Source organism: Pseudomonas sp. CGJS7, assembly GCF_036961695.1.
This window is the reverse complement of the sequence record NZ_JBAMDI010000022.1, coordinates 1-57,180: the sequence shown is the minus strand read 5'-3', so window position 1 is coordinate 57,180 and position 57,180 is coordinate 1. Positions and strand designations below refer to the sequence as shown.

The window sequence follows — 57,180 nt, the reverse complement described above, 5'->3', positions numbered from 1 at the left end:
GCCGGCACGCACGGCTACCAGCTACACGACGCCTGCCGTGGCGGTTTCGGGAAGTTCGACGATGAGCTACTGACGTTCATCGCCGACTGCGAGCAGCGCACTGGCGTGCCGCTCGAAGCCCTCTATACCGGCAAGGCTCTGCTGGCCTTGCGTGATCAGGTCGCTGCCGGGCTGTTCAAGCCCGGCAGCCGCCTGATCTTCGTACACACGGGTGGCCTGCAGGGGCGACGCGGTTACTTGTAGGGCAGCATGCGCAACAGCGTGTTGTCGCGCTGCACATAGTGGTGGTAAAGCCCGGCCAGTGCATGCAGGCCGATCAGCCAGTAGCCCCAGCTGCCAATACGCTCATGCCAGCCTTTGATGAACTTGGCCTGGTCCGGGTTCGGGCCGATCAGATGGGGCAGCTCCAGGCCAAAGAACGGCACCGGTTTGTCGGCGGCACTGAGGATCAGCCAGCCGGCCAGCGGCAGGCCGATCATCATCAGGTACAGTGCCAGGTGCATCAGGTGCGCCAGGCCGGTCTGCCAGGCCGGTGGTTTGGGCACGATGGGCGGAGTCGGGCGGCTCAGGCGCATGGCCAGGCGCAGCCAGACCAGCACGAACACGCTGAGCCCGAGCATGAAGTGCAGGTCCTTCATCAGGTTGCGTTCGGCGCTGTCCTTGGGGAACAGGCCACGCAGTTCGATGAGGGCATAGACAGCGGCCAGCAGCACCAGCATCAGCCAATGCAGGGCGATGGACAGGCGCGCGTAATGGGTGGTGGTGGGGGATGAAACCATGATTGGTCCTCGTCATCAGGTCTGAATGGCGCTCTTGCTGGCGCTCAGGAGTCATTTTAATGGCTACCGGAAACAGATCTTTGCGCCAGGTCTGTGAAAAATGTGTTGCCAGCCACCGGCCCCTTCGCGGGCCCGCCCGCTCCCACAGGTACTGCACAGTCTTGGAAGCCTGTGCAGTTGGACTGTGGGAGCGGGCGTGCCCGCGAAGGGGCCGGAACAGGCGACATCAGTTACCGGGCAGATACGGCCAGTCATCAGCCACCAGAAACACCCGCTCTGCTTCCTGCCAGGCACCCTCGGCATCAGGCACCAGTCGTACCAGCAACTGCGCCGGTGCCTGCTGCTCCAGCACATGCAGCCAGGCTGCAAACTGCTCCGCCTGCCAGCACTCACCTGACTCCACCCTTGCCGGCGCCAGCCAGGCATGCCGCTGCAGCGGCTGCCAACGCTCGCCCTCGGCCATCACCCAGTCCCGCCGACGAAGCCAGCGCCCACGCAAATGTTGCGGGTTGGCGCCCTGCGGCGCCTCGGCATGCCCAGGCCGTGGATAGAACAGGTAACCACCCAGCCACATTTGCGCCTGCACCTGCTCCACCCCTAGCTGCGCCAGCGCCTGACGGCTGTGCGCCCCCTTGGACATGGGCAACTGGTGCCCCGCCAGGTGCGCAAGCTTGGTCCCCAGCCGGTCATGGCAACCTGGCCCCAGCCAGGCATGGGGATCGTGCCCGGCGTCTTCCGGGCCCAGGTACAGCTTGATCGCCAGTTCCAGGTGGTGCACGCCGTCGCGGTCGCGCAGCACCACGTCGAGCTCGCCCAGGGTGTGCCCGCCGTCGCGAATCGCCAGGTTGGCGGCCAGCAGCTCGATGCCTGGCGCCTGGCCCAGGGCAAATTGCCACAGGCGTTCGTAGTAATGCCCCAGGCGCCGGCTGCCCAATTGCGCCAGCCAGGCGCGCAACGGTCGGTCATCGGCATCCAGGGCCCGCAACCATTGTTCAAGGCGTTGCGGCTGCTGCGCCCACAGGCTGCCCGCCAGCGGGTGTCGCTGGGGGCAGGGTGGGGCGCTGAGCAGGGGCGGCGACAACAAGGCCCATGCCAGGTCACGCACGGTGGAGTGCTGCAGTTGTCGGGGCAGGTCGTGAAGCTGGGCGAATGGCGTCATCCTGCGAGCATAGCCGGTTTGCCGCTGCCCGGTGGTTTCGCCCATAATCGGCGCATCGTCACCCGCCGCAGAGCCTTGCAGGAGCCCCATGGAGCAATTTCGCAATATCGGTATCATCGGTCGCCTTGGCAGCTCGCAGGTGCTCGACACCATTCGCCGACTGAAAAAATTCCTCCTCGATCGCCACCTGCACGTGATCCTCGAGGACACCATTGCCGAAGTGCTGCCCGGCCATGGCTTGCAGACGTCCACCCGCAAGCTGCTGGGCGAGGTCTGCGACCTGGTCATCGTGGTCGGCGGCGACGGCAGCCTGCTGGGCGCTGCCCGTGCGCTGGCCCGGCACAACATTCCGGTGCTGGGTATCAACCGTGGCAACCTGGGTTTTCTCACCGACATCCGTCCCGACGAGCTGGAACAGAAGGTCGCCGAAGTGCTCGACGGCCACTACCTGGTAGAAAACCGTTTCCTGCTGCAGGCCGAGGTGCGTCGCCACCACGAGGCCATCGGCCAGGGCGATGCGCTGAACGACGTGGTGCTGCACCCGGGCAAGTCCACGCGCATGATCGAGTTCGAGATCTACATCGACGGCCAGTTCGTCTGCAGCCAGAAGGCCGACGGCCTGATCGTCGCCACCCCCACCGGCTCCACCGCCTATGCGCTGTCGGCCGGTGGCCCGATCATGCACCCCAAGCTCGATGCCATCGTCATCGTGCCGATGTACCCGCACACCTTGTCGGGCCGGCCGATCGTAGTCGACGGCAACAGCGAGCTGAAGATCGTGGTGTCCAAGGACCTGCAGATCTACCCGCAGGTGTCCTGTGACGGTCAGAACCACTTCACCTGTGCCCCCGGCGACACCATCACGGTCAGCAAGAAGCCGCAGAAGCTGCGCCTGATCCACCCGCTGGACCACAATTACTACGAGGTCTGCCGCACCAAACTGGGTTGGGGCAGCCGCCTGGGGAGCAGTGACGACTGATGCTCGATCCGGCGCGAAGTTTTGACATCATCGGCGACGTGCACGGCTGTGCACTGACCCTTGAACGCCTGCTCGACGCCCTCGGATACAAGCGCGTGGCCGGCGTGTGGCGCCACCCGCGACGTCAGGCGCTGTTCCTTGGCGATATCGTCGACCGCGGGCCACGCATTCGCGAGGCGCTGCACATCGTCCACGACATGGTCGAAGCCGGCCAGGCGTTCTGCATCATGGGCAACCACGAATACAATGCCCTGGGCTGGGTCACCCCGGCGCTGCCTGGCAGCGGCAAGGCCTATGTCCGCGAACACACGCCGCGGCATGCCCGGCTGATCGACGAAACCCTGACCCAGTTTGCCCAGCACCCCGGCGATTGGCACGATTTCGTCAACTGGTTCTACCAGCTGCCGTTGTTCATCGACGCCGGACGCTTCCGTCTGGTGCACGCCTGCTGGGACCCGCGGCTGATCGAGCCGCTGCGCCAGCAATACCCCGACGGCCGCATCGATGAACACTTCATCCAGGCCTCGGCGGTCAGTGGCAGTTTTGCCGACACAGTGTGCAACCGCCTGTTGCGCGGTACCGACATGCGCCTGCCGGACGGGCTGACGCTGACCGGCGGCGACGGCCTGACCCGCGCGTTTTTCCGCACCAAGTTCTGGGAAGAAGACCCGAAAACCTACGGTGACATCGTGTTCCAGCCCGATGCCCTGCCCGAGGAAGTGGCCAGCACCCCGCTCAGCCACAGCCAGAAGAACGCCTTGCTGCGCTATGACGAAGACCAGCCGATGCTGTTCGTCGGGCATTACTGGCGCAGCGGCCGGCCGGCACCGATCCGCGCCAACCTGGCCTGCCTGGACTACAGCGCCGTGCTCTACGGCAAGCTGGTCGCCTACCGGCTGGATGATGAAACCCGTATCGACCCACACAAGTTCGTCTGGGTCGACGTCGACCGCCCACAGGCCAACCAATGAACATTATCGAAGTGATGCGCCTGCCGCTGTCGGTCGACCTCAGCGGCTTCGTCCACCTGTTGCAACGCCTGCAGGTGCCGCACCGGGTCAGCGAGGAGGGTGATGCCCAAGTCCTCTGGGCCCCCGACACCCTGGCCGAAGATGTGCTGCAGCTCTACCAGCGCTACCCCGACGGCAATGCCGACCTGCCGGCCACCGCCGACCCTGTAGGGGCGGGGTCACCGGCGAATGCCCCCACACAACCTTCCCTGGCAGCCCAGGCCAAGGCCTGCAAGATCACCACCCTGACCCTGCTGCTGTGCTTCATCGTCGCCGGCCTCACGGGCCTTGGCGACAACTTCACCACCATCAGCTGGTTCACCTTCCTCGACTTCCGTGTCCAGGGCGACTACCTGTACTTCAGCCCGTTGGCGCAAAGCCTGGATGAAGGCCAGTGGTGGCGCCTGGTATCGCCCATGCTACTGCATTTCGGTGTGCTGCACCTGGCCATGAACAGCCTGTGGTACTGGGAGCTGGGCAAACGCATCGAACTGCGCCAGGGCCCGTGGGCGTTGCTGGGCCTGACCCTGCTGTTCAGCCTAGTGTCCAACCTGGCCCAGCACTACACCAGCGGGCCGAGCCTGTTTGGCGGCCTGTCCGGCGTGCTGTACGGCCTGCTCGGGCATATCTGGCTGTACCAGTGGCTGGCGCCCGACCGTTACTTCAACCTGCCCAAGGGCGTGCTGGTGATGATGCTGATCTGGCTGGTGGTATGCCTGACCGGCGTGGTCGGTACGCTCGGCCTTGGCCAGATCGCCAATGCCGCCCACGTCGGCGGGCTGCTCATCGGATGCCTGACCGGGCTCTTGGGTGGGGCGCTGGCCCGGCGTAAACTGTCGGCTTGAATCAGGAGACACTATGTCCACTTTCGCGCAAATGATTGAAAACATCACCCCGGAAATCTACCAGAGCCTGAAACTGGCGGTGGAAATCGGCAAATGGTCCGACGGCCGCAAGCTCACCGCCGAGCAGAAAGAGCTGTCGCTGCAGGCGGTCATCGCCTGGGAGATGAAGAACCTGCCCGAAGACCAGCGCACCGGCTACATGGGCCCACAGGAATGTGCGTCGAAGTCCGCGCCCATCGCCAACATTCTGTTCAAGTCGGACTCGGTACATTGATCGAACTCGCACGTGGCTCGTTGAGCAAGATGGCCGTAAGCCTGCAGGCACCGGTGGTGCAGTACAGCTTCCGCCTGGATGACACCCAGGTGCCGGTCAACCCCATGATCGGCCAGCGCCTGCGCCTGGAATACCTCGGCGCCATTCATTGCAGCCATTGCGGCAAGCGCACCAAGACCAGCTTCAGCCAGGGTTACTGCTACCCGTGCATGACCAAGCTGGCCCAGTGCGACGTGTGCATCATGGCCCCGGAAAAATGCCACTACGACGCCGGCACCTGCCGGGAGCCGTCGTGGGGCGAACAGTTCTGCATGACCGACCACGTCGTCTACCTGGCCAATTCGTCGGGGATCAAGGTCGGCATCACCCGTGCCACCCAGCTGCCCACCCGCTGGCTCGACCAGGGCGCCAGCCAGGCGTTGCCGATCATGCGCGTGGCCACCCGGCAGCAATCGGGCCTGGTTGAAGACGTGTTGCGTAGCCAGGTGCCGGACCGGACCAACTGGCGCGCGCTGCTCAAGGGCGATGCCGAGGTGCTCGACCTGCCGGCCATCCGGGAGCAGGTCTTCGAAGCCTGCGCCGACGGCCTGCGCGAGCTGCAGGGGCGCTTTGGCCTGCAGGCGATCCAGCCGCTGCCGGACGCCGAAGTGGTGCAGATGAACTACCCGGTCGAGGCGTACCCGAAGAAGATTACCAGCTTCAACCTCGACAAGGACCCGGTGGCCGAGGGCACGCTGCTGGGCATCAAGGGCCAGTACCTGATCTTCGACACCGGTGTGATCAATATTCGCAAGTACACGGCCTACCAGTTGGCCGTGCTCCAGTAAAAAGGACCTGCACATGCGTACCGAACAACCGCAAGTGATCTACCTCAAGGATTACCAGGCGCCGGAGTACCTGATCGACGAGACGCACCTGACCTTCGAGCTGTTCGAGGACCACACGCTGGTTCACGCGCAACTGGTCATGCGTCGCAACCCGGCACGCGGAGCCGGCCTGCCGCCACTGGAACTCGATGGCCAGCAGCTGGAACTGCTGCGCGCCTCGCTGGATGACCAGGAACTGCAGCCAGGCGACTACCAGCTCGACGCCGACAGCCTGACCGTGCAGCCCAAGGCCGAGCGCTTCACCCTCGATACCAGCGTGAAGATCCACCCGGAAAGCAACACCGCCCTGGAAGGCCTGTACAAGTCGGGCAAGATGTTCTGCACCCAGTGCGAGGCCGAGGGCTTCCGCAAGATCACCTACTACCTCGACCGCCCGGACGTGATGAGCACCTTCACCACCACGGTCATCGCCGAGCAGCATCGCTACCCGGTCTTGCTGTCGAACGGCAACCCGATCGGCAGCGGGCCGGCCGAAGATGGCCGCCACTGGGCGACCTGGGAAGACCCGTTCATGAAGCCGGCCTACCTGTTCGCCCTGGTGGCCGGTGACCTGTGGTGCGTTGAAGACAGCTTCACCCGCCAGTCCGGCCGTGAGGTGACCCTGCGCATCTACGTCGAGCCCGAGAACATCGACAAGTGCGACCACGCCATGGTCAGCCTGAAAAAGTCCATGCGCTGGGACGAAGAAGTCTATGGCCGCGAGTACGACCTGGACATCTTCATGATTGTTGCGGTCAATGACTTCAACATGGGCGCCATGGAAAACAAGGGCCTGAACATCTTCAACTCCAGCTGTGTGCTGGCCCGTGCCGAAACCGCCACCGATGCTGCGCACCAGCGCGTCGAAGGGGTGGTCGCCCACGAGTACTTCCACAACTGGTCGGGCAACCGTGTCACCTGCCGTGACTGGTTCCAGCTGTCGCTGAAGGAAGGCTTCACGGTATTCCGCGATGCCGAGTTCAGTGCCGACATGAACTCGCGCACGGTCAAGCGCATCGAAGACGTCGCCTACCTGCGCACCCACCAGTTCGCCGAAGACGCGGGCCCCATGGCCCACCCGGTGCGCCCGGAAAGCTTCATCGAAATCTCCAACTTCTACACCCTGACCGTCTACGAGAAGGGCGCCGAAGTGGTGCGCATGGTCCGTACCCTGTTGGGTAGCGAAGGCTTCCGTAAGGGCAGCGACCTGTACTTTGAACGTCACGATGGCCAGGCGGTAACCACCGACGACTTCATCAAGGCCATGGAAGACGCCAACGGCGTCGACTTTACCCAGTTCAAGCGCTGGTACAGCCAGGCGGGCACCCCACGCCTGGAGGTCAGCGAGGCGTATGACGCCGCCGCGCAGACCTACAGCCTGACGTTCCGCCAGAGCTGCCCGCAGACCCCGGACAAGGCCGAGAAACTGCCGTTCGTGATCCCGGTGGAGCTGGGCCTGCTGGATGCCGACGGCAACGACCTGCCGCTGCAACTGGCTGGCGAAGACGGTGCTCAAGGAACCAGCCGCGTGCTGTCGGTAACCGATGCCGAGCAAACCTTCACCTTCCAGGGCATCCAGGCCAAGCCGCTGCCGTCGCTGTTGCGTGGCTTCAGCGCCCCGGTGAAGCTGAGCTTCCCGTATGACCGCGACCAGCTGATGTTCCTGATGCAGCACGACAGCGACGGCTTCAACCGATGGGAAGCGGGCCAGCAGCTGTCGGTGCAGGTACTGCAGGAACTGATCGGCCAGCATCAACGCGGCGAAGCCCTGAAGCTCGACCAGCGCCTGATCACCGCCCTGGGCACTGTGCTGGGCAATGTATCGCTGGACCCGGCCATGGTGGCCGAAATGCTCTCGCTGCCAGGTGAGGCGTACCTTACCGAGATCAGCCAGGTGGCCGACGTCGACGCCATCCACGCCGCCCGCGAGTTCGCACGCCAGCAGATCGCCGAACACCTGTTCGACGCCCTGTGGGCGCGTTACCAGGCCCACCGTGAAGAGTCGCGCAGCACTGCCTATGTGGCCTCGGCCGAGCACTTTGCCCGCCGCAGCCTGCAGAACATCGCCCTGTCGTACCTGATGCAGAGTGGCAAGCAACAGGTGCTGGAGGCGACCCTGGAGCAGTTCGAGCACTGCGACAACATGACCGAGCGCCTTACCGCGCTGGCGGTACTGGTCAACTCGCCGTTCGAGGCCGAGCGCGCCAAAGCGCTGGAGGCGTTTGCCGAGCACTTCAAGGACAACCCGCTGGTCATGGACCAATGGTTCAGCGTGCAGGCGGCCAGCACGCTGCCGGGCGGGCTGGCGCGGGTCAAGGCGTTGATGCAGCACCCGGCCTTCACCCTGAAGAACCCGAACAAGGTGCGTGCGCTGATCGGTGCCTTTGCCGGGCAGAACCTGGTCAACTTCCATGCTGCCGATGGCTCCGGGTATCGCTTCCTGGCGGACCTGGTGATCGAGCTGAACGCGCTGAATCCGCAGATTGCCTCGCGGCAACTGGCGCCGCTGACACGCTGGCGCAAGTATGACGATGCGCGTCAGGCGCTGATGAAGGGTGAGCTGGAGCGCATTCTGGCTTCGGGGGAGTTGTCCAGTGATGTGTATGAGGTTGTGAGCAAGAGTCTGGCGTAATTCTTGTGAATTGGGGCTGCTTTGCAGCCCTTCGCGGGTGAGCCCGCTCCTACAGGGGGATGTAACCTTTGTTGGGCGGGTTTACCCGCGAAGGGCCGCCCAGCGGCCCCGGCTTTCCCCGGCCGACAACAAAACATAACACCCCGCCCGTTGTACTCCCGCAAACATCCCCGCTACGATCTCCTCAAGCTATTGCAGGCCTCTAGATCAGGCTTTTTGCAAAGCCTGCAATGCATTGACCCACCAACAAGAACACAACAAGGGGGCAGTCATGAGGGAACAGTTACGTACGCCAGTCAGGCGTGGTGCCTGGCCATGGGCAGCCAGCGCGATGCTGGCACTGGCATTGGGGGTGTGGGCCGACAGCGCCCAGGCCGCAGCAGCCGACCAATACTCCACCGAATCGGCCAAGGCCAGCCAAAGCCTGTTGATCGACGCCACCCATGCCGGCAAGCGCCTGGTGGTGGTGGGTGATCGCGGCCACATTCTGTTCTCCGACGACCAGGGCAGTACCTGGACCCAGGCTCGGGTACCCACCCGGCAATTGCTCACTGCCGTGTTTTTCCTCGACGACAAGCGTGGCTGGGCCGTCGGCCATGACGCGCAGATCCTCGCCAGCACCGACGGCGGCGCCACCTGGAGCAAGCAGTTCGAAGACCTCGCCCGTGAAGCACCCTTGCTCGATGTCACCTTCCTCGACGCCCAGCACGGCTTTGCCGTGGGGGCCTATGGTGCCTTGCTGGAAACCACCGATGGTGGGCAGCACTGGCAGGATGTGGCCGAGCGGCTGGACAACCCGGACCAGCTGCACCTGAACGGTATCGCCCAAGTGCGCGATGCCGGCCTGTTCATCGTGGGTGAGCAGGGCGGCATGTTCCGCTCCACCGACAACGGCCAGACCTGGGCCAAGGTCCAGGGCCCCTACGAGGGCTCGCTGTTCGGCGTGATCGGCACCGCCAGGCCGCAGACCCTGCTGGCCTACGGCCTTCGCGGCAACCTGTTCCGCTCCAGCGACTTCGGTGACAGCTGGCAGCCGATCGAACTCAAGGCCGCGCGCGGTACCCTGGAGTTCGGCCTGGCAGGCGCTACGCTTGTCGATGATGGCACCCTGGTGCTGGTCGGCAATGGTGGCAGCGTGCTGCGCAGCACGGACGACGGCCAGACCTTCAGCGTGTACAACCGCGCCGACCGCCTGGCCCTGGCCGGCGTCAGTGGCCTGGCCAACGGCGGCCTGCTGCTGGTGGGGCAGGGTGGTGTGCACCTGGCCAGCGCCGAAGGGGCTGATCAGCCTGCTCCGGAGGTGCGCCCATGACCAGCAGGGAGAGCATTACCATGCACCCGCATCACCAGGATAAAGCCACGCTGCTCGAACGCCTGATCTTCAACAACCGCCCAGTGGTCATCGCCGTGTGCGTGCTGGTCAGCATTTTCCTGTTCTGGCAGGCCACGCAGATTCGCCCGTCCACCAGCTTCGAGAAGATGATCCCGCTGCAGCACCCGTTCATCGAGCAGATGATGGAGCACCGCAACGACCTGGCCAACCTCGGCAACACCGTGCGCATCTCGGTGGAGGCGGTGAACGGTGACATCTTCGACAAGGACTACATGGAGACCCTGCGTCAGATCCATGACGAGGTGTTCTACATCCCCGGTGTCGACCGGGCCGGGCTGAAGTCACTGTGGAGCCCCAGCGTGCGCTGGAGCGAGGTCACCGAAGAGGGTTTTTCCGGTGGCGAGGTCATCCCTAACACCTACAACGGGTCGCAGGACAGCCTCGATACCCTGCGCGACAACGTGCTCAAGTCAGGCCAGGTGGGGCGTCTTGTAGGCAACAACTTCAAGTCCAGCATCGTCGACGTGCCGCTGCTGGAGAGCTACCCCGACCCGCAGGACCCGGGCAAACAGGTGAAGCTGGACTATCAGCAGTTCTCTCACCTGCTGGAAGAGAAGATCCGCGACAAGTTCCAGGCGCAGAACCCCAATGTAAAAATCCACATCGTCGGCTTTGCCAAGAAGGTCGGTGACCTGATCGATGGCCTGGTGATGGTGGCGATGTTCTTCGGCGTCGCCCTGGTGATCACCTTGGTGTTGTTGTACTGGTTCACCTGGTGCATCCGCAGCACTGTCGCCGTGCTCATCACCACGCTGGTGGCGGTGGTCTGGCAACTGGGGCTGATGCATGCGGTAGGCTTTGGCCTGGACCCGTACTCGATGCTGGTGCCGTTCCTGATCTTCGCCATCGGCATTTCCCACGGGGTGCAGAAGATCAACGGCATCGCCCTGCAGTCGAGTGATGCCGACAACGCCCTTACCGCTGCCCGGCGCACATTCCGTCAGTTGTTCCTGCCGGGAATGATCGCCATCCTTGCCGACGCAGTGGGCTTCATTACCCTGCTGATCATCGACATCGGGGTGATTCGCGAACTGGCCATCGGCGCCTCCATCGGTGTGGCGGTGATCGTGTTCACCAACCTGATCCTGTTGCCGGTGGCCATCTCCTATGTCGGCATCAGCAAGAAGGCTATCGAGCGCAGCAAGAAAGACGCGACCTGCGAGCACCCGTTCTGGCGCCTGTTGTCGAACTTCGCCAGTGCCAAGGTGGCGCCGGTGTCGGTGGTGCTGGCGCTGCTCGCCTTCGCCGGTGGCCTGTGGTACAGCCAGAACCTGAAGATCGGCGACCTCGACCAGGGCGCACCGGAGCTGCGCCCCGACTCGCGCTACAACCAGGACAACAACTTCATCATCAGCAACTACTCGACCAGTTCCGATGTGCTGGTGATCATGGTCAAGACGCCGTCGGAGAAGTGCTCGGTCCATTCGACCATGGCGCCGATCGACGAGCTGATGTGGACCATGGAAAACACCCCAGGCGTGCAGTCGGCGATTTCCCTGGTCACCGTTTCCAAGCAGGTGATCAAGGGCATGAACGAGGGCAGCCTGAAATGGGAAACCCTGTCGCGTAACCCGGACATCCTCAACAACTCCATCGCCCGGGCCGACGGCCTTTACAACGGCGACTGCTCATTGGCACCCGTGCTGGTGTTCCTCAATGACCATAAGGCTGAAACGCTGGAGCGCGTCACCGCCGTGGCCAAGGCATTTGCCGACAGCCATGACAAGGAAGGCCTGCAGTTCCTGCTGGCGGCGGGCAACGCCGGTATCGAGGCAGCGACCAACGAAGTGATCAAGTCGGCCGAGCTGACCATCCTGATCCTGGTGTACATCTGCGTGGCCGTGATGTGCCTGATCACCTTCCGCTCGTTCGCCGCCACGCTGTGCATCGTGCTGCCCCTGGTGCTGACCTCGGTGCTGGGCAACGCGTTGATGGCCTACATGGGTATCGGGGTGAAAGTAGCGACCTTGCCGGTGGTGGCGTTGGGGGTGGGCATTGGCGTGGACTATGGCATCTATATCTACAGCCGCCTGGAAAGCTTCCTGCGTGCCGGTTTGCCGTTGCAGGAGGCGTATTACCAGACCCTGCGCTCGACCGGCAAGGCGGTGCTGTTCACCGGGCTGTGCCTGGCGATTGGCGTATGCACCTGGATCTTCTCGGCGATCAAGTTCCAGGCGGACATGGGCCTGATGCTGACCTTCATGCTGCTTTGGAACATGTTTGGTGCGCTGTGGCTGCTACCGGCATTGGCGCGGTTCCTGATCAAGCCTGAGAAGATGGTGGGCAAGGAGGGTGGGTCGATCTTCGCCCATTGATTGGAGGGGGCCGCATTGCGGCCCCACGGTTATACTGCCAGCTCATTTCAGATGGGTACCCCTATGTCCCCCCTCGCTACCGCCCTGCAGTCCTGCGATATGCTTTTGATCGACGGCCTGCACGCCTTCGATTTCACCGTTGATGAAGCCGGCCTCACTGTCGAATGCATGGACGGCCGCCAATTGCGTCGCTGGTCGTTCACCCCTGAGCAAATCGCTGCCGCCATCGCCACCGGAGACGAGTGGCAACTCGACGATGCCAACGGCGCGCATCGGCTAGTCTGTATGAGTGCCTTTCGCGCCCCGGATGATGACCAAGATGAACCGGACCTGGACGACCCTGCTGACCGCTAGCCTGATGAGCCTGACTATCCACGCCCACGCCTCGACGTTGCTGGTGGGCAGCTACACCGATGGCGCCAGCCAGGGTATCTACCGCTACCTGTTCGACGACAAGGCCGGCCGCATCGACCCCACACCGCAACAAGTGGTCAAGAGTGTCAATCCTTCCTGGCTTGTGCTGTCGGCCGACCAGCGCCAGCTGTTCGTGGTCAATGAAACCCCGGGTGGCCATGCGAGCAGTTTCAGCGTCAGCACCAAGGGCGAAATCAAGCCGCTCAACCAGGTGGCCACCCAAGGTGACGAACCGACTCACGCCAGCCTCAGTCGTGACCAGCGTTATCTGTTCGTGGCCAACTACGCGGTCAAGCCTGACCCCGGCGGCAGCCTGGTGGTAATCCCGGTGGCCAGGGACGGCAAGCTCAAGGCCGTGGTGCAACAGGCCCGGCACAAGGCGAGTGGCGTCAACCCCGAGCGCCAGGCCGGTGCCCATGTGCATGCACTGGTGCTGTCGCCCGATGGCCAGCATGTCTATGCCTGCGACTTGGGCGCAGACAAGGTATTCATCTACCGCTACGACGGCGCCAGTGTGGACAAACCGTTGAGCCCGGCAATCCCGGCCTCGGTGGCCTTGCCGCCAGGCAGTGGGCCCCGTCACCTGCTGTTCGACGCCAAGGGCCAGCACGCTTACCTGACGTTGGAAATGAGTGGCGAAGTGGTGATGTTCGACGTCGAGGACGCTGCTTTGCTTGAGCGCCAACGCCTGCCGCTGACCGAGCAGCAGGATGCAGCGGCCAAGGCAGCGGGAGGCCTGCACCTGTCGGCGGACGGCCGCTTTCTGTACGTGAGCAACCGTGGCACGGCGAATGAAATCCTGGTGTTTGCGGTTGGCAAGAATGACGGCCAGTTGACGTTCGTGCAGCGCCGCTCCGTGGAAGGCGACCACCCCCGCGAGTTTGCCCTGGACCCTAGCGGCAATTTCCTGCTGGTGGCCAACCAGAAGAGCAACCAGATCGTGGTCATGCGCCGTGATCTCTTGACTGGCGAGTTGGGGGAGACCGTGCAGACCATGGCGCAGGACGCGCCTTCGGACCTGAAGTTTATCGATTAAGGGGTTGGGAGGGTTCGCCCATAGGCGAACTGGCCAGACACACACTGCAAGAAGTGGATTTATCCGCGAAAGGGCCGGTCCTGCTGGCCAATTTTCACCCGCCGTTCACTGTTGCCGCCGCCACCGTATTCGCGGGTAAACCCGCTCCTACACACAGATCGGTGATGGACACAGGCCGTCGTAGGAGCGGGTTTACCCGCGAAGCAGGCGACGCGTTGCATGGCACCGGCTGCGCCGGTGTTCGCGGGTGAACCCGTGCCTACGGCCCCCATTTGTAGCCAAGTGTCTGTTCAGCGAATCATGATCGCTTTGAACAGCTCCGAAGCCAGCCACCCCTCCAGCCAGCGCCGCACGCGCGGATAAGCCGCCTCGGCGAACCACTGCGGTTCCACTCCGGCAAACTGGCGCATCAGGGGCAGCAACGCGGCATCGGCCATGCTCGGGTGGTCGGCCAGCAGGTAAGCCCGCCCCGCCAGCAAGCCTTCGAGCTCCGCCAGCCAGACCTCGGCCTGCTGGCGGTAATGCTCGCGGGAATGCTCCGGGTAACGTTCAGCATACTTGTACAGGTTCACGTGCGCCTTGAACGTGGTGTCATTGCGCGCAATCAGCGTTTCAGCCTGCTGCGCAGCCGCAGGGTTGGCCTGTAGCCGCCAGTCCTGCGGGTCGTTCTGCGTCAGCGCCCAGCGCATGATGTCCAGGCTCTCTTCCAGTACCTCGGCACCGGTGTCCAGCACCGGTACCGTGCCCTTGGGCGACAAGGCCAGCAACTCTGCCGGCTTGTTCTTCATCGCCACTTCGCAGATCTCCACCTCGCAGCCGGCATAGCGCAGGGCCAGGCGCGCACGCATGGCCCACGGGCAGCGGCGGAACGAGTAGAGGATCACCCGCACACCTCCACGTCACTGAGGCCATTACCCTGGCGCCGCACCTGGATCTGCACCGGGATGCGCTCGTGCATTTCCTGTACGTGGGAGATCACCGCCACTTTGCGACCCTGGGCTTGCAAGCCGTCGAGGGCGTCCATTGCCAGTTGCAGCGACTCGGGGTCGAGGCTGCCGAAACCTTCGTCGATGAACAGCGACTCGATACGCAAGGTGCTGGACGCCATCGACGCCAGGCCCAGGGCCAGGGCCAGCGACACCAGGAAGGTTTCCCCGCCCGACAACGAGTGCACCGAACGCAGCTCGTCGCCCATCTCGGTGTCCAGCACCAGCAGGCCAAGGGCGCTGCCGCCGCGCTTGAGGCGGTAGCGACGGGCCAGCTGACGTAGCTGGGCGTTGGCGTGGTGCAGCAGCAGGTCAAGGTTGTAGCCTTGGGCGATCTTGCGGAACACATCACCGGAGGCCGAACCGATCAGGGCATTGAGGCGGGCCCAGCGTTGCCACTGCTGGTGGGCCTGTTCGATTTCTGCCGCCAGCGCCTGGTGGGCCTGCTGGCGGCGCTGGTCGTCGGCCTGTTGTGCACGCAATTCGGCGCATTGCTGCTCGTGGCTTGCCAGGCGTTCGCGCAGTTCGGCCAAGGCTTGCTCCAGGGCCTGGACCGTGGTTTCCACGGTCATCTGCGCAGCGTGGTGCTGCAGGCGCTGTTCGCGCTCCTGCAGCAGGACGCGGCCCTGCTCGATGGCTTTTTCCGCGCCTTGCAAACGCTGGCGCAATTCATTGACTTGCGCGTCATCCATGGCCAGCAGGCGATCGAGGCCGGCATCGTCCAGTTCAGGATGCTCGCTGCGCCACTGGGCGATCTGGGCCTGCAACTGTTGGCATTCGGCATCCAGTGCCTGTTGTTGCTGGGTATTGGCCTTGAGCTCGCTGGCCAGTTGCACGCCTTGGGTGCGCAGATCTTGCAGGCGCTGGGCGGTGTCGGCATCGAGGGCGCGGGCTTGTTCCAGCGTGGCTTCCATATGCTGCTGCCAGGCTTCGGCACTGGCATGTTCGCCAAGCAGCTCGCCGAGCGACGCCTGGGCCTGCTGGCGCTGTTCGTCGAGGGCAGCGAGCTTGTGTTGCAACTGCTGCAGGCCTTGCACGCGCGCCTGTTGCTGATCGCGCAGTTTGTCCAGCTGGGCTTGCCGGGCTTGCTGTTCTTCCTGTTCGTCCTTGCGCTGTTCCAGTTGCTGCAGGCGCTGGGCAATCTGTTGGTCGAGGGCGAGGAAGGCATTGGCCGGGTCGTCTTTGAGGGCCTTGAGCGCTTCCTCTGGTAGTACGCCGGCCAGGTCGTTCAGGCCTTGCTGCAACAGCTGCTCGTCGTTGGCCAGGGCCTGGTGCTGTTGCTCCAGGTGGCGCTGGGCCTGTTGTTGGGCGTCGTGGGCAGCCTGCAATTGCTGGTTGAGGCGGGCCGCGTCCCGTTGCAGGGCGAGCAGGGCGCTCTGGCGTTTCTCGTCCTGGCTGATTTCTTCATCCAGGCGACGCAGCTGGCTGTCGAGCCAGGCGCTACGGGCCTTGTCGTCCTGCGGGGCGAGGGCTGGCCACAGGCTGTGTGCCTGTACCTGAGCCACCAGCGGTTGCAACTGTTCGCCCAGTTGCTGCTGCTGTTGCTGGAAGTCCTTGAGCTGGGCATTGACCACACCCAGCTGGGTACGCAGCTCCACCAGCTTGCTGTTGAGCGTTTCGACCTGCTTCTGCGCGGCGTGCTCTTCGGCCTGGTCATGGCGGCCAAGGCTCTGCAGCAGCGCTTCTGGCTGATGGAACGGGTGTTCGGCGCTGCCACAGACCGGGCAGGGTTCGCCGTCACGCAGTTGGTTACGCAGTTCTTCGACGCTGGTGTTGCGTGCCAGGCGTTGGCGTTCCAGCAGTTGACGGGTGAGCATCAACGCCTGTTCGGCGGCCTCCAGCTCGGCCTTGGCGGCAGTGCCTTCGGTAATCAGTTGCTGGCGTTGCAGCATGGCCTGCTGCTGGCGTTCGCGCAGGGCATCCAGCTGCTGACGCAGCTCCTGTTCACGGCCGTGCAGGCGTGACATTTCCTCTACGGCGCGCTGCTGTTTGCGGTTGTCCTGCAGCATGCCGCCGAGCAGGTCGATCTGCTCGGCCAGGGCCTGGGGTTCGGCCTTGGCTTCACGGAACAACAGGTCGTAGGCGTCGCGCTCGGCCTGCAAGTGCGCATTGGCCTGGCTGGCCTGGGCCTGCAAGCCGGGTAGCTCTTCTCGGCCCTTGGTCAGGCGGCCACCGATCAGCATCACCTGTTTCAATTGCGGCAGGTAGGCGTGCCAGGCATTGGCCAGGCCCGCCAGGTGCTGGCTGTCGGCAAGCGCGGTGTCGATCAGCGCCAGTTGTTGCACGCTGCGCTGCTGGTTGTCTTCCAGCTGCTGCAGTTGCTGCTGGCCGTCAGCGACCTGCTGTTGCGCCTGCTGGTTGATGCTGCGCTGGGCGGCCAGCTCCTGGTCCAGGCGTGCCAGCGTATCCTGGGCGGCAAAGGCCTGGCGCAGGCGCGGCGCGTTCTCGCCGTGCTCGGCCTGGCGGTCGGCAAGCGCTTGGCGCGCAGTGTCCAGCGCCTGTTCGAGTTCGCGGGTGCGCACCTGCAGTTCGGCTTGCTGCTGTTGCTGTTCGGTAATTTTCGCGGCCACTGGCGCCAGCTGTGCGCTCAGGTCCTGTCGGCGGTGGAACTGGTGACGCTGTGGGGCCAGGCGCTCCAGGCGTGCCAGGTCCAGGCGTGGTTCGGCCAGCTGTTGCCAGTCCAGTTCGGCGGCCTGCAGCGTGGTGCTGGCTTCGGTGTATTGGGCCTGTAGCTGGCGTTGTTCATTCAGCCAGTTGCGTTGCTGCTCCAGCTGGCGCTCGCCGGCCTGGTCGGCCTTGAACTGCTGTTGCGCCTGCTCCAGGCGCTGGTCGAGCTCGGCACGGGCCTCGGCAGCCATCGGCAGCAGATGGCTGGCGCGTTCTTTCAAGGCGTTGTGTGCCTCGCCGGTTTCGCGTGCCTTGCTGAAGGCACGCTGGCCCAGACGGGTGTAGATCGCGGTGTTGGTGAGCTTTTCCAGCAACTCGCTGCGGTCTTTGTCGTCGGCCTTGAGAAACGCGCCGAACTCGCTCTGGGCCAGCATCACCGCACGGGTGAACTGCTCGAAGTTCAGGCCCAGGCGGGCTTCGACCAGTTGCTTGTATTCGTTCTTGCCACTGCCGAGCACTTGCTCGCTGTCGAGGTCGTAGAAGCTCTGACGGCTGTGTTGCAGTTTGCCGTTGGCCTTGTCGCGGGCGCGGTTGGCTTCCCAGCGGGCGCGGTAGCGGCGGCCATCGATACCGACGAAATCGACCTCGGCAAAACCGCTGCCGGTGCCACGGCGCAGCAGGTTGCGCGGGTCGGAGGTGGGGATGTCGCCGTCGGCATCCGGCACCTTGGCCTCACGGCCAATGGCATTGAGGCGTGGCACGGTGCCGAACAGCGCCAGGCACAGGGCGTCAAGCAGGGTGCTCTTGCCGGCACCGGTAGGCCCGGTGATGGCGAACAGGCCAGCGCTGGCCAAGGGTTCTGCGGTGAAATCGATGTCGATCGGGCCGGCCAGCGATGCCAGGTTCTTCAGGCGGATGGCGAGAATCTTCATGGCTGTTCCTCTTCCTGCTGCACGTCCTGCAACAGCAGGGCGAAGTCGGCCAGTGCCTGCTCGTCGGCGGGGTTGCCATAGGCTTGCTCCCAGGCGCGGCTGAACAGGTCTTGCGGGGTCATCTGGGCCAGTTCGACAAAGGCCAGGTCATCGTCTTCGGCGTTGTTGCGGCCGGCGTACTCGGCGCTGATGCGGATCAGCCGTACCGCCTTGCCTTCAAGCGCGGTTTCAATCTGCTGGCGCAGGTCGGGTTGCGGCTCGTCGAGCATCACCCGCACCTCCAGCCAGGGCTGGCGGTTGGGGTCTTCAAGCAGGTCGATCACTGGCAGGTCGGCCAGTTGCTGCAACAGCTCGCCCAGCGGTGCCGGGCCCACCCGTTGCAGGGCCACGGCGCGTGGTACGGGGCGTGGCTCGACGCTGACCAGGCCGTTGCCGTCCAACTCCACTTCCAGGACCTGGTGCGGGTAGTTGATTTCGGCGAACGACAGCGGGATTGGCGAGCCGCTGTAGCGGATGCGCTCTTCGCGGTTGACCTTCTGCGGCTTGTGCAGATGGCCCAGGGCGACGTAGCTGATAGCCTTGTCGAACAGCTTGGCCGGCAGCGCCTCGGCGTTGCCGATGATCAGGCTGCGTTCGGAGTCTTCCGACACCGCGCCACCGGCCATGTGCGCGTGGCTGATGGCGATCAGCGCCTGGTCTTTCTTGCGTTTCTTCAGTGCGGCGGCGATCAGTTGCTGGTGCACCTGGGTGATGCCTTGCAGGTAGTCGTCACCCAGCTGCGGGCCGGTCACTTCGGCCGGGCGCAGGAACGGCAGGGCCAGGCACCAGGCGGCCACCTTGCCACGGCCGTTGGTCAGCGGAATCAACAGGCGTTCGGCATCCAGCTGGCCCTCGTCCAGCCAGTGCACACGGCCCAACGCATGGGTGCGCAGGCGGCGCATGAGTGCGGCCGGCAGCTCGATGCGCGAACCGGAGTCGTGGTTGCCGGCGATCATCACGATGTCCAGCTTGGGTTGTTGCTCGTGGGCCTGGACGATGAAGTCGTAGAGGCGTTCCTGGGCTTTGACGGGCGGGTTGACGGTGTCGAAGATGTCGCCCGCAATCAGCAGCGCATCCGGCTGGCGCAGGCGCAGCTGGCCGAGCAGCCAGTCGAGGAAGCAGGCGTGTTCGAAGTCGCGTTCCTGGCCGTGCAGGCTTTGGCCCAGGTGCCAGTCGGAGGTATGAAACAGACGCATGGATGACCTGTTGGTGTCGAGTCGGGCAAGCGGGGAAAGGGCGGTATGGTAACCCAAGCGGGATTCGGGGTGCAGGGCGAGGGATTGGGGGGCAGATGTTCGTCCCAAGAATTTCAGCGCCTGTGACAGGCGCTGAAAACCTTATGGCGAACACCTGCTGGCCTACTTGGGATAGAGCGGCGGCAAGCTGCCGCTCTCGCCCGTCGGCAGCAACACCTGCTCAGCTGGCGGAATGGTACCAATCGCCCGCCACAAATCCTCCCCCTGCCAATACTGCCCGCTCTCGCTATACAACGCCCCGTTCAAACCATCCAGCGCATCCGACAACGGCACGAAGCGCGCCGCCATCTCGGCCAGGGTTTCCGGTTGCTGCCGGGCCCAGGCATCCAGCGCCTGGCGCGTAGCCTGGGGGTCGTTGGCCTGGCATGCGCGCTTGAGGTCGTCCAGCAAGGTGCGTGGGCTTGGCCCGTTCTGCGCCGTGCGCAGCACCGCTGGCCGCGAACGGGCGCGCCACCACAGGGCAAAGCCCAGCACGGTGGTCAGGGCAAACACCAGTGTGGACAGCTGCCAGGGCCACAGCAGGGTGCTGGCGCTGCTGTTGTCACCCACCGGGGTGTCGGCGCTCAGTGCCGGGTTGTCCAGCACGTTCAGCGTGCGCGCCGGCAGGCTGCTGTGCTCCAGGTGGTCTTCGCGGGTGTTCCACCAGGCCACTTCCAGCGCCGGCAAGGCCAGCGTGCCGCTGTGGGTCGGCACCAGGGCTTCGCGCTCTTCGCGGTTGGCGGTCATGCCCCGTTCGCTGATTTCGTTGCGCAGCAGCGGCTGGTCAGGGTAGCGGCGCAGGCCGATGATCTCCGTAGCCGGCAGCGGCGGCAGTTGGGTGCTGGACAAGCCTTCGGCACGCAAGGTGATGTTGCGCGTCAGCGAGTCGCCAATCTGTACCTGCTGGCTGCCCGGGTCGGGGCTCCAGTGCTCTTCCAGGGTCAGGCTGCTGGCTGGCAACCACGGCAAGTCAGCCGGCCAGGCTGCCGGAATCGGCCGTACCGTGAGGCGCAAGGGCAGCGAGCTGACCTGCACCTGGTGGCCGGCGCGGGCCGTGCCATTGGCCTGCGCTGCTTCGTCGCTGCTGGCAGCTGCCGTGGCGGTGAACGTCAGTGACGGGATGTCGAGGGTGCCACTTTGCTGGGCATACACCGCATAGCGGGTTTCGATCACGCCATGACGCACGCCGTTGATTTCCTTTTCATACGTGCGCGACTCGCCCAACGGCTCGACCTTGGCGTTCTCCAGTTGCAGGGGGCTGAGGCTGCTGTCGTCGTACAGCGCTACCGAGTGGTAGATGCGCAGGGTCAGCACGGCTTGGGCCTGGACATAGACGTCTTGGCTGTCGAGGGTCGCTTCGATGAATACCTGAGCGTTGTCCTGGCGGCTGGCATCGGCCTGCAGCACTTGCAGTTCGATGGCCTGGCTGTGCGACTGGCCCAGCCGCAGCTCGGGGATGCGCAGGGTACCGCTGCGCCGTGGCAGCAGGGTAATGATCCAGCGGGTGCTGGCGCGGGTTTCGCCGTCCAGGGTGTGCAGGCTGTTCAGCTGTCGCGTGCCGCGCACTTCGAAGTCACCTTCCAGGGCGCGCAGGTCGGGCTTGCCGAACTGGGTGACGTCCTGGCTTTCCAGGGTCAGTTCCAGGCTTTCGCCAGCTTCCAGGCGGGTGCGGTCGACGCTGGCCTGCAGCAGCGGTTCGGCCTGGGCCAGCACGGCCCACAGCAGGGTGAGGAGAAGGACGCCGAAGCGACTCATCGTGATTTTTCCTGATGCAATTGCTGTTCATACCAGAATTTGCGTCGTAGCAGCTCTGCCGGGTTGTCGGGGATTTCCCGCAGCCATTGCTCCAGGGCTTGGCGCTGTTCGCCGTCGAGGCTGGTCGACACCGGGCGCTGTGGCGGCTGGATGACACTGTCGTCGCTCCCGGCCTGGTTGCCGGGTGCGGCCTGGCTGTTGCTGCTGCTTTCGCCGGGTTGTTCGGAGCTGGCCTGTTGGTCGTCGCCGGGTGTGCCTTGGGCCGGGCTGCTGGCCGAGCTGCTGTTGCCTTCGGTTTCACTGCCGGGCGTGTCTTGGGCATCGCTGCCGGGTGGTTGTTCCTCGGCCTTGGCTTCACGTTGTTGCAGCAGTTGCTGCACCAGCGCCTGGTTGTCCAGCGCGGCCTGCAGGTCGGGCTGACGCTCCAGGGCTTGCTCGTAGGCATCCAGGGCGGCTTCCAGCTCGCCACTGCGGGCCAGGGCATTGCCTCGATTGTAGTGGGCTGCTGCAGTGTCGCCTTGGGAAAATGCCTCGGCGGCACCGGCATAGTCGCCGGCCTGGTACAGGGCCATGCCGCGCCATTGCGGGTTCTGGAAGTGACGCGCAGCGCTGGCCGGGCGGTTTTGCTCCAGCAGCATCTGGCCTTGCTGGTCGGGACGCAGCCACAGGTCGTTGAGCTCGAAAGCATGGCCAGGCTGCGGCAAGGCCAGCAGCAGCGGCAGGCAGAACAGCCAGCCGCGCCGGCCGGCGCAGGCGGCCAGCAGCAACAACGGAATCAGCAGCCAGTACCCTTGGTCGGCCCAGCTGTCCAGTTGCAGGGTCTGGCCGTCATTGCGCCCGCTCCGCGGGTTGTCGAACAGGCCCAGGCCACGCAGGTCGAGGTCGTCAATGCGGGCGTGCCGGTAGCGCCCGCCTGTGCCGCTGATAAAACCCTTCAGGCTGGCACTGTCCAGGCGAGGCAAGAGGATGCCGCCCTGGTCGTCTTTAAGGTATTCGCCATTGGCCTGGCGCACCGGGGCGCCTTCGCGGCTGCCGATGCCCAGCATCAGCAGGCTTGGGCCTTGGCGGCCGAGGGCCTGGGTGATGCCCTGGCGCTCGGCGGCGCTGAGCGCCGAGCCTACCAGCAGCAGGCGGCCTTGGCCGAGGCCGCTCTGGGCCAGCAGCGCCAGGCCTTTTTGCACGGCCAGGTCGGCACGCTGGCCGGGTTTTGGCATGATCGACGGGTCGATGGCCTCAAGCAAATTGCGGGTGGTGGCCAGGTCGTCAGACAGCGGCACCAGGGTGTGCGCGGAGCCGGCATACACCACCAGCGCCGTCTGGCTGTCGCGGCGGTGTTCAAGCAGGTCGAGGATCTTGCGCCGGGCCTGTTCCAGGCGGTTGGGCGGGCTGTCCTCGGCGAGCATTTGCGGGGTCAGTTCGAGCAGGATCACCAGGGGGTCGGCCGGGCGCTGACGGCTTTCTTCCAGCCGCTGCCAGCTGGGCCCGAGCAGCGCCAGGATCACCAGTAACCAGGCGAGGCCCAGCGCCACCCACGGCAGTTTGCTGGTGCTGCCACTGCCGCCACCCAGCAGTACACCATGGAAGGCGGGCGGCAGAATCATCTGCCAGCGCCCGGCACGCTTGCGCCGGTGCCACAGCTTGTACAGCAGCCAGCCGAGCACGGGAACCGCCAGCAGCCAGAGCGGGCGCAACCATTGGGGCCACAAGTCGATCATCGCCGCCTCCTTAAACGCAGGCGCTTCAAGCGCTGGCGCCATTCCGGGTGCGGCTGCAGGAAGCGCGGCTTGCGCAGCAGGCGCTGCAACAGGTTGTCGGGCCACTGCACGGCTACCACCAGCAGCACGCTGAGCAGCAGCGCCAGCGCCAGGGGCCAGGCGTACAGGGCCTGGGCTGTGCGCGCCTGGGTCGGTTGCTGGGCCACTGGCTCCAGTTGGTCGAGGGTATCGCCGATAGCGTCCAGTTCGGCGCCGTCATGGGCGCGGAAGTAGGCACCGTGGGTGATGTCGGCAATTTCCTTGAGCGCGGCTTCGTCCAGGTCCAGGCTCGGGTTGAGGCCGAGCAGGCCTGGGGTGCCACTGGCTTCGGGGTTGGCGCCGATACCGATGGTGTAGATGCGCACGCCTTCCTGGGCCGCCAGGCGGGCGGCTGTCAGCGGGTGAATTTGCCCGCCGTTGTTGGCGCCGTCCGTGATCAGCACCAGCACCCGGCTTTGTGCCGGGCGTTCGCGCAGGCGTTTGACCGCCAGGCCAATGGCGTCGCCGATGGCGGTGTTCTTGCCTGCGATGCCGATCTGCGCCTCGATGAGGAAGGTGCGCACGGTGCGCCGGTCAAAGGTGAGCGGCGCCTGCAGGTAGGCCTGGCTGCCGAACAGGATCAGGCCCACGCGGTCGCCTTCACGGTCTTGCAGGAAGTCGCCCATCAGCGCCTTGACCAGGTCGAGGCGGCTGATGTCCTCGTTCTGCCACTGCATGTCGGGGAAGTCCATCGACCCGGACACGTCCACTGCCACCAGCAGGTCGCGGCCGCTGGCGGCGATCGGCACCGGTTCGCCCAGCCATTGCGGGCGCGCGGCGGCGCACAGCAGCAACAGCCAGATGACGACGAACGGTGCCTGCTGGCGCCAGGTGGGCAGGTTGAGCCTTGCGCGGCGCCCGGCCAGGCCTTCCAGCTCGTTGAGGAAACCCACCTTGAGCACCGGTTCACCACTGTCGGCAGCGGGCAGCAGCAGGCGCGCCAGCCATGGCAGCGGCAACAGGGCGAAGACCCACGGCCAGGCCAGTTCAAACATGCTTGCGGATCCAGATTTCGACGGCTTGGCTGAGCCCGGCGATGGCCTTGTCGTCGAGCTTGCACTCGGGTTTATAGGCGCCTTCTACCAGTACCATCCAGCGGGTCAGGCCGGCGGCCGGGCAGCGGTTATCCAGAAAGGCCAGCCACTCGCGGCCGTTGAGGGTGTGGCTGTTGGCGCCTGGGTAGTGGTTGCGGCACAGGCGTTTGAGCAGGGCGTTGATCTGTTGCAGCCAGGCGCCGGCCGGGGCGCCGTCATACGGGCGTGGCAGGCGGGCCAGCTCGGCCAAGGCCTCCAGGCGCACCGGGTCCAGGGGTTGTTCGGCGCGCACGATGCGGCGTTTGCCCGGGCGCCAGCGGCGCAGCCGCCACAGGCCCCAGCCCAGGAGTGGCAGGACGGCCAGCAGCAGCCACCAACCCGGTGCGGGTGGCCACAGGCTGACCGGTGCCGGGGCGATCAGTGGGTGCAACTGGTCGAGCGGGTTCATGACGCGCTCCGTGGCCGCTGGGCGTTCAGGTACTCGCGCAGTTGTTCGACCATTTCACTTTGCGTGCTCAGAGGCATCAGCACCACCCTCAGCTTTTGCGCCATCAGCTCCCAGCGCTCGATGCGGGCTTCGGCCTGCTGGCGGTAGGCCTGGCGCAGGTTGGCGTCGAGAGTATCGAGCTCCAGCTGGGCACTGCGCTGGGCGAAGCGCAGCAGGCCGGCAGCGGGCAACGCGTGGTCGAGCGGGTCGGATACCGGCAGCAACAGCAGGTCGCAATGCCGTGAGAGCATGGCCAGGTGCTGTTCCACCTGGGCGCTGAGCGAGCGTTCATCGCAGATCACGATGGCCAGGCTGCCGGGGCGCAGCACTTCGCGGGCGCGGCGCAGGGCCAGGCCGAGGCTGTCGGCCCCGGGTATGGCTTCGGTGTGCAGTGACTGGTTGACCTTTGCCAAGCGGTTGAGCAGTTGCAGCAGGCTCTGCTTGCTGCGTCGGGGCTTGATTTCGTGGTGTTCGTTGTCGCCGAACACCAGGCCGCCGATGCGGTCGTTGTGGCCCAGCGCTGCCCAGCCGAACAGCGCCGCAGCCTGGGCCGCCAGCACGGACTTGAACATCAGCCCTGAGCCGAAGAAAAGCCGTTGGCTTTGTTCGACGAGGATGAAGATCGGCCGCTCGCGTTCTTCGTGGAACAGCTTGGTGTGCGGCTCCTGGGTACGCGCAGTGACACGCCAGTCGATGTTGCGCACATCGTCGCCGGCCTGGTAAACGCGCACCTGGTCGAAGTCCACGCCGCGCCCGCGCAGCCTGGAATGGTGCAGACCGACTAGCGGGCTGCGCTGGCCGGGCTTGGAAAACAGCTGGATTTCGCGCACGCGGTGGCGCATGTCGATCAGCTCGGCAAGGCCAATGCGGATGCCGTGTTCGGCCAGCTGCGCAGTGGGCATGGGGTCAGGCAACGGCGACGACGTCGAGGATGCGCTGGACCACGCGGTCCTGGTCAATCCCTGCCGCCTCGGCCTCGAACGAGAGGATGATGCGGTGGCGCAGGACGTCGAACAGCACGGCCTGGATGTCTTCGGGGCTAACGAAGTCGCGCCCGGCCAGCCAGGCATGGGCACGCGCGCAGCGATCCAGCGAGATGGAGCCACGCGGGCTGGCGCCGTAGGCGATCCAGTCGGCCAGCTCGGTGTCGAACTTGGCCGGGGTGCGGGTGGCCATGACCAGCTGCACCAGGTATTCCTCCACTGCGTCGGCCATGTACAGGCCAAGGATTTCCTTGCGCGCAGCGAAGATGGCCTGCTGGCTGACCCGGCGCTCAGGCTTGGTCTCGCCGCCCAGGGCTTCACCCCGGGCCTGCGCCAGGATACGCCGCTCTACGGCGGCGTCGGGGAAGCCGATTTTTACATGCATCAGGAAGCGGTCGAGCTGGGCTTCGGGCAGCGGGTAGGTGCCTTCCTGCTCGATCGGGTTCTGCGTGGCCATGACCAGAAACAGCGGCGACAGGTCATAGGTGCTGCGGCCCACGCTGACCTGGCGCTCGGCCATGGCTTCGAGCAGCGCCGACTGCACCTTGGCCGGTGCGCGGTTGATTTCGTCGGCCAGCACCAGGTTATGGAAGATAGGCCCCTGCTGGAACACGAAGCTGCCGGTTTCCGGGCGGTAAATCTCCGTGCCGGTGATGTCGGCCGGGAGCAGGTCGGGGGTGAACTGGATGCGATGGAACTGCGCTTCGATGCCTTCTGCGAGTTCTTTGATGGCTTTGGTCTTGGCCAGGCCCGGTGCCCCTTCGACCAGCATGTGGCCGTCGGCCAGCAGCACGATCAACAGCCGTTCGACCAGTTTCTCCTGGCCTAGGATCTGGGTAGAAAGAAAAGTGCGCAGCGCGATCAGCGCTTCACGGTGTTCCATCGGCGACGGTTCCTGGTAGGGGCCTGAGGCGGCGTGAGGCAGCAGCCTTGGCAAGGGGGGATACTTTAATCTATCCGGGGGGGCGACCACCAATGGCGGCGGGTAAATTTATCGTTGCAGCCGGGCATGCGGGCAAAGAAATGTCCCACGTATGGCTGGCCATTGCCTGATGTTCCGTGACGGCGTGCTGGCGCCTGCTTGTGCTTTTCGGACAAGCAGGAGGCACGATGATGAAAATGAGCAGCGCCAGCACGCCAAACCTTACGCCGATCACCTTGCGGTTTGGTGTTTTCTTCGATGGCACCGGTAATAACCAGCACAATGCCATGACGATGGGTGAGCAGGGCGACAAGGGCGGCAGCTATGGCAACGCCTTGAGCAATGTGGCCCTGTTGCATGCGTTGTATCCGGCTAAGGCGGCCAATGCCGAGGGGCCGCAGGCGTTCTTGAAGCACTATGTGGAAGGCGTGGGCACGCTGGCGGGTGAAGCCGACCATGTCTACGCCTCGGCCACCGGGCATGGGCGCACGGGGGCCGAGGCGCGGGTTGCCGAGGCGTTGCAGGCGATGGCCGAGCAACTGCAGGCGTGGCGCCGGGCGCATCCGCAGGCAACGCTGGAAGGGGTCGAGTTCGATCTTTTCGGTTTCAGCCGCGGTGCGGCGGCGGTGCGGCATCTGGCCAACCTGCTGCACGAGGGCGCGGGCGGGCTGTTGTCGGTGGCGTGCGAAACCTCGATCAACTTTATCGGCCTGTTCGACACCGTGGCGGCGATCATCGCGCCGTTACAGGGCGACTTCGACCCGGCAGACGGCCGCCACGGTCGCCTGCGCCTGGGCCTAAGTGCGGGTATTGCCCGGCACGTGGTGCAGCTGGTGGCCGAGGACGAGCGGCGGCATAACTTCCCGCTGGTGCGCAGTGGCCACGATATCCTGCTGCCGGGCGTGCACTCGAATATTGGGGGGGGTTACCCGGAGACCTTCCTGGAGCAGGTGCTGCTGTGCAAGCCGCAGTCCCAGTGTGTGCCTGCAGGCACGCGTGTCGAGCAGTGCCGCGTCCATGCCAAGGTGAGTGCCTTGCTGGCTTCGACGTTTGCCGACATGGGCGAACCCAGGCCGCGCGTGATGACCTGGGAGGAGCCGATTGCCGGTGGGCGTCGGGACGAGGCGCAAAAGCAGGTCTATGCGGCGGTGTACCGGGAGCGGCAAGTGGCGGGGCACCTGTCCCGTGTGTACTTGAGCGTGATGCGGGCGTTGGCGGTGCGCGCGGGTGTGCCGTTAGCGCCGTTGGGGGCGCAGGCTGAGCATTGGCTGCCGGATGAGTTGTCGGGCATCAGCCGCAAATTGCATGCCTTTGCCTTGGGGGAAACTGGCCAGGTGGGGTTGAGCGAGGAAGAACAGCGGCTGTTGCGCGACAGATACGTGCATGCGTCAGCGAACTGGAATGCACTGAAGGGCTTGCGCAACAGTGTACTGGATGTGCTGTTCGTCAATCGGCCGGGGGCAGGCGGGCGCGTGGTGCATGCCAACCCGGCGCAATGAATGACTGATCCTGGCCTGGCAATGCTGCACCGGGCCTACAGGGCGCGCGCCAGCTGTTCAGTCGCGCGCCTTCTGGCTGAATACGTCTCCTGTGCCAGGGTCAGCAGCACCGTCAGCAGCATGAACACCACCGATGCGATGAAAATCCCGTTGGGCAGGCGTTGATCGAGCATCCAGCCGAACGCTACCGGCCCGATGGCGCCGCCGATGTTGAACCCGGTCGACACCAGGCCGAAGGTTTTGCCCTCGGCCCCGGGTGGCGCCGCCGCCTTGACCAGCATGTCCCGTGATGGGGCGATGGCCCCGGTGAGCAAGCCGATGGCACCCAGTACGACCACCAATGCCCAGCCCTGCAGCAGCCCCAGTGCCACCAGAGCGGTCAGCGCAGCCGCCAGCGCGAAGGCCAGCGCCGCCACCAGGCCATGGCGCCGGGTACGGTCGGCCAAAGCGCCCCCGCACAGCACGCCGGCTGCGCTGCTCAGCAGGAAAGCGGTGAGCGCGGCGTTGGCCCAGGCCAGTGTCAGGCCTTGGCCCTGGACCAGGGCGGCTACGGAGAACTTCTCGATGGCACTGGTGCTCAGGTTGAGCAGGATGAACAGCACCGTCAGCACGCCGATCATGGGTGTGAACAAGCGTACCCGGCCTGTTGCTGCGGCCGGGCCTGCGCCTTGTGGGTTGGCAGGCCTGGCGACCCGGTACACGCCGCTGCCGGGTATCGATATCAGCAGCAACGCGGCTACCCCGAATACCGCGCCCGCCGCCAGGGCTGCCCGCGTGCCGAACGCTGCGGCGATGCCGAGAAATACGGCTGGGGTAACGGCCGAACCGAGGAAACCGGCAAAGGTATGAATAGAGAACGACCGCCCCAGGCGTGCGGGCTCGATGCCGTTGGCCAGCAGCGCATAGTCGGCCGGGTGGTACACACCATTGGCCAGGCCAGCCATGGCCATCGCCACCAGCAATACCGCATACCCGGGGCTGGCCGCCAGCAGCACGAAGCTGAGGCTGCCCAGCAACAGCCCGGCCTTGAGCACTTTACGTGCACCATAGTGGTCGACGGCATAACCCAGCGGGGCCTGTACCAGCGCGGAGACGATGTTGAACACCGCCAGGGCTACGCCCAGCTCTACGAAGCCTACGCCCAGCAGGCCGGGTAGCACGGGCAGTAGCGCCGGGATCAGCATGATGTGCACATGGCTGACGAAGTGCACGGCAGCAATTTGGGTCAGCAGCTTGGGGCCAGCGTGGGGCATGTCGATACCTGTTGAACAGCGTGCGCCCCTGGCGCACGGCAAGGTGGTGGAAAGCTCGCTTAGCGGGAGGCGCCGCGCAAACCGGGCAGGCGACCGTTCAGTACAACATGGGCCAGCAGACCAATGACCAGGCCCCAGAAAGCCCCGCCAATGCCCAACAGGCTGATGTTGGCCGCCGCCGCCAGGAAGGTGATCAGTGCTGACTCGCGTGAACGGGCATCGGCCAGGGCGCTGGCCAGGCTGGCGCCGATGGTGCCCAGCAGGGCAAGGCCCGCCAGGGTGGTGATAAAGGTGCCCGGCAGGGCCATGAAGACACTCGCCAGCGTGACCCCGAACACCCCGACGAGGATGTAGCAGACACCGGCAGCGATACCCGCCACCCAACGCTTGTCCGGGTTTTCATGGGCTTCCTTGCCGGTGCAGATGGCCGCGGTGATGGCCGCGATGTTGAACGCGTGTGAACCGAAGGGCGCCATCAGCAACGAGCCCATGCCGGTGACGGCGACAATAGGGTTGGCGCTGGTCTTGAAACCATCGTTGCGCAGCACCAGCATTCCGGGCATGTACTGGCCGGTGAGGGTGATCAGGAACAATGGCAGGGCCACGCTGAGGGCCGCGTTGAGGGAGAAGGTGGGCGCGGTGAAAACCGGTGAGGCAAATTCCAGCCGCAACGTGGTCAGGCCCACTTGCCCCTGCAGCAACAGGTACCCCAGGCCCAGCAGCAGTATCGCGACCACGGCGTAACGGGCGGTGAAGCGTTTGAAGGCCACATACGCTGCAATCAGCAACCCGGCTAGGGTGGGGTCGACCGACAGGCTGGCAAAGGCACCGATGCCAAACTGCAGCAGGATGCCGGCCAGCAGGCCGGCGGCAATGCCGCCGGGCACGACGCGCACCAGCCGCTCGAAGCACCCGCTCAGCCCCAGCACCACGAAGCCGGCGGCCGACAGCAGGTAGGCACCTATGGCCTCGCTGTAGGGCACGCTGGCCAGGGCGGTGACCAGGAACGCGGCGGCTGGCGTGGACCAGGCTGTGATGACCGGCTCGCGGCTGTACCAGGACAATGCCAGGCCGCTGAGGCCGACGCCGATCGACACCGCCCAGACCCACGATGATGTCAGCTCCGGGCTCAGCCCGGCCACTTTGGCCGCCTGGAACACCAGGATGAACGTGCCGCCGTAGTTGACGATCACCGAAACGAGTCCGGCAATCACCGGGTGAAGGATGTCTGTCAGCCTGAGCGGGGTTGCAGAGCTTTGAGCAGGCGCGTCCATGGTTGCCTCTGGTAATGGTCAGATGAGGAGCAGTTTTGTGCGGCGAAGGGGTAATCCGACTGCAGCGTCATTGGCCCGTTCGCAGCCCAAGGCTGTTCCTGAAGAAAAAGGCTGCCCGACAGCGACAGGCTGCCGGGCAGGTTTGGGCATCAGTTGGTCAGCGCCACCAGCAGGTTTTTCAGGTGGTTGCTGCCTTGCGCATCCAGCGGCTGCAGGGGCAGGCGTGGGGCGCCGACATCCTGGCCGAGCATTTTCAGGCCGGCCTTGATGGTGGTCGGCAGGCCACGGCGGGTGATGTACTCCAGCAGCTCGTACTGGCGGTAGAACAACGCACGGGCTTCGGCCAGATCGCCTTGTTGTACGGCGTCCCACAGCGCCAGGTTGAGTGCCGGGATCAGGTTGGGCGCGGCGGTACACCAGCCCGTGGCGCCGGCCACCAAGGCTTCCAGGGTCAGCGGGTTGCAACCGTTGTAGAACGCCACCTGCCCATCTGTAGCCGTGAACAGGCGGTGCATGCGCTGGATGTCACCGGTGCTTTCCTTGACCATGGTCACATTGGGCACTTCGCCGAGGATACGCAGGATCAGCTCCACCGACAGGTCGGTGCCGCTGGTGCCCGGGTTGTTGTAGAGCATGATCGGAATGTCGATGGCGGCGCCGACCGCCTTGTAGTGGGCGACCACTTCGGCTTCGGTGAGCTTCCAGTAAGAGATGGGCAGCACCATCACCGCCGTAGCACCGCAGGCCTGTGCCAGGCGTGCACGCTGCACGGTGCGGGCGGTGGTCAGGTCGGAGACGCTGACCACGCTGGGTACGCGCCCGGCAATGCGTGCCTGGCTGAAGCGCACCACGGTTTCCCATTCGCTGTCGGACAGGTAAGCCCCTTCGCCGGTGCTGCCCAGCGGCGCGATGGCGTGCACGCCGTCTGCGATCAGGCTATCGATGGACGTGCCCAGGGCATCCAGGTCGAGTGTGCCGTCTGCCGTGAAGGGAGTGATGGTGTAGCCGATAACGCCGCGAATTACAGGTGTAGACATGACCAGGCACCTTTGCCGTTGTTGAGGAAAGAGTACAGCTTCGATCAGCCCAGGCAGTCGCCATGGGCACGCAAGGCACGGCGCGCGTAGTAGCTGAAGGCAGCACCGTGACGTTTAGGGGTGGAAATCCAGTCGTGGGCCTCTTTGCCCAGTGCTTCGGGGATGGGGCGGATGTCACCGGCGCCCATGGCCAGCAGTTGCATCTTTGCTGCGCGCTCGAACAGCAGGGCGAGCACGCAGGCTTCCTCGATCGAACGCCCAGCGATCAGCAGGCCATGATGGGAAAGCAGGATTGCGCGCTTGTCGCCAATCGCGTTCGCGATGATTTCGCCTTCTTCGTTGCCCACCGGTACACCGGGCCATTCCTTGAGGAATGCACAGTCGTCGAACAGGGGGCACAGGTCCATGTGCGAGATGGCCAGCGGAACTTCCAGCATCGACAAGGCGGCGCTGTGCAGCGGGTGGGTGTGGATGATGCAGTTGACGTCGGGGCGGGCGCGGTACAGCCAGCTGTGGAAGCGGTTGGCCGGGTTGGCCATGCCATGGCCTTGCAGCACCGTCAGGTCTTCGTCCACCACCAGCAGGTTGGAAGCGGCGATTTCGTCGAAGCCAAGCCCCAGTTGTTGGGTGTAGTAGGTGCCAGGTTCCTGCGCACGCGCAGTGATCTGCCCGGCCAGGCCAGAGTCGTGGCCGCCGTCGAACAGGATACGGCAGGTGAGGGCGAGCTTTTGTCGCACGGTGTAGGTGTTGTCGGTCAGCGCCGTCAGCATCTGTTGCTGGGCGAGTTTGACAAGCTGGTCCTTGGGGGTGTGCATGGTGGTCGTCATGGGCGGTACCTGCAGGGGGTTGAGACTAGGGATGGCTGATCGGCGTGGAGGCGACGCCAGGACACGGCGTTGATCATAATGACACAAAGTGTCATATGCAAGCGATGTGTCATCCTTGCCTCAGGGCGTCAACCCATCAGTGCCAGCGCAATCTGTTATGGCGTGCATACGCAACTGGTATTACTTGCCCCGGCTTCACGCTGTTTAGCATCGATCGGGTCTTAACCGTCGACGAGAACAACAACGTGAACCTTGGAACCCTATCCAGTCGAAGTGCCAGATACTGGCCTGAACGTCTGGCGGTGATCGACCGCCACACCCGGCTGACCTTCGCTCAGCTCGAACAGCGGGCCAACCAGCTGGCCTCGGCCTTGCTGGCACAGGGCATCGCCACGGGCGAGCATGTCGCCATCCTGGCGCCCAACCGCGCCGAACTGGTGGAAGCAGAGGTGGCTTTCTACAAGGCCGGCCTGGTCAAGGTACCGGTCAATGCGCGCCTGGCACCGGATGAAGTGATTCAGGTGCTCAACGACGCCTGCAGTGTCGCGCTGATCGCCGATGCGCAACTCGCCCAGGCGTTGCTGGCCCGCAGGCAGGAGGTACCTGCGTTACGCTTGATCGTTACCTTGGGTGAGCAGGGCGGTGACATCACCTATGCCGCATTGCTGGCCCAAGGCAGTAGCCAGCCAATCAGCTGCGATCTGCCTGACGATGCCCTCGCCGTTTTGCATTACACCTCTGGCAGCTCTGGTGTGCTCAAGGCTGCGATGCTCAGCGTGGGCAACCGCAAGGCGCTTATCCGCAAGAGCCTCGCCAGCCCTACCCGTCGCGCCGCCCCGGGCGATGTCATGGCCCACGTCGGCCCTATCACCCATGCCAGCGGCATGCAGCTGATGCCACTGCTGGCGGTCGGTGCCTGCAACCTGCTGCTGGAGCGCTACGACGACCAGCTGTTGCTCGAGACCATCCAGCGCGAAGGCGTAACCCGCTTGTTCCTGGTACCTGCCATGATCAATCGCCTGGTCAACTTCCCCGATGTCGAGCGCTACGACCTGAGCAGCTTGCGCCTGGTGATGTACGGTGCCGCGCCGATGGCACCAGCGCTGGTGAAGCGGGCCATCGAGGTATTCGGGCCGATCCTGGCCCAGGGTTACGGTGCTGGCGAGACCTGCTCGCTGGTAACCGTCCTGACCGAACAGGACCATTTGTGCGAGGGCGGCGACTACCGGCGCCTGGCCTCATGCGGGCGTTGCTACTTCGAGACCGACCTGCGCGTGGTGAACGACCACTTCCAGGACGTCCAGCCGGGAGAGGTGGGCGAAATCGTAGTCAAGGGCCCGGACATCATGCAGGGCTACTGGCGCGCACCCCACCTCACCGCCGAGGTGATGCGCGACGGCTACTACCTGACTGGCGACCTGGCCACGGTGGATGAGCAGGGGTATGTGTTCATCGTCGACCGCAAGAAAGAAATGATCATTTCCGGTGGTTTCAACATTTACCCCAGCGAGGTCGAGCAAGTGCTCTACAGCATGCCGCAGGTGTTCGAGGCGGCGGTGGTGGGGGTGCCTGACGAGCAGTGGGGCGAAGCGGTGCGGGCGGTGATCGTGCTCAAGCCGGGCATGGCGCTGCAGGAGCAGGACGTCATCGAACATTGCGCCCAGGCCCTGGCCGGTTTCAAGAAACCACGCGCCGTGGATTTCGTCAGCGAGCTGCCGAAAAACCCCAACGGCAAGGTGGTGCGCCGGTTGATCCGTGACGCCTACTGGCAAAACAGCGAACGCCGTATCTGACACGAGGAACGACCATGTATCAGCCAAGCGAAAAGGCCCAGCAGATCATCGAGGCCATCAGTGGCTTCGTTCGCAACGAAATCCTGCCCCTGGAACAGCAAGCCGGTCTCAGTTGGGCAGAGCCGCACCCGCGGGCGGTGCTGCAGCAGGTATGGCAGCGCTCGTGCGAGCAGGGCTTCTACAACATCATGCTGCCCGAGGCGATAGGTGGCGCCGGGTTGAGCGTGTCAGACCTGTGTGCGGTCAAGGAAGCCACGGTGCTCACCGGCTCGATGCTGGCGCCGCATATTCTCGGCGAGCTTTCCGGGCCGCCCCGTATCGGCCATCTGTTCAAGGTGGCGAGCCCGACACAGATCGAGGCGTTCCTGCAGCCGGTGTGCCGTGCCGAAAAGGCCGTGTGCTTCGCCCTGACTGAAAGCGAAGCCGGCTCTGATGCAACGGCGATCAAGACCTCCGCACGGCGGGAAGGTGAACACTATGTGCTCAATGGCGCCAAGCGCTACATTTCAGGGGCGCCCTATGCCGACATCGCCGTGCTGCTCGCGGTGACGGATCCCGGGCGCGGTGCCCAGGGGATTTCGGCATTCTTCGTCGACCTGAGCGCACCGGGGGTAAGGGTTGAAAGCGATTATTCGGTCATGTCAGGCGGTGGTGCGCATGGCGACATCATCCTTGAGGACGTACGGGTGCCGGCGGCCAACCGCATCGGTGAGCAAGGGCAGGGTTTCAAGCTGACGATGGGGCGCATCACCCTCAATCGCCTGCTGCATTGCCCCACCTTGCTGGGGCTGGCCGGCCTGGCCCTGAACCTCTCGATCGACTATGCCCGCACGCGCAAGCAGTTCGGCCAGCCTATCGCCATGTTCCAGTCGATCAACCACATGATCGCCGACATGGCCACCGAGCTGCATGCTGCACGCAGCATGGTCTACGCCACGGCAGCGGTGAATGACGCCGGCGGCAATATCCGCACCCAGGCCCCGATGTGCAAGCTGTTCGTTTCGGAGACGGCCTTCCGCATCGCCGATCGCGCCGTGCAGATACACGGCGGTGCCGGGCTGCTGCGTGGCAACCCGGTGGAGTGGATATTCCGTGCGACACGTATGATGCGCATTCTCACCGGAACCAGCGAGATCCAGCGCAACACCATCGCCAAGGGCGTGCTCATGCCTGAGCAATGACGCGGTATGCCCGGCCCGTGGCGGCCGGGCTCTCCAGACAATAACAAGAACGAGAGATCATCATGACTCATACTGACACCCCCGCACGTGCAGGCACGGCCTGGATGATTGCGGTACTGCTGGCGCTGTTGATGCTGGTGAACTTCCTGGACAAGGTGGTCATTGGCCTGGTGGCGGTGCCGATGTCCAGGGAACTGGGCTTGTCCCCTGCCGAGTTCGGCCTGGTAGGGGGCGCACTGCACTGGTTCTTCGCCATCTCGGCGGTGATAGGCGGCTTCATGGCCAATCGCCGGCCAACCCGCACCCTGCTGCTGGGCATGGGCGCGTTCTGGGCGCTTATCCAGTTGCCCATGTTGTTCGTCAGCTCGCTGTGGGCGATCGTCGCCTGCCGGGTGCTGCTGGGTATTGGCGAAGGGCCGGCCTCACCGGTGGCTACACATGCCTTGTACAAGTGGTTCCCCAACGACCGTCGCAACCTTCCCGTGGCGCTGTTGCATACCGGCAGTGCGCTGGGGCTGCTGGTAGCCGGTGCCATGATCCCATGGATCAGTGTGCACTACGGCTGGCGCATGAACTTCATTGTGCTGGCGGTGATCGGCGCGGTGTGGTGCTTGCTGTGGTGGCGGCTGGGCAGCGAGGGCAACCTCGACCGCATTCGCCCGGGCCAGCTTGAAGAAGGGCAGGCCCCTGTTCCCTATCGACGGCTGCTCGGTGACCGCACGGTATTGGGCAACTACTTGTGCCACTTCGCCGCCAATTGGTCCCTGGCATTGACCCTGACCTGGGTACCGAGCTACCTGGAAACCGGGCTGGGTATCGACCCGATCATGACCGGCCAGGTGTTCGTCCTGTTCGTGGTGGTTACCACGCCGCTGAGCCTGTTCATGGCCTGGCTGTCCCAGCGCATGATGCGTGCCGGGGTTGCCACACGCTGGTCGCGCGGTGCGTTCGTTTCCGTGTGCCTGATCGCCAGCGGGCTGCTGTCGGCGGCATTGTTTCTGCCGGGTCTGAGCAACGTCGAGCGGATCGTCAGCCTCACGTTCAGCGGCGGGCTGGCGCTGGTGATGTACTCCGTGGGGCCTGCCATGCTGGCGGAGTTCACGCCCAGCGGGCAGCGCGGCGGCATTCTGGCGATCGGCAACGGTATCGCCTCGTTGGCCGGGCTGTCGGCACCGGTGGTCACCGGTTTGCTGGTGCAGGGCGCCGGGGCCGGGCACACGGCAGGGTTTGGCCAGGGTTTTCTGGTGTGCGGCGCGGTGCTGGTGATTGCCGGGCTGATCGGGCTGGCCTGGATGGACCCGCAGAAAACCCGGCAACGTCTGGTGCAGGTTGGCACGGCTGCGCCAGCCCAGGCGTGATGTTCACAGCGCTCAGAGGCTCTGCTCCGCCAGGGCCTCGCGCTCGATCAAGGTGCCTTTCCAGCGCTCGCTGCGCACCGCATCCACCAGCAGTGCGCGCACCAGGTCGCGCATGCAGGCGGCGGCGAACGACAGCGGCTTGTGCTGCGAGTGGGCCAAGGCGATGGTGCGGGTGATGCGCGGTTCCACTATCAGCCGCGCGCTGGCAGGCGCGGCCAAATCCAGCAGCGGCGGCCAGTTGCTGATGGTGGCCGCCAGGCCGGCACGGACCAGGCTGGTGATACCGGGGGCGGACTGCTGTTCGTAGCTGGAGTCCAGGGTCACACCGGTCTCCATGGCAGCCTGCTCGATGCGCCTGCGCAAGTGCAGGCTACGGGGTGGCATTACCAGGCGGCTCGCTGCGGCTTCAGCCAAGGTAATGGGCGACTCGTCAGGACCGTGCCCAGGCAGGCCGACCCAGTACAGGTCTTCGGAAAACACGGGCTCGGCGACCACATGGACAAGTTCTTCGGCGTTGGGCACCACGCCGAAATCCACCTTGCCCAGCTCGATCGCCTGGCCACCTTCGCGGCTCAGGCCATCCCATACGGTGAGCTTGATCCCCGGGAAGCGTGCCTGGGCCTGGGTAATGATGGCCGGCAACAACAGTGCCGAGGCAGTGGCGGGAATCGAGATGGCCACGTGCCCCTTGGGGTTGCCGCGGCTGGATTTCAGCTCGTCCTTCACCGAATCGAGCTGCTGCACGACCGATCGTGCCACTTCGTACAACTGCCGCCCGGCATCGGTCAGTTCGATACCGTCATGCTGGCGCGCCAGCAGTTGCATTTCCAGTTCGCTCTCCAGCAGGCCTATCTGTCGGCTCAAGGCCGGTTGGGCGATGAACGCCTGGCGTGCGGCATTGGAAAAACTGCCGGCTTCGACAATGGCGATCAAATAACGCAGCTGTTTCAAAGTCATCGTGATTCTCAGGCTATGCCGAAGTGATATGGCAACCATCGGGAGACGCTATTTGTTTCAGCCCCGGTGGCCTACTTAGTATCGGTAAGCAGCAAAACGAGGATAACAGAAACGTTCGAATAATTACCCAAGCCCTTGCCTGCAGGCCTTTGCGCCGTACTTAAGCATTAACTCGCAATTCACTCTCTAATAAACACAATAAGAGGTTAAGAGTGATGGCATCTCGTATTTCCGGTCGCTCGGGACCGTTGTCGGTACTTGCCTCATCAGTACTTTTTTCTGCATCTGCCGGTGCCGCTCAGTTTCACTGGGGTGAACTTGAGGGGCAATTCGACTCGGCGCTTTCCTTTGGTACCAGCCTTGCGACTGCCAACCCTGACCCGGCCCTGCACAACAGCGCCAACAGCGATGACGGCCGCCTGAACTTTGCCTCCGGCGATGTGTTTTCAGCGGTGTTCAAAGGCACCCATGACCTGGAGCTCAAGCACGACAACCTGGGGGTGTTCCTTCGCGGTACCTACTGGTACGACACGGCCCTGCGTGATCACGATCAGCGCTTCAAGCAGGTCGAGGACAACAACCGCAAGCGCTCAGCCAAGACCGCAGGCAGCCAGCTGCTCGATGCCTTCGGTTACTACCTTTACGACATCGACGGCCAACCGGGTTCGCTCAGGCTGGGCAAGCAGGTGGTCAACTGGGGTGAGAGCACCTTCATCCAGGGCGGACTGAACGTCATCAACCCCTTCAACCTGGCGGCCTTGCGCCGCCCCGGCTCGGAAGTGAAGGACGCGCTGGTGCCGGTGAACCTGTTCTACTTCACCCAGAACCTCACCGAAGCGCTGTCGGTCGACGGTTTCTATCAGCTGGACTGGGAACAGACCCAGCTCGACAACTGTGGCACGTTCTTTTCGAACAACGACTTTTTGCCCGATGGGTGCGATGGCCTCGACGTGGGCGCCAAATTGCTCGGCAACCCCACAGCCGTGGCGGGGCTTGCGCCGTTCGGTGTGAACCTCACCAGCGAAGGCGTGCGCATACCTCGCGGCAGCGACCAGGATGCCCGCAACAGCGGGCAGTGGGGCGTTTCGCTGCGCTGGTACGTGGCGGCGCTGGACACCGAGTTTGGTGCTTACGCGGCGAACTACCACAGCCGCACGCCTTACCTGGGTACGGTCAGCAGCCCGTATTTCGACAACCGCCGTTTCGCCCCGCAGTTGTGCGCCAACCTCGCTATCGGGCTTGCAGACTGTGCCGCTTTTCTGGGTTCCAGCGCAGGCCAGTCGCTGGTCGGCGCGCTACGCCTGGGTACCTCGCAGTACCGGGTGCAATACCCCGAGGACATTCGCCTCTACGGCCTTTCGTTCTCCACCACCCTGCGCACCGGCACGGCGCTGCAGGGGGAGCTGAGCTACCGGCCGAACATGCCCATGCAGCTCAACGGTACCGACATCATCCAGTCGCTGTTGAACGTCGATGGCCGCTCGCCATTGCTGGGTGACGGCCTGCGGCCAGACAGCGCCAGTACGTTGTTCGACGGCTACCGCCGTAAAGAGATGACCCAGTTGCAGGTAACCGCTGTTCACGCTTTCAGCCAGGTGATGGGGGCCAACCAGTTGCTGTTGATAGGCGAGGCGGGCGCCACCTACGTCGGCGGTCTGGAGGGCGCCTATGGCCCCCGTTACGGGCGCTCGGGCACGTTCAACAGCGGCGAACTGGCGGACAACAGCGTGTGCGTGGCCATTTCCAAAACCCCTGAGCATTGCAACGACGAAGGCTTCATGACCCCGTTTTCCTGGGGCTACCGGCTGCGCGCCACCTGGGCCTACCCCAACGTGATTGCCGGCTTCGACCTGCGGCCGAACCTGTCCTGGGCACATGACGTGCACGGCACCGGCCCGGTGGAGGGGTCGGCGTTCAGCGAAGGCTCCAGGGCCATCAGTGTCGGGTTGGATGCGACGCTCGCCAGCACCTACAGCCTGAGTGTGTCGTACACCGACTTTATCGACGGCGACTATGGCACCCGCGGCGACCGGGACTTCATCTCGCTGAGCCTGGGCGTCACTTTCTGAGGGCATGACAATGAAAATGCGCATGGTGATGATCGGTCTGTTCTGGGTCAGCGGCGCGCTGGCGGCAGCCGGCCTGCCCGACAACCTGACCCCGGTGGGGGCCGAGCGTGCTGCCAGCCCCGACGGGCGCATCCCGGCCTGGCAAGGTGGGTTGAGCGCGGCCCAGCAACGCCTGGGCGACAACGGCACGCCGCTGGACCCGTTTGCCGATGAGCAGGCTCTGTACCGGATCACGGCCGCCAACTACCGGCAGTACCGAGGTCAGCTTACCGACGGCCAGGTGGCCTTGCTCAAACGCTTCCCAGCCAGCCTCAGCTTGCCGGTGTATCCCACCCACCGCAGTGTTGCGGTACCCGACGCGGTCGCGGCATCGGCCGCCCGCAACGCCGAGCAGGCGCAGCTGGATGACCAGGGCAACGGTGTGCGAGGTTTCACTGGCGTCATCGCCTTTCCGCGGCCAACCAACGGCCTGGAGGTGATCTGGAACCACCTGACCCGGCATCGCAACGTGAGTTACAGCCTGAGCTCCGACAGCGTCACGCCGCTGAAGAATGGCCGCTTCGTGCTGATGAGCGCGCGTCAGGAAGTGGCCCGGCCCGAAGGTTTGGCCCGCCTGGGGGAGGGCAATGTACTTTATTACTTCACCTACCGCATGACGGCGCCCTCGCGGCTTGCCGGTGATGCGATGGTGGTGCACGAGACACTGGACCAGGTCGCCGAGCCGCGCTTGTCCTGGGTGTACAGTGCCAGCCAGCGGCGGGTACGGCGGGCGCCGAACATCGCCTATGACACCACCGGCCCAGGCACCGCCGGCCTGCGGACCGCCGACAGCCGCGACATGTTCAATGGCGCGCCGGACCGGTACGACTGGAAGCTGCTGGGCAAGCAGACACTGCACGTGCCCTACAACAGTTACCGCTTGGCATCGCCCGAGCTGCGCTATGCCGACCTGATCAAGCCAGGCCACATCGACCCGGCACCGACCCGCTACGAACTGCACCGGGTATGGGTCGTGGAGGCGACGTTGAAGCCCGGGGCGCAGCATATCTACGCCAAGCGCCGGTTCTACCTGGATGAAGACACCTGGGCCATTCTCGAAACAGACAGCTACGACGCGCGTGGCGAGCTGTGGCGCACCTCACAGGCCCATGGTTTCTTTCACCCCGGCGGCCAGGTGGCAGTCAACGCCATGGAGGTCACCTACGACCTCAAGAGCGGACGCTACCATGCATCGGGCTTGATCAACGAGCAGCGTCGGCCCTTTGCTTTCAATGTGCGCACCAGCCTTTCGTACTTCTCGCCCGGCGCCCTGCGCAGCTTTGGTGTGCGCTGATGGGCGTGCCTGAACCACGGCCTGACTGGTCGCGGCGGCTGTTGGGGCAGGGTGAAGCGCCTGATCCGCGCTTCACGCTGGCCAACGAACGTACCTTCCTGGCCTGGGTCCGGACCGCGCTGGCGCTGCTGGGTGGCGCAATCGCCATCGAAACCTTCGCCGGCCACGTCCTCGAGACACCCCTGCGGCTGTGGCTGGTCGCTGGCCTGATGCTGCTGAGTGCATTGCTGAGCGCTGGCGCCTGCCTGCGCTGGCTGCGGGTAGAGCGGGCATTGCGTCAGCGACGTCCGTTGCCGTTGCCGGCACTGGTGCCCTTGTTGGCGCTGGGCTGCCTGGTCGCCGTACTGCTGGCAGGTCTGGTCCTGTGGCCACGCTGGCATGGGTGATCCGGGCCTGCAGGCAGAACGCACCGAGTTGGCCTGGCGGCGCACTGTGCTGGCGCTGGTGGTGGTGGCGGGGTTGGCCTGTCGTCAGGGCGATGTGTACGTGCTGACATTGGCGGGCGTGGCCGCGCTGGCGCTGCTGACTCGCCAGGGACGGCGTTACGAGCGGGGCCTGGCGATGTTGCAGGCCGAGCGCGGTCAGCCTGCGCCCTGGGGAGTGCTGGCACTGGGCAGCGTGGTGTGGCTGATGGCACTGGCAGGCTTGTGCCGGTTGGCGAAGGGCGGCTGAGCACAGTGCCGGCGCCGCCCGCTGCCGCTCAGGGCGTGACGATATTGAAGCGCGAATCAGCCTCTTCCAGCCCCCCCATGAATTGCAGGAACTTCACCCGCTCGCCTTTGATTTCGATTGCCCCTGCTGTGGCTTCCTTGAGAAAGCCTGTCTGCTTCAAGGCAATGCTGTCCAGTGTCTGTTTGCGCATGATGACCTCTACATCGGCCTTGGCGTGGCGCGCCAGGTCGCGGTGGGTGAGGACGCCGTTGCGCAGGGTGAGGGCGTAGTCTTCGTCCAGGTCGGAAAACCGCCAGTTGATGGTCAGGTCGCTATCGGCAGCCTTGTAGGCATTCACCCGCACGCCCAGGTAGTCGAAAAACAGGCTGGGTGTCAGGGCCCGCACCATGTCATCGGCATTGCCGCCACTACCCGCACCGGCGGCCACGCCTGAGCGCAATTCCTGCGCGCCACTGAGGTAGGCATTGCGCCAGGTGGTGTTCTCACTCTGGTAACCCAGCTGCTCGAGCGCGTCGGCCTGCAATTCGCGGGCCTCGGTGTTGTCCGGCTCGGCGAATACCAGATGGTTGACCAATTGCGCCACCCAGCGATAGTCGCCCTCGGCGAAGGCCTGGCGGGCCTGGGTCAGCACCTGATCGGCACCTCCCATGGCCGCCACGTAACGCTTGCCGGCCGCTTGCGGTGGCAATGGGTCGAGGTTGGCCGGGTTGCCGTCGTAGAACCCCATGTAGCGTTGATAGACGGCCCTGACGTTATGGCTGAGCGAACCGTAGTAGTCGCGGCTGTACCATTTGCTTGCCAGGCGCGGCGGCAGATTGGCCAGGGTCTGGGCAATTTCCATGGGTGTCTGGCCTTGATTGATCAGGCGCAAGGTCTGGCTGTCGAGGAAGGCGTACATATCACGCTGGTCAGCCAGGTAGTCGCGGATGGCCGCTTTGCCCCAAGTGGGCCAGTGATGCTGGGCGAACACCACCTCGGCCTGGTCGCCATAGCGCACCAGCGACTGGTCCAGGTAATGGGCCCACACTTTCGGATCGCGCACCAGTGCCCCGCGCAGCGTCAGGACGTTGTGCTGCACGTGGGTGGCGTTCTCGGCCATGCACAGTGCCTTGAACGCCGGGAAATAGATGTTCATTTCCGCCGGCGCCTCGGTGCCCGGGGTCAGTTGGAACTCCACCTCCACGCCGCTCAGGGTCATGCGTTGCAGCGGTTGGCTGATTTCGAGCGTCGGCGCGATGAGGCTGATGGTGGCATTGGCCGGGACGCCCTTGCCCAGTCCGGCATCCACCTGGCCTCGCGGCCCGCGAGGCAGGGGGGAGCCGTACATGTACTGGGCGCGGCGCTTCATGGCCGGACCGGCCAGCACGTTCTCACCGATGGCATGTTCAAAGAACCCCTCGGGCGCGATGACCTGGACTTTGCCAGCCTTGACGTCCGCCTCGTTGATCACCCCGCGCACGCCGCCGAAATGGTCGACGTGCGGGTGGGTGTAGATCACCGTGGTCACCGGCTTGCGCGGACGGTGCTTGAAGTACAGTTCCAGGCCCGCCTTGGCGGTCTCCACGGCAAGCAGCGGGTCGATCACGATCAGCCCGTCCTGCCCCTCGACGATGGTCATGTTGGCCAGGTCCAGGCCGCGAAGCTGGTAGATGCCCTCGGTGACCTTGAACAGCCCGGCGATGTTGTTCAACTGAGCGAGTCGCCACAAGCTCGGGTTTACCGTGGCAGGGGACTGCGCCGGCGCCAGAAAAGCATACTGGGCCAGGTTCCACACGGTCTTGCCATCGGCCGTCGCGACTGGCCCGTCGAACCGCTCGACCAGCCCACGCCGGGCTGTTTCGTAATCGACGCGATCCTCGAAGGGCAACCGTTGCAGCCACTGCTGGTTGCTGGCCTGAGTGGCCGGGGTGGCATCCTTGGCCGCTGTTGCGGCCAGGCTCGGAAGGGGGGCCAGCAGGGCAAGCGCCAGCATCGACAGTGAAAAACGCATGGGATGTCCTTGTTGTTCTTGGGGCAGAACACTCTAGGGGAGGGGCTTGCACACCAGCCAATACCAGAGCGGCATGGCCGCTATCGCGTTTCCTGATGGCTTCAGGCCGGGGGCAGCGTGAGGATCTGTTCGACCAGCCAGGCCAGGGCGGGGTCGTGCTGACGGTGGCTCAGGTGCACCAGTTCCAGTTCGAAAGGCTCCAGGGCAAAAGGCAGTTCGTGCACCGCCAAAGGCAGCAGGTGCGCAAACTGTTGGGCCAGTTGCCGCGGCAGCACCACACACATGTCGGTGGCTGCGGCCAGATGGGCGGCCTGCAGGTAGTTGGGCGTGGTATAGGCGATTTGCCGGGTCAGGCCTTGCTCGGCCAGCCACTGGTCGACCATGCCCCGGGTCTGGCCGCCGTGCACCCAGATGTGCCGCAAGCCCAGGAATGCGTCGAGGTCCAGTGCCTGGCCTGGCGCCAGGTGCGGGTGCTGTTTGCGCAGCGCTATCTGCAGGGTTTCACGGCGCCAGGGGTGGCGGGTGAAGCGCGCCGGCACCTCGTCGAAACGGCCCAGTACCAGGTCGAGGTCGCCCCGGTCCAGCGCCTCGGCCGGCAGGTTGGGGGCCAGGTGCACCACGTCGATGCGCACGTTGGGGGCCAGTAGCTCCAGCCGCGCCAGGAGTGGCGGCATGCACAGCTGTTCGACGAAATCGGTGAGGGCAATGCGCAATTGGCGATGGCTGCGCTGAGGCTCGAAGCCATCGCCGGTGCCCAGCGTCTGCTCGATCTGCTGTAACGCCGCACGTATCGGCCCCTCCAGTGCCAAGGCCCGTGGCGTCGGGTGCATGCGCCGGCCCACGCGGACCAGCAGCGGGTCGCCCAGCTGGTCACGCAGGCGCGCCAGGGCATTGCTCACGGTCGGCTGGGTCAGGGCCAGACGCTCGGCTGCCCGGGATACGTTCTGTTCACGCAGCAACATGTCGAAGACGCGCAGCAGGTTCAGGTCGAAGTTCGAAATATTCATGCTGAAAATATATGGCATACGAAATGGAAATTTCAAAAATACCTTCGGCCTGCTTAGGGTGATCACAGTCCTCATACCTACAAGAAAGCAGGAGCGTTGCGCGTGAATACTCCCTTCCCGATCAATCAGGTGGCTGTGATAGGTGCAGGCACCATGGGCCGCGGCATCGTCATCAGCCTGGCCAACGCCGGGCTGTCGGTGCTGTGGCTGGACTGCAACGCGGCAGCGCTCGAAGCCGGGCTGGGCATGGTCAGCCAAGCCTGGGCCCAGCAGGTGGACAAGCAGCGCATCACCCAGGCCCAGGCCGACGCCTGCCTGGCGCGTGTGCAGGTAGTGGACGGCTATCCGGCGTTGGCGGAGGCCGACCTGGTGATTGAAGCGGTGTATGAAAACCTGGCGCTCAAGCAGGAAATCTTCCGTGCACTGGATGCACACCTCAAGCCACGGGCGATCCTGGCCAGCAACACCTCGGCGCTGGACATCGACGCGATTGCCGCCGTCACCCAGCGGCCGTCCCAGGTCCTGGGGCTGCATTTCTTCAGCCCCGCGCATGTCATGAAGCTGCTCGAAATCGTGCGTGGGACGCACACCGATCAGAAGGTGCTCGACGCCGCCCGCGCGCTGGGCGAGCGCATGGGCAAGGTGGCGATCGTGGCAGGCAACTGCCCAGGGTTCATCGGCAATCGCATGTTGCGCAACTATGTGGGCGAAGCGCGCAAGTTGCTGCTTGAAGGGGCGTTGCCTCACCAGGTGGATGCGGTGCTGCAGCAGTTCGGCTTCGCCATGGGGCCGTTCCGCATGTACGACGTGGTGGGCATCGACCTGGAGTGGCGCGCCCGGCAGTTGGCCGGGCAAGGCATGCATGACCCGCTGGTGCAGGTCGATAACGCGCTGTGCGAGCTCGGCCGCCTCGGGCAGAAGACCGGGCAAGGCTATTACCGCTATGCGCCCGGCAGCCGACAGGCCGAGCATGATCCGCAGGTCGACGCCCTGGTGCTGCAGGTGTCCCAGCAGCTTGGCTATCGACGCCGGGGCATCAGTGCCGAGGAAATCCTCGAGCGCTGCCTGCTGGCACTGGTCAACGAAGGGGCGAAGGTTCTCCAGGAAGGTATCGCCGCCAGCAGCGGCGACATCGACCAGGTCTGGCTCCACGGCTATGGCTTCCCGGCTGCCACTGGCGGGCCCATGCGCTGGGCTGACGAGCAGGGGGCGCCGTTTATCCTGGCCCGGCTGGAATATCTGCAGGGCGTGCTTGGCGAGCATTGGCGCCCGGCTGGGCTGCTCTACTCACTTGTGGCCGGTGGCAAGCGTTTCGAACCGCGTGGGGAGGTTCAGGCATGAACTACCAGGCGCCCCTTCGCGACATGCGTTTCGTGCTGCATGAACTGTTCGACCTGAGCGGACATTGCCAGCAACTAGGTATCGAACTGGACCGCGACACCCTCGACGGCATCCTTGAGGAGGCCGCACGTTTCACTGGCCAGATCATCGCACCGCTCAATCGCAACAGTGACGAACAGGGCTGTCAGTGGGTGGGCGGTGAGGTCACCACCCCGGACGGCATGCGGGACGCCTATCGGCAATACGTCGAACATGGCTGGGCCAGCATGACCGGGCCGCAGGCCTATGGTGGGCAGGGGCTGCCGCAGATGGCATCGGCCAGCTTCCATGAAATGCTGATGGCGGCGTCGTTGTCGTTCCGCATCTACTCCGGCCTGACCGAGGGCGCGGTCCTGGCGTTGCATCGCCATGGCAGCGAGCCACTCAAGCAGGCCTACCTGGGCCGGATGGTCAGTGGCGAGTGGGCCGGCACCATGTGCCTGACCGAGCCGCAGGCCGGCACCGACCTGGCTTTGCTGCGCACCCGCGCCCAGCCGGAAGCGGACGGCAGCTACCGCATTACCGGCAGCAAGATATTCATCAGTGGTGGCGAGCAGGACCTGACCGACAACATCGTTCACCTGGTACTCGCGCGCCTGCCTGATGCGCCGGCCGGTGTCAGGGGCATCAGCCTGTTCCTGGTGCCTAAGCTGCTGCCCGGTGGCGAGCGCAATGCGCTGGGCTGCGGGGCGCTGGAGCACAAGATGGGCATCAAGGGGGCCTCGACCTGCGTGATGAACTTCGACGGTGCCCAAGGTTGGCTGGTGGGGGAGGCCAACCAGGGCCTGGCCTGCATGTTCACCATGATGAACGATGCCCGCTTCCAGGTCGGCCTGCAGGGGCTTGGTATTGCCGAGGCCGCTTTTCAGGGAGGGCTGGCCTATGCCCGGGAGCGTCTGCAGTCGCGCTCGCTTGCCGGGCCGGTGGCTGCGGAAAAACCTGCCGATCCGATTATCGTCCATCCAGACGTGCGCCGCATGCTGCTGACCCAGAAGACCCTTACCGAAGGCTGTCGCATGCTGGGCATCTACACCGCTCGGCAACTGGATCTGGAGCACGGTGCGATAAGTGCACCGGCGCGCCAGGCGGCAGCTCGGCGGGCGGCGTTGCTGATCCCTATCGTCAAGGCGTTCTTCACCGACGTCGGTCAGGAAGTCGCCAGTCTTGGGGTGCAGGTGTATGGCGGTCACGGCTACATCCGCGAGTGGGGCATGGAGCAGTTGATGCGCGATAGCCGCATCACCCAGCTTTATGAAGGCACCAACGGCATACAGGCTCTTGACCTGATACGCCGCAAGGTCCTGGGGGACGGCGGGGCCGAGCTCAATCTGCTGATCGACGAAATGGCGCTGCACGTCAGGGCTGCCAATGCGCTCGGCGGCCTGCAGGCCATGGCGACGGCCGTGGGGCAACGTTTGGAGGAGTGGCGCGCCTTGTCCGCCCACGTGGTCGAGGCCTGTGAACGTGACCCTCAGGAGTCAGGGGCAGTGTCGGTTGATTTCCTTGCCTACTCGGCCTACGTGCTGTTGGCGGCGATGTGGTTGCAAGCGGCTGTGCGCGCTCAGGCAACGCTTGCCGCCGGCAGCGCGGAAACAGCCTTCTACAGGGCCAAGCTTGACGCCGCAACGTTCTACTGGCGGCGGATCCTGCCCCGCGCCACTGCTCACCGCGAGGCCCTGCTGGGTGGCGCGGATTGCCTGATGGCGCTACCGGCGAGCGATTTCGCGTTCTAGCGCACGGCAAACCACACGAACAAGGAGAGTGCGATGCAGCCTTTCAGCTTTGCCACCACTGCGCAGATCCTCTGCGAACCCGGCGCGGTGCAGCGCCTTGCAGGTCTGTGCCGTGAGCGCGGTGCCAAGCGTGTATTGATCGTCAGTGACCCGGGTATCGCCCGCCTTGGCATGCTCGATGACCTGCTGCCGGGGTTCACGGCAGCCAAGGTCGGTGTGGCGATCTTCAGTGAGGTTACGGCCGACCCCAGCGAGGCATGCGTGCTGGCGGCCGCCCAGCGCGCCCGGCATATCGGCGCCGATCTGGTGGTGGGGTTCGGCGGCGGCAGCTCGATGGATGTGGCCAAGCTGGTTGCGTTGCTGGCCCACCGCGACTGTTCGCAGCCCATCGCCGAGCTGTACGGCATCGACAGGGCCAAGGGCCGCCGGCTGCCGTTGATCCAGGTGCCCACCACGGCAGGTACCGGTTCGGAGGTGACGCCGATCGCCATCGTCACCACCGGTGCCACCACCAAGATGGGCATTGTTTCGCCGCTGCTGTTGCCAGACCTGGCAGTGCTCGACGCCGTCTGCACCCTCGGCTTGCCATCGGCGGTGACTGCTGCTACCGGTATCGACGCCATGGTGCATGCCATCGAAGCCTACACCAGCCGCCTCAAACGTAACCCGCTATCCAGCCTGCTGGCCCGTGAGGCGCTGCGGCTGCTGGCGGATAACCTTGACCAGGCTGTGCACAATGGCGGCAACCTGCAGGCCCGCCAGGCCATGCTGCTGGGGGCTTGCCTGGCCGGCCAGGCCTTTGCCAATGCACCGGTGGCGGCGGTGCATGCCCTGGCCTATCCGCTGGGTGGGCACTTTCATGTTCCCCATGGCCTGGCCAACGCGCTGGTGCTGCCGCATGTGCTGCGCTTCAACCTGCCGGTGGCGGCAGTGGACTACGCCGAATTGGCCGTGCCGCTGTTGGGGGCCCGTTTGCAGCCCGGTGATCAGCGCCAGCAGGCAGAACAATTCGTGGCCGAGCTGGCCGCGCTGAGCAGCCGCTGCGGGTTACCTGACCGCCTGCGCGACGCCGATGTACCGCGTCATCGGCTTGGCCAGCTGGCCGAAGACGCGATGCAACAGCAGCGCCTTTTGGTCAATAACCCGCGTGAAGTCACCCAGGCCGATGCGCTGGCCATCTATGAGGCAGCCTACTGATGAGCTACCTCCGGCAACGTGAACACTATCGGCACTTCACGCCTATAACCACCCGATGGCACGACAACGATGTCTATGGCCACGTGAACAATGTGGTCTATTACAGCTTTTTCGACAGCGCCGTGAACCGCCTGCTGGTGCGGGAGGGCGGGTTGGATATCGACCAGGGGAGGGTGATCGCGCTGGTGGTCAGCTCCGCCTGCGACTACCAGGCGCCGGTGGCCTTCCCGCATGACATCGAAGTGGGCCTTGCGGTGGGCCGGTTGGGCAACACCTCGGTGCACTATCAGTTGGCCGTGTTCCTTGCCGGTCAGCCATCGGCCTGCGCCATCGGCCGCTTCGTCCATGTATTCGTCGACCGCGAAGGGCGGCGCCCGGTGCCGGTACCTGACTACCTGCGGCGCGTGTTGAGCGAACTGCAGCCCCTATCCCCTGAGGAACAGCCATCATGAAAGACGCCGTGATCGTCGCCACTGCTCGCACACCTATCGGCAAAGCCATGCGTGGTGCCTTCAACGACCTGAAAACCCCCAGCATGACGGCTGTCGCTATCCGCGCCGCGGTAGAACGTGCCGGTATCGAACCGGCGCAGGTCGATGACCTGGTGCTGGGGACTGCCATGCAGAGCGGCACTGCCGCGATCAACCCGGGTCGGCTGTCGGCGCTGGCCGCCGGCCTGCCCCAATCGGTCAGCGGTCAGACCGTCGACCGCCAGTGCGCTTCAGGCCTTATGGCCATTGCCACGGCGGCGAAGCAGATCATGGTTGATGGCATGCAGGTGACCATTGGCGCAGGTCAGGAGCAGATCAGCCTGGTGCAGCAGGTGCACAACCAGCTGGCCAGTGAGGCTTACGACCCCGCAGTGCTGCGCATGAGCGAGCACGCCTACATGCCGATGTTGCAAACGGCCGAACGGGTGGCCCGGCGTTATGGCATAAGCCGCGAAGCACAGGATGTCTACGCCCTGCAGTCTCAGCAGCGCACGGCGGCGGCGCAGGCGGCAGGGTTGTTCGCCGCTGAAATCGTGCCGGTCACCGCACGCAAGAAGGTGGTGGACAAGCTGACAGGTGTTGTCAGCCATGAAGAGGTGCGCCTGACCCAGGACGAAGGGAACCGACCGGCAACGACCCTGGCCGATCTACAGGGGCTCAAGCCCGTGGTCGAAGGCGGTTGTGTCACGGCCGGCAATGCCAGTCAGTTGTCCGATGGCGCCAGTGCCTGCGTGCTGATGGAGGGCGCGCTGGCGGCGCGCTCGGGCATCGCGGCCCTGGGGCTTTACCGCGGTATCGCCGTGGCTGGCCTGGCCCCCGAGGAAATGGGCATCGGCCCGGTATTGGCGGTGCCCAGGCTACTGCGCCAGCAGGGCCTGACGGTAGACGATATCGGGCTATGGGAGCTGAACGAGGCGTTTGCCTGCCAGGTGCTGTATTGCGCCCAGCAGTTGCAGATCGACCCGGCGAAACTGAACGTCAACGGCGGCGCCATTGCTATCGGCCACCCCTATGGCATGAGCGGCGCGCGGATGGTCGGCCATGCGCTGCTGGAGGGCAAGCGTCGTCAGGTGAAGTACGTGGTCGTGACGATGTGCGTGGGCGGCGGCATGGGCGCAGCGGGCTTGTTCGAGGTGCTTTAGGCCCGTACCCAGGGCCAGCCCATGGCGCTGACCGGGACGCAGGCGCAACCCGCGCCCACAGTGTCCCGGCCAGGGCTGGTTATGAGCCTACAGCAACCGCGTGGCGCGAAGCCGGCTGTGGCAATTGGCGGAAGCCTTCACGGATGGCAGCGATCAGTTCCGCTTCCTTGACGGGGCACAAGCCGGGGAACGGTTTTTTGGCATGGGTGAGCACGGCTTCGACGCTTGCCTGGTTATCGCGGTAAACCTGCCTGATTGCCTGGCTTTCCATGTCCTTGCTGTCGCTGCAGTTCAGGGCGTGGTGAATGGCGAGGCCTGCGCCAAACGCCAGGGCCGGGGTTGCAATACCGTGCTTGCGGGCAAGGTCGATGCTGCTGAGGATGCGTTCGTTGCGTTGCAGCTTGCGCAAGGGGTCGCGGCCTACCCGGGCGCAGGGGTCTTTGAACGAGGTTTTGCAGCGCTCGAGAAATGCCTCGGCAAAGCGGCTGACCACCTCGGCCATCTGTGGGTATTCGGCCACCAGTGCGGGCGCGACCTCCTGGCGAATCAGGCGCTCGGCCAGTTCACTCACCCGCGCATCGCCCATGCCCTGGCCGACCCAGGCATGGCCCAGCAGGCTGGCGTACCAGGCCACGATGGCATGCGGGCCGTTCCACAGGCGGTTCTTGATGATCTGGATCTGGGCGATGTCTGGCACTGTCTTCACCTGGCGCAGGCGTTCGAGCAGATCGCTGCCGCGTTCGGCGTAAAGCGGCATGTCAGCTTCGCTGTTGAACAGCACCAGATGCAGTTGGCTCATGGCGCTGCTGGGCTGTGCAAAGGGCCTGAAGTGGCCGATCAGCCGTTCGTACTCTGGTAGCGGCGTTGAAGGTTTGCGTGTGCTTGCGGGCTCGTCTTCCAGGCTGTTCTGGAACATCTGCGACTTGATGCGCAGCTGCCGTACCAGCGCGTCATTGCCCAGTTTGGACACGATGCGGCTGACCACCGTTTCGGCGAAATGGGTCTTCTGCAAAACCTGCTCGCTGATCGCAGGCGGGCACAGTAGCGACAGCTCGGCTTGCACATGACGCCGCACGAACGCCGCACCGCCAACCTTGTTCAGCACGATCAGCAGGGTCAGCTCCCGGCCTCGGCGCTCGAAGCGTTGCAGCAGGCCTTGGGCGATCACTTTGGCCTGGCTTCTGATGGCCTGCTCGGGCAGGCTCAGGCCGATGATTTCGGCAGTGGTGTACATGCCGATGACGGCGTCGTCGTCATCCATGTCGATCATGCGCACGTTGTCGATGGTCTGGTCGAACGACGTGGCACCGTAGCGCACGCTGTAGCGGCCGAAGGCGCTGACGCTTTCGCGCAGCATGCGCGAGCGGGTTGCGGCAATGATTTCACGCGGTCGGGTGTAGCCGTCCCAATGGGAAAATACCTGCGTCAGGTAACCGCCGCCGATGGCGCCGAAACCATGAATGCCCACGCTGAACTGGTTCATCGAGGCCGGGAACGGCTCGCTCAATGCAGGCATACCCAGGTCGGGTACGCACTCGCTCAGGTCGGCGAGAAATTCATGCATGCTGCGGTAGGCTTTGAGCGCGCCTGCCTTGATTTCCGGCGCAGGCGGCTTGATGTCCTCGATCAGGATCGCCTGCCCTTCGGCGCGCATCGCTGACAGCATGCCGTTTTCCGAGTCCTCGACCATGAAGCACTGGCCTGGCTCGCAATTGAGCGCGCGGGCGGCTTTCAGGAAAATCTCGGGGTGGGGTTTGCCTTGGCTGACTTCATCGCCACAAACGGTGATGTCGAAGTACTTCAGCACGTTGGCGTTGATCAGGTATTCCTCGGCGATGGCACGGCGGCTGGAGGTGGCCACCGCCATGGTCAGGCCCGACTTGCGCAGGCGCTCCAGCACCTCCAGCAGGCCGGCCTTGATCGGTACGCCGTGATTGCGCACATACTCCAGTTCAAGTTCATCCGCGCGTTGGCGGATTTGTGCGTACGGGAAGTCTTCGCCGTTATGCGCCTTGGCGAGGGCTTCGGCCTTCTTTGCGCTCAGGCCCAGCGAGCCAATCAGGGTCTGCTCGCTCAGCGCTTTGCCGAAGATTTCCAGAGAAGCTTGCTTGAGTGTCCTGAAGCGCAGGCGCTCGGTGTCGAAGAGGGTGCCATCCATATCGAAGATGGCGCTGAAAATCTGTTTACCGTGAAAGAAAAGCATTGGCTGTTGCCCCTTGTCGTTGCGTCAGGCACTCCGCCTACAACAGGCGAGTACGGTGTGTGAGCTGCAGAGGAGGCAGTCAGGTCGGGGGCACACGTTCGACAGGGGGACGCTCAGGAGTGACGCAGAGGTAAGGCGGGGCGGAGCGGGGCGTGCAGAGGAGGTTGGCAACCGTTGAGGCGAGGCGGGTGGCGCGTTTGGCCTTGAGGTCACGCCCACTGGCTGCAGTCGGTTTCGCAGGCAGTGGGCGCAAATAGCGATGGATACGTGTGATTCCAAGCATGAGGTGCTTTGCTTCCTTTTCGTCATGGGTGATCCTTTTTCAGCCTTGCACGTATGCGCCGCGACATGCAAGGCTTGGCCTCCCGCTCGCATTGCGCAACAAGGTGAACCCCAATGACCCAAGCTACCGACCAGGCCTTTTACGATCGCGCCGATGCGCACATCGAACTGGCGAACCAGCAGATCGAAAAGTTCGAGGACCTGGGCAAGGTAAGCGCCTCGCTGACCTTCGGTGCCGCGCGCTTCAGCGCCTGGATGAGCGCCCGCAGCTTCAAGAGCGGCGCGGAGCTGGGTGCGGCACGGGAAGAGATTCTGAAGTACTTCTGTGATCAGTACCGGATGATGCTCGAGGACAACCTCGATGAGCATGTCGAGCATTTTGACCGGTACATGCTGGGCAAGAACGACTAAGCCAGGTGCGCCGCTTCCCTCAGCGATTTGGCCATTTCTGCAGCAGGATCGAAACGAATTTCTCCGCAGCCGGCGACAGCGATGCGCCGCGCCGGTACACCAGCCCTAGCGTGCGGGTGACTTGCGGCTCGATCAACGGCACGCTCACCAGCGTGGGGTGGTCGGCGTTGGGCATGGCCAGGCTGGGCATGGCCGACACACCCAGCCCGGCCTCGACCATGCCCAGTGACGTGGACAGGTGTTGCACTTCGTAGAACCACTTGGGCCGCAGGTTGAGCCCGGACAACGCATGGTCCAGCAGCATGCGGTTGCCACTCAGGCGGCCGACGCCGATCAGGCGGTAATCAGCCAGCTCTGTCCAGGTAACGGAGGCGCGATTCGCCAGTGGGTGGTCACGCCGGCAGGCCAGTACAAAGTGCTCCTGCACCAGCGAGACAAACTCGATGTCCGGGTGCTGGCCGCTCATCATATTGATGCCGAAGTCGGCCTCGCCACGCAGCACGGCCTCGAGCCCGTCGTTGGCGCTAAGGTCCAGCAGGCGAATGCGGATTTTCGGGTATTGCTCGTTGTAATCGCGGATCACCGACGGCAGGAAGTAGAACGCCGCGGTAGGAATGCAGGCGAGGGTAACCTGACCGGTCTGGCGCTCGGCCAGTTCGCGGATGCTGAGGATCGAGTCTTCAAAATCATCCAGCAAGCGCCTGGCCTTGGGCAGGAAGTCGCGGCCCACGCTGGTCAGGCTGACCCGGCGAGTGGTGCGTTCCAGTAGCGAGGTGCCCAGGCCTTCCTCCAGTTTCTTGATCCGCCGGCTCAGGGCCGGCTGGGACAGGTGAAGCGCTTCGGCGGCCTCATGAAAACTGCCAAGTTCGGCGATTTTCACGAAAGATCTGATGTCTTGCAGCTCATATTCCATAAGAAACCTTCGACTGGCCTGGCGCTATATTGATGTTTGAATCGCAATAATAGCTACGATATTTGCATTGGATTGATTTATCCATCCCTGTCACTCTTTTGCTCACAGCATCAATGATGTCCATTGATCAACAAGAGTGCGAAATCATGCAACGAATTCCTTGCGTACTCATGCGCGGCGGTACCTCCAAAGGGCCGTTCTTCCACGCCTGGGACCTGCCTGCCAATGTGGTCGAGCGCGACGAATTGCTGATCAACCTGATGGGCTCTGGCCATGAGCTGGAAATCGACGGCATCGGTGGCGGCAGCCCGCAGACCAGCAAGGTGGCGATCATCAGCCCGTCATTGCATGCCGACGCCGACGTCGACTACCTGTTCGTGCAGGTGATGGTCGCACAGCGCCGGGTCGATACGGCCCCCAACTGCGGCAACATGCTGTGTGCGGTTGGGCCGTTCGCCATCGAACAGGGGTTGGTAAAAGGCCAGGAAGGCAAGACCTTGGTGCGTATCCGTAACCTCAACACTGGCACCTTCGTCAATTCGCTGGTCGAAACGCCCGGCGGTATCGTGCGCTACGAAGGCCGCACGGCGATCGATGGGGTACCGGGCACTGCCGCCCCGGTGCACCTGACCTTCCTCGACGCGGTTGGCAGCAAGACTGGCAAGCTGTTCCCCACGGGCAAGGCCCAGGACGTGATTGATGGCGTGCCGGTGACCTGCATCGACATGGCCATGCCGATGATGGTGGTAGAGGCCAGCCAGCTGGGGGGCAGCGGCTCGGAAACCCCTGCTCAGCTAGACGCCAACAGCGCGCTGCTCGAACGCCTGGAAGCGTTGCGGCTGAAGGCCGGAAAGGCCATGGGCCTGGGCGATGTCAGTGGCATGGTCATCCCCAAGCCAGTGCTGGTGTCCAAGCCGCGCTACGACGGCACGCTGCAGGTTCGCTATTTCATGCCACACAACTGCCATCGTGCCTTGGCGATCACTGGAGCCGTGGGGCTGGCGACTGCCTGCGTCAGCCCTGGCACCGTGATTGCCGACCTGTTGGGCGAAGGCGCGCAGCAACTGGCCGAGGTCCGCCTGGAGCACCCAAGTGGCGGCATCGATGTTGCGCTGACGCGCAGCGGTGCCGACGGCCAGACGATCCAGGCTTCGGTGGTGCGAACCGCCCGGCGGCTCTTCTCAGGGTTCGTCTACGCCCCTACATTCCGCAGGTTGGCCGGGTAGTTCCAGGCACCGATCCAGACCTGCACATTCGTAACAAGCGCATCCGCACAATTTCAACAATGGGTGATGCCATGAGACTCGCCAAATCGCTGTATTTCCAGATTCTCTGCGCCGTCCTGCTGGGCGTGGTGGTCGGACACTTCTGGGCGCAACAGGCCGTGGCCCTCAAGCCGCTGGGTGATGCGTTCATCAAGCTGATCAAGATGATGATCGCGCCGGTGGTGTTCTGCACCATCGTCACCGGCATCGCCGGCATGACCGACAAGCGTTCCCTGGGCCGCTTGATGAGCAAGACCCTGCTGCTGTTCCTGGGGCTGACGGTGGTCAGCCTGGTGATCGGACTGGCGGCGGTCTATCTGTTCAAGCCAGGTGCCGGCATGAACATCGATCCTGCCACCTTGAGCACGGCGGGCCTGAGCCAGTACACCGCGTCGGCTGCCAAGCTGAGCGTGGTGGACTTCTTCATGCACATCATCCCGGACACCTTCATCGGTGCCTTCAACAAGGGTGAGGTCTTGCCGGTCCTGTTCATCGCCGTACTCAGCGGTTTCGCCCTCTCGTCGATGGGCGAAAAGGGCAAGCCGGTACTGGATGTGCTGGAGTCGGCCTCGACCATGGTGTTCCGCATCTTCGGCTACCTGATGCGCTTTGCCCCGGTCGGCGCTTTCGGCGCTCTGGCATTCACCGTGGGCCAGTACGGGATTACGTCCCTTGGTGCGCTGGCCAAGCTGGTGGGGACGTTGTACATCGCCTGCGCCTTCTTCGTGCTGGTGGTGCTCGGTGGCATCTGCCGCGCCCATGGCTTCAGCCTGTGGAAGCTGCTGCGCTATTTCCGCGAAGAGTTCCTCGTGGTGCTGGGTACTTCTTCAACCGAGCCGGTGCTGCCGCGCATGCTCGAGAAACTCGAGAAGCTTGGGTGCAAGAAAGGCGTGGTCGGCCTGGTGCTGCCCACTGGCTACTCGTTCAACCTGGACGGTACTGCGATCTATCTGTCGTTGGCAGCCGTGTTCATCGCGCAGGCCTGCAACATCGACCTGAGCCTGGGCCAGGTAGTCACCATGCTGGCGATCATGCTGCTGTCCTCCAAGGGCGCGGCAGGCGTCACCGGCAGCGGTTTCGTGGCCTTGGCCTCGACCCTTACCGTGATCCACGACATTCCCCTGGCCGGCCTGGCCCTGTTGATCGGGGTCGACCGCTTCATGTCGGAAGCCCGTGCGCTGACGAGTCTTGCCAGCAACGCAGTGGCGACGGTGGTGGTTTCGCTGTCGGAAAACGCCTGTGACCGCCAGACGCTGCACAGCCGCCTGAATGGCGAGCCGGTGGTCAGCCCCGTCGCTGAAACAGCCGACTGGGTCGCCGAACCACACCGCCACGGCTGAGCCTCGACACCCTCAAGCTTTTTGCAGGCCCCCACCAGGCGTTGCCGGGTGGGGGTCAGGGGGCCGTCTGCGCTGCAGGTGGCCACGTAGACAATAAA

47 protein-coding genes (1 of these 47 only partly in view) are annotated in these 57,180 nt (G+C 64.5%); 27 read left to right on the top strand and 20 right to left on the bottom strand.

The window, feature by feature from the left end; all coding sequences use genetic code 11:
• Window positions 1–243 carry the end of a 1-aminocyclopropane-1-carboxylate deaminase/D-cysteine desulfhydrase gene (locus tag V7787_RS15770; protein WP_064491312.1) on the top strand. It extends 651 nt beyond the left edge of the window, so the window shows 243 of its 894 coding nt (coding positions 652–894); the start codon falls outside the window, past its left edge; it ends in the stop codon at window positions 241–243.
• On the opposite strand, the gene V7787_RS15765 is transcribed toward V7787_RS15770, so the two are convergent.
• The gene (locus tag V7787_RS15765; protein ID WP_020193552.1) at window positions 234–779 is read right to left on the bottom strand and encodes a cytochrome b; all 546 of its coding nucleotides are present in this window, start codon (window positions 777–779) and stop codon (window positions 234–236) included. The genes V7787_RS15770 and V7787_RS15765 overlap by 10 nt on opposite strands.
• Window positions 780–1,005: 226 nt before the next feature.
• Entirely contained in the window at window positions 1,006–2,028 is a 1,023-nt protein-coding gene (locus V7787_RS15760; protein WP_336088590.1) for a DUF1853 family protein, read from the bottom strand.
• On the opposite strand from V7787_RS15760, the gene V7787_RS15755 reads away from it, so the two are divergent.
• The 10 genes from V7787_RS15755 (at window position 2,027) to V7787_RS15710 (ending at window position 13,702) form a co-directional block, all read left to right on the top strand.
• Window positions 2,027–2,917: an NAD(+) kinase gene (locus V7787_RS15755; RefSeq protein ID WP_003247220.1), complete on the top strand. Its 891-nt coding sequence runs from the start codon at window positions 2,027–2,029 to the stop codon at window positions 2,915–2,917. The genes V7787_RS15760 and V7787_RS15755 overlap by 2 nt on opposite strands.
• A complete protein-coding gene (locus V7787_RS15750) occupies window positions 2,917–3,888 on the top strand; it encodes a metallophosphoesterase (RefSeq protein WP_010953024.1) in 972 nt (323 codons plus the stop codon). The genes V7787_RS15755 and V7787_RS15750 overlap by 1 nt, the downstream gene beginning before the upstream one ends.
• A complete protein-coding gene (locus tag V7787_RS15745; RefSeq protein WP_020193768.1) occupies window positions 3,885–4,772 on the top strand; it encodes a rhomboid family intramembrane serine protease in 888 nt (295 codons plus the stop codon). Before V7787_RS15750 ends, V7787_RS15745 begins: the two co-directional genes overlap by 4 nt.
• A 13-nt stretch (window positions 4,773–4,785) precedes the next feature.
• Window positions 4,786–5,046 (top strand): YeaC family protein, encoded by a 261-nt coding sequence (locus tag V7787_RS15740; protein WP_003247224.1) that lies wholly within the window; start codon window positions 4,786–4,788, stop codon window positions 5,044–5,046.
• Window positions 5,043–5,873 (top strand): DUF2797 domain-containing protein, encoded by an 831-nt coding sequence (locus V7787_RS15735; RefSeq protein ID WP_064492366.1) that lies wholly within the window; start codon window positions 5,043–5,045, stop codon window positions 5,871–5,873. Before V7787_RS15740 ends, V7787_RS15735 begins: the two co-directional genes overlap by 4 nt.
• A gap of 13 nt (window positions 5,874–5,886) precedes the next feature.
• Window positions 5,887–8,544, top strand: coding sequence for an aminopeptidase N (gene pepN, locus V7787_RS15730; protein ID WP_064492365.1), 2,658 nt, complete (start codon window positions 5,887–5,889; stop codon window positions 8,542–8,544).
• 271 nt (window positions 8,545–8,815) lie between these two features.
• Window positions 8,816–9,856 carry a WD40/YVTN/BNR-like repeat-containing protein gene (locus V7787_RS15725; RefSeq protein ID WP_064492364.1) on the top strand — a complete coding sequence of 347 codons (1,041 nt, stop codon included), beginning with the start codon at window positions 8,816–8,818 and terminating at the stop codon, window positions 9,854–9,856.
• Between the two features lie 20 nt (window positions 9,857–9,876).
• Complete coding sequence (locus V7787_RS15720) at window positions 9,877–12,252, top strand: efflux RND transporter permease subunit (protein WP_064492367.1); 2,376 nt, start codon at window positions 9,877–9,879, stop codon at window positions 12,250–12,252.
• Window positions 12,253–12,315: 63 nt separating this feature from the next.
• On the top strand, window positions 12,316–12,606 hold the full coding sequence (locus V7787_RS15715; protein ID WP_020415640.1) for a DUF5629 family protein: 291 nt from the start codon (window positions 12,316–12,318) through the stop codon (window positions 12,604–12,606).
• Window positions 12,572–13,702 (top strand): lactonase family protein, encoded by a 1,131-nt coding sequence (locus V7787_RS15710; RefSeq protein ID WP_223843610.1) that lies wholly within the window; start codon window positions 12,572–12,574, stop codon window positions 13,700–13,702. The genes V7787_RS15715 and V7787_RS15710 overlap by 35 nt, the downstream gene beginning before the upstream one ends.
• A gap of 290 nt (window positions 13,703–13,992) precedes the next feature.
• On the opposite strand, the gene V7787_RS15705 is transcribed toward V7787_RS15710, so the two are convergent.
• The 9 genes from V7787_RS15705 to V7787_RS15665 form a co-directional block, all read right to left on the bottom strand.
• The gene (locus V7787_RS15705) at window positions 13,993–14,586 is read right to left on the bottom strand and encodes a glutathione S-transferase (protein WP_064492362.1); all 594 of its coding nucleotides are present in this window, start codon (window positions 14,584–14,586) and stop codon (window positions 13,993–13,995) included.
• Entirely contained in the window at window positions 14,583–18,227 is a 3,645-nt protein-coding gene (locus V7787_RS15700; RefSeq protein ID WP_336088589.1) for an AAA family ATPase, read from the bottom strand. The genes V7787_RS15705 and V7787_RS15700 overlap by 4 nt, the downstream gene beginning before the upstream one ends.
• Window positions 18,224–19,462 carry an exonuclease SbcCD subunit D C-terminal domain-containing protein gene (locus tag V7787_RS15695; RefSeq protein WP_012053234.1) on the bottom strand — a complete coding sequence of 413 codons (1,239 nt, stop codon included), beginning with the start codon at window positions 19,460–19,462 and terminating at the stop codon, window positions 18,224–18,226. The genes V7787_RS15700 and V7787_RS15695 overlap by 4 nt, the downstream gene beginning before the upstream one ends.
• Window positions 19,463–19,624: 162 nt before the next feature.
• Window positions 19,625–21,256: a BatD family protein gene (locus V7787_RS15690; protein ID WP_064492360.1), complete on the bottom strand. Its 1,632-nt coding sequence runs from the start codon at window positions 21,254–21,256 to the stop codon at window positions 19,625–19,627.
• A complete protein-coding gene (locus tag V7787_RS15685) occupies window positions 21,253–22,971 on the bottom strand; it encodes a vWA domain-containing protein (protein ID WP_064492359.1) in 1,719 nt (572 codons plus the stop codon). The genes V7787_RS15690 and V7787_RS15685 overlap by 4 nt, the downstream gene beginning before the upstream one ends.
• Entirely contained in the window at window positions 22,968–24,044 is a 1,077-nt protein-coding gene (locus V7787_RS15680) for a vWA domain-containing protein (protein ID WP_010953038.1), read from the bottom strand. The genes V7787_RS15685 and V7787_RS15680 overlap by 4 nt, the downstream gene beginning before the upstream one ends.
• Window positions 24,037–24,531: a DUF4381 domain-containing protein gene (locus V7787_RS15675; RefSeq protein WP_010953039.1), complete on the bottom strand. Its 495-nt coding sequence runs from the start codon at window positions 24,529–24,531 to the stop codon at window positions 24,037–24,039. The genes V7787_RS15680 and V7787_RS15675 overlap by 8 nt, the downstream gene beginning before the upstream one ends.
• Window positions 24,528–25,472 (bottom strand): DUF58 domain-containing protein, encoded by a 945-nt coding sequence (locus tag V7787_RS15670; protein ID WP_014591862.1) that lies wholly within the window; start codon window positions 25,470–25,472, stop codon window positions 24,528–24,530. Before V7787_RS15670 ends, V7787_RS15675 begins: the two co-directional genes overlap by 4 nt.
• A gap of 4 nt (window positions 25,473–25,476) precedes the next feature.
• The gene (locus V7787_RS15665) at window positions 25,477–26,436 is read right to left on the bottom strand and encodes an AAA family ATPase (protein WP_003247242.1); all 960 of its coding nucleotides are present in this window, start codon (window positions 26,434–26,436) and stop codon (window positions 25,477–25,479) included.
• Between the two features lie 227 nt (window positions 26,437–26,663).
• Between V7787_RS15665 and V7787_RS15660 the strand changes: the two genes are divergently transcribed.
• Window positions 26,664–27,974, top strand: coding sequence for a phospholipase effector Tle1 domain-containing protein (locus V7787_RS15660; RefSeq protein WP_064492358.1), 1,311 nt, complete (start codon window positions 26,664–26,666; stop codon window positions 27,972–27,974).
• A gap of 35 nt (window positions 27,975–28,009) precedes the next feature.
• Here the strand turns inward: V7787_RS15660 and V7787_RS15655 are convergent, their stop codons facing one another.
• From V7787_RS15655 to V7787_RS15640, 4 genes are all read right to left on the bottom strand, one after another.
• Window positions 28,010–29,227 (bottom strand): MFS transporter, encoded by a 1,218-nt coding sequence (locus V7787_RS15655; protein ID WP_064492357.1) that lies wholly within the window; start codon window positions 29,225–29,227, stop codon window positions 28,010–28,012.
• Between the two features lie 59 nt (window positions 29,228–29,286).
• Complete coding sequence (locus V7787_RS15650) at window positions 29,287–30,501, bottom strand: benzoate/H(+) symporter BenE family transporter (protein ID WP_014591859.1); 1,215 nt, start codon at window positions 30,499–30,501, stop codon at window positions 29,287–29,289.
• Window positions 30,502–30,650: 149 nt separating this feature from the next.
• Window positions 30,651–31,538 (bottom strand): dihydrodipicolinate synthase family protein, encoded by an 888-nt coding sequence (locus V7787_RS15645; protein ID WP_003247248.1) that lies wholly within the window; start codon window positions 31,536–31,538, stop codon window positions 30,651–30,653.
• 44 nt (window positions 31,539–31,582) lie between these two features.
• Window positions 31,583–32,365, bottom strand: a complete 783-nt coding sequence (locus V7787_RS15640; RefSeq protein WP_003247249.1) for an aldolase — start codon at window positions 32,363–32,365, stop codon at window positions 31,583–31,585.
• Window positions 32,366–32,610: 245 nt separating this feature from the next.
• Here V7787_RS15640 and V7787_RS15635 point away from each other — a divergent pair, with 245 nt between their 5' ends.
• The 3 genes from V7787_RS15635 (at window position 32,611) to V7787_RS15625 (ending at window position 36,697) form a co-directional block, all read left to right on the top strand.
• Complete coding sequence (locus tag V7787_RS15635) at window positions 32,611–34,158, top strand: AMP-binding protein (RefSeq protein WP_336088588.1); 1,548 nt, start codon at window positions 32,611–32,613, stop codon at window positions 34,156–34,158.
• Between the two features lie 14 nt (window positions 34,159–34,172).
• Window positions 34,173–35,339, top strand: coding sequence for an acyl-CoA dehydrogenase family protein (locus V7787_RS15630; RefSeq protein ID WP_336088587.1), 1,167 nt, complete (start codon window positions 34,173–34,175; stop codon window positions 35,337–35,339).
• A gap of 104 nt (window positions 35,340–35,443) precedes the next feature.
• Window positions 35,444–36,697: an MFS transporter gene (locus V7787_RS15625; protein WP_104887267.1), complete on the top strand. Its 1,254-nt coding sequence runs from the start codon at window positions 35,444–35,446 to the stop codon at window positions 36,695–36,697.
• Window positions 36,698–36,709: 12 nt separating this feature from the next.
• Here the strand turns inward: V7787_RS15625 and V7787_RS15620 are convergent, their stop codons facing one another.
• Window positions 36,710–37,654, bottom strand: a complete 945-nt coding sequence (locus tag V7787_RS15620) for a LysR family transcriptional regulator (RefSeq protein ID WP_003247253.1) — start codon at window positions 37,652–37,654, stop codon at window positions 36,710–36,712.
• Window positions 37,655–37,869: 215 nt separating this feature from the next.
• Between V7787_RS15620 and V7787_RS15615 the strand changes: the two genes are divergently transcribed.
• Genes V7787_RS15615 through V7787_RS15600 form a run of 4 tightly spaced genes read left to right on the top strand, consistent with a single transcriptional unit; the run spans window position 37,870 to window position 41,728 of the window.
• Window positions 37,870–39,723 carry a DUF1302 domain-containing protein gene (locus V7787_RS15615; RefSeq protein WP_336088586.1) on the top strand — a complete coding sequence of 618 codons (1,854 nt, stop codon included), beginning with the start codon at window positions 37,870–37,872 and terminating at the stop codon, window positions 39,721–39,723.
• 22 nt (window positions 39,724–39,745) lie between these two features.
• A complete protein-coding gene (locus V7787_RS15610) occupies window positions 39,746–41,056 on the top strand; it encodes a DUF1329 domain-containing protein (RefSeq protein ID WP_104887268.1) in 1,311 nt (436 codons plus the stop codon).
• Entirely contained in the window at window positions 41,056–41,442 is a 387-nt protein-coding gene (locus V7787_RS15605; RefSeq protein ID WP_020191763.1) for a YidH family protein, read from the top strand. The genes V7787_RS15610 and V7787_RS15605 overlap by 1 nt, the downstream gene beginning before the upstream one ends.
• Complete coding sequence (locus V7787_RS15600) at window positions 41,435–41,728, top strand: DUF202 domain-containing protein (protein ID WP_049586660.1); 294 nt, start codon at window positions 41,435–41,437, stop codon at window positions 41,726–41,728. Before V7787_RS15605 ends, V7787_RS15600 begins: the two co-directional genes overlap by 8 nt.
• 28 nt (window positions 41,729–41,756) lie before the next feature.
• On the opposite strand, the gene V7787_RS15595 is transcribed toward V7787_RS15600, so the two are convergent.
• The gene (locus tag V7787_RS15595; protein ID WP_336088585.1) at window positions 41,757–43,718 is read right to left on the bottom strand and encodes an alkyl/aryl-sulfatase; all 1,962 of its coding nucleotides are present in this window, start codon (window positions 43,716–43,718) and stop codon (window positions 41,757–41,759) included.
• A gap of 101 nt (window positions 43,719–43,819) precedes the next feature.
• Window positions 43,820–44,743 (bottom strand): LysR family transcriptional regulator, encoded by a 924-nt coding sequence (locus tag V7787_RS15590; protein ID WP_064492351.1) that lies wholly within the window; start codon window positions 44,741–44,743, stop codon window positions 43,820–43,822.
• 84 nt (window positions 44,744–44,827) lie between these two features.
• Between V7787_RS15590 and V7787_RS15585 the strand changes: the two genes are divergently transcribed.
• Genes V7787_RS15585 through V7787_RS15565 form a run of 5 tightly spaced genes read left to right on the top strand, consistent with a single transcriptional unit; the run spans window position 44,828 to window position 50,668 of the window.
• Window positions 44,828–46,066 carry a 3-hydroxyacyl-CoA dehydrogenase gene (locus tag V7787_RS15585; protein WP_064492350.1) on the top strand — a complete coding sequence of 413 codons (1,239 nt, stop codon included), beginning with the start codon at window positions 44,828–44,830 and terminating at the stop codon, window positions 46,064–46,066.
• Window positions 46,063–47,838, top strand: coding sequence for an acyl-CoA dehydrogenase C-terminal domain-containing protein (locus tag V7787_RS15580; protein WP_064492349.1), 1,776 nt, complete (start codon window positions 46,063–46,065; stop codon window positions 47,836–47,838). The genes V7787_RS15585 and V7787_RS15580 overlap by 4 nt, the downstream gene beginning before the upstream one ends.
• A 33-nt stretch (window positions 47,839–47,871) precedes the next feature.
• A complete protein-coding gene (locus V7787_RS15575) occupies window positions 47,872–49,035 on the top strand; it encodes an iron-containing alcohol dehydrogenase (RefSeq protein ID WP_020192317.1) in 1,164 nt (387 codons plus the stop codon).
• Window positions 49,035–49,487, top strand: coding sequence for an acyl-CoA thioesterase (locus tag V7787_RS15570; RefSeq protein WP_064492348.1), 453 nt, complete (start codon window positions 49,035–49,037; stop codon window positions 49,485–49,487). Before V7787_RS15575 ends, V7787_RS15570 begins: the two co-directional genes overlap by 1 nt.
• On the top strand, window positions 49,484–50,668 hold the full coding sequence (locus V7787_RS15565; protein WP_064492347.1) for an acetyl-CoA C-acyltransferase: 1,185 nt from the start codon (window positions 49,484–49,486) through the stop codon (window positions 50,666–50,668). The genes V7787_RS15570 and V7787_RS15565 overlap by 4 nt, the downstream gene beginning before the upstream one ends.
• A gap of 79 nt (window positions 50,669–50,747) precedes the next feature.
• On the opposite strand, the gene mtlD is transcribed toward V7787_RS15565, so the two are convergent.
• The gene (mtlD, locus tag V7787_RS15560) at window positions 50,748–52,871 is read right to left on the bottom strand and encodes a bifunctional mannitol-1-phosphate dehydrogenase/phosphatase (protein WP_064492346.1); all 2,124 of its coding nucleotides are present in this window, start codon (window positions 52,869–52,871) and stop codon (window positions 50,748–50,750) included.
• 396 nt (window positions 52,872–53,267) lie between these two features.
• Between mtlD and V7787_RS15555 the strand changes: the two genes are divergently transcribed.
• Window positions 53,268–53,564 (top strand): DUF3144 domain-containing protein, encoded by a 297-nt coding sequence (locus V7787_RS15555; RefSeq protein ID WP_020191613.1) that lies wholly within the window; start codon window positions 53,268–53,270, stop codon window positions 53,562–53,564.
• A gap of 19 nt (window positions 53,565–53,583) precedes the next feature.
• On the opposite strand, the gene V7787_RS15550 is transcribed toward V7787_RS15555, so the two are convergent.
• The gene (locus V7787_RS15550; protein ID WP_003247268.1) at window positions 53,584–54,477 is read right to left on the bottom strand and encodes a LysR family transcriptional regulator; all 894 of its coding nucleotides are present in this window, start codon (window positions 54,475–54,477) and stop codon (window positions 53,584–53,586) included.
• Between the two features lie 146 nt (window positions 54,478–54,623).
• On the opposite strand from V7787_RS15550, the gene V7787_RS15545 reads away from it, so the two are divergent.
• Both V7787_RS15545 and V7787_RS15540 read left to right on the top strand, forming a co-directional pair.
• On the top strand, window positions 54,624–55,703 hold the full coding sequence (locus tag V7787_RS15545) for a 4-oxalomesaconate tautomerase (RefSeq protein ID WP_081273237.1): 1,080 nt from the start codon (window positions 54,624–54,626) through the stop codon (window positions 55,701–55,703).
• A 71-nt stretch (window positions 55,704–55,774) separates the two neighbouring features.
• Window positions 55,775–57,082 (top strand): dicarboxylate/amino acid:cation symporter, encoded by a 1,308-nt coding sequence (locus V7787_RS15540; protein ID WP_026031899.1) that lies wholly within the window; start codon window positions 55,775–55,777, stop codon window positions 57,080–57,082.
• Window positions 57,083–57,180: the final 98 nt, after the last annotated feature.

What these genes read in the sequence shown, in the direction of transcription:
- V7787_RS15755 (WP_003247220.1), top strand. Translation starts at nt 2,027, where the DNA reads ATGGAGCAATTTCGCAATATCGGTATCATCGGTCGCCTTGGCAGCTCG.
- V7787_RS15715 (WP_020415640.1), top strand. Translation starts at nt 12,316, where the DNA reads ATGTCCCCCCTCGCTACCGCCCTGCAGTCCTGCGATATGCTTTTGATC.
- V7787_RS15670 (WP_014591862.1), bottom strand. Translation starts at nt 25,472, where the DNA reads ATGCCCACTGCGCAGCTGGCCGAACACGGCATCCGCATTGGCCTTGCC.
- V7787_RS15665 (WP_003247242.1), bottom strand. Translation starts at nt 26,436, where the DNA reads ATGGAACACCGTGAAGCGCTGATCGCGCTGCGCACTTTTCTTTCTACC.
- mtlD (WP_064492346.1), bottom strand. Translation starts at nt 52,871, where the DNA reads ATGCTTTTCTTTCACGGTAAACAGATTTTCAGCGCCATCTTCGATATG.
- pepN (WP_064492365.1), top strand. Translation starts at nt 5,887, where the DNA reads ATGCGTACCGAACAACCGCAAGTGATCTACCTCAAGGATTACCAGGCG.
- V7787_RS15565 (WP_064492347.1), top strand. Translation starts at nt 49,484, where the DNA reads ATGAAAGACGCCGTGATCGTCGCCACTGCTCGCACACCTATCGGCAAA.
- V7787_RS15555 (WP_020191613.1), top strand. Translation starts at nt 53,268, where the DNA reads ATGACCCAAGCTACCGACCAGGCCTTTTACGATCGCGCCGATGCGCAC.
- V7787_RS15700 (WP_336088589.1), bottom strand. Translation starts at nt 18,227, where the DNA reads ATGAAGATTCTCGCCATCCGCCTGAAGAACCTGGCATCGCTGGCCGGC.
- V7787_RS15595 (WP_336088585.1), bottom strand. Translation starts at nt 43,718, where the DNA reads ATGCGTTTTTCACTGTCGATGCTGGCGCTTGCCCTGCTGGCCCCCCTT.
- V7787_RS15605 (WP_020191763.1), top strand. Translation starts at nt 41,056, where the DNA reads ATGGGCGTGCCTGAACCACGGCCTGACTGGTCGCGGCGGCTGTTGGGG.
- V7787_RS15765 (WP_020193552.1), bottom strand. Translation starts at nt 779, where the DNA reads ATGGTTTCATCCCCCACCACCACCCATTACGCGCGCCTGTCCATCGCC.
- V7787_RS15760 (WP_336088590.1), bottom strand. Translation starts at nt 2,028, where the DNA reads ATGGGGCTCCTGCAAGGCTCTGCGGCGGGTGACGATGCGCCGATTATG.
- V7787_RS15710 (WP_223843610.1), top strand. Translation starts at nt 12,572, where the DNA reads ATGAACCGGACCTGGACGACCCTGCTGACCGCTAGCCTGATGAGCCTG.
- V7787_RS15610 (WP_104887268.1), top strand. Translation starts at nt 39,746, where the DNA reads ATGGTGATGATCGGTCTGTTCTGGGTCAGCGGCGCGCTGGCGGCAGCC.
- V7787_RS15550 (WP_003247268.1), bottom strand. Translation starts at nt 54,477, where the DNA reads ATGGAATATGAGCTGCAAGACATCAGATCTTTCGTGAAAATCGCCGAA.
- V7787_RS15630 (WP_336088587.1), top strand. Translation starts at nt 34,173, where the DNA reads ATGTATCAGCCAAGCGAAAAGGCCCAGCAGATCATCGAGGCCATCAGT.
- V7787_RS15590 (WP_064492351.1), bottom strand. Translation starts at nt 44,743, where the DNA reads ATGCCATATATTTTCAGCATGAATATTTCGAACTTCGACCTGAACCTG.
- V7787_RS15625 (WP_104887267.1), top strand. Translation starts at nt 35,444, where the DNA reads ATGATTGCGGTACTGCTGGCGCTGTTGATGCTGGTGAACTTCCTGGAC.
- V7787_RS15545 (WP_081273237.1), top strand. Translation starts at nt 54,624, where the DNA reads ATGCAACGAATTCCTTGCGTACTCATGCGCGGCGGTACCTCCAAAGGG.
- V7787_RS15655 (WP_064492357.1), bottom strand. Translation starts at nt 29,227, where the DNA reads ATGCCCCACGCTGGCCCCAAGCTGCTGACCCAAATTGCTGCCGTGCAC.
- V7787_RS15745 (WP_020193768.1), top strand. Translation starts at nt 3,885, where the DNA reads ATGAACATTATCGAAGTGATGCGCCTGCCGCTGTCGGTCGACCTCAGC.
- V7787_RS15580 (WP_064492349.1), top strand. Translation starts at nt 46,063, where the DNA reads ATGAACTACCAGGCGCCCCTTCGCGACATGCGTTTCGTGCTGCATGAA.
- V7787_RS15645 (WP_003247248.1), bottom strand. Translation starts at nt 31,538, where the DNA reads ATGTCTACACCTGTAATTCGCGGCGTTATCGGCTACACCATCACTCCC.
- V7787_RS15615 (WP_336088586.1), top strand. Translation starts at nt 37,870, where the DNA reads ATGGCATCTCGTATTTCCGGTCGCTCGGGACCGTTGTCGGTACTTGCC.
- V7787_RS15570 (WP_064492348.1), top strand. Translation starts at nt 49,035, where the DNA reads ATGAGCTACCTCCGGCAACGTGAACACTATCGGCACTTCACGCCTATA.
- V7787_RS15675 (WP_010953039.1), bottom strand. Translation starts at nt 24,531, where the DNA reads ATGAACCCGCTCGACCAGTTGCACCCACTGATCGCCCCGGCACCGGTC.
- V7787_RS15575 (WP_020192317.1), top strand. Translation starts at nt 47,872, where the DNA reads ATGCAGCCTTTCAGCTTTGCCACCACTGCGCAGATCCTCTGCGAACCC.
- V7787_RS15540 (WP_026031899.1), top strand. Translation starts at nt 55,775, where the DNA reads ATGAGACTCGCCAAATCGCTGTATTTCCAGATTCTCTGCGCCGTCCTG.
- V7787_RS15650 (WP_014591859.1), bottom strand. Translation starts at nt 30,501, where the DNA reads ATGGACGCGCCTGCTCAAAGCTCTGCAACCCCGCTCAGGCTGACAGAC.
- V7787_RS15685 (WP_064492359.1), bottom strand. Translation starts at nt 22,971, where the DNA reads ATGATCGACTTGTGGCCCCAATGGTTGCGCCCGCTCTGGCTGCTGGCG.
- V7787_RS15725 (WP_064492364.1), top strand. Translation starts at nt 8,816, where the DNA reads ATGAGGGAACAGTTACGTACGCCAGTCAGGCGTGGTGCCTGGCCATGG.
- V7787_RS15750 (WP_010953024.1), top strand. Translation starts at nt 2,917, where the DNA reads ATGCTCGATCCGGCGCGAAGTTTTGACATCATCGGCGACGTGCACGGC.
- V7787_RS15640 (WP_003247249.1), bottom strand. Translation starts at nt 32,365, where the DNA reads ATGACGACCACCATGCACACCCCCAAGGACCAGCTTGTCAAACTCGCC.
- V7787_RS15720 (WP_064492367.1), top strand. Translation starts at nt 9,877, where the DNA reads ATGCACCCGCATCACCAGGATAAAGCCACGCTGCTCGAACGCCTGATC.
- V7787_RS15660 (WP_064492358.1), top strand. Translation starts at nt 26,664, where the DNA reads ATGATGAAAATGAGCAGCGCCAGCACGCCAAACCTTACGCCGATCACC.
- V7787_RS15695 (WP_012053234.1), bottom strand. Translation starts at nt 19,462, where the DNA reads ATGCGTCTGTTTCATACCTCCGACTGGCACCTGGGCCAAAGCCTGCAC.
- V7787_RS15740 (WP_003247224.1), top strand. Translation starts at nt 4,786, where the DNA reads ATGTCCACTTTCGCGCAAATGATTGAAAACATCACCCCGGAAATCTAC.
- V7787_RS15620 (WP_003247253.1), bottom strand. Translation starts at nt 37,654, where the DNA reads ATGACTTTGAAACAGCTGCGTTATTTGATCGCCATTGTCGAAGCCGGC.
- V7787_RS15680 (WP_010953038.1), bottom strand. Translation starts at nt 24,044, where the DNA reads ATGTTTGAACTGGCCTGGCCGTGGGTCTTCGCCCTGTTGCCGCTGCCA.
- V7787_RS15690 (WP_064492360.1), bottom strand. Translation starts at nt 21,256, where the DNA reads ATGAGTCGCTTCGGCGTCCTTCTCCTCACCCTGCTGTGGGCCGTGCTG.
- V7787_RS15600 (WP_049586660.1), top strand. Translation starts at nt 41,435, where the DNA reads ATGGGTGATCCGGGCCTGCAGGCAGAACGCACCGAGTTGGCCTGGCGG.